Source organism: Nonomuraea sp. NPDC051191, assembly GCF_044455665.1.
Classification (GTDB): domain Bacteria; phylum Actinomycetota; class Actinomycetes; order Streptosporangiales; family Streptosporangiaceae; genus Nonomuraea.
On record NZ_JBITEZ010000015.1, the window covers coordinates 277350 to 332863 of the forward strand.

Below are 55514 nucleotides of genomic sequence, written 5' to 3' on the forward strand. Positions count from 1 at the left end.
GACCAGGGTGTCCACGCCGGAGGCGGAGACCACCCGGTCGAGGTCGTCGCCCGACAGCTCGTGGGTGTCGTGGACCGGCAGTCCCGTCCCGGGGTCCACCGCGTCCCGCTCGCTCGACCCCGCCTGGGCCGTGCCGCGCAGGCCGTGCTCGGGGCCGAACAGCGCGGTCAGCGGCACGCCCGCGGCCAGCAGGGCGTCGGTCGTGGGGGTCAGGTCGGGCAGGACGCCGGTGGGATTGGTGATCAGGCCGAGACGGGCGCCTCCGGCGAGCGCGGGGTCCGCGGCCAGCCGTTCGGCTCCGGTGCGTACGTATGACATGGATCCATTCTCTGAAAGATATTTACAACTGAGAAGTAAAGGGTGGAAATTAGCGTCATGATTGATCCGCTGCCCGAGCTGTCCACCGAGCAGAGCGATCCCCGCTACAGCCAGATCGACCGGCTGCCGACGGAGCAGATCGCCCGACTGATGAACCAGGCCGACGCCGGGGTTCCCGAGGCCGTGGCCGCGGCCGTCCCGGCCATCTCGGCGGCCATCGACGCGATCGCCGCCCGGATGGCCGAGGGAGGCAGGCTGCTGTACGTCGGCGCCGGCACCTCGGGACGGCTGGCCGTGCTCGACGCCAGCGAGTGCCCGCCCACGTTCGGCACCGATCCCTCGCTGGTGCAGGGCGTCATCGCGGGCGGGCACGAGGCGCTGACCCGGTCGGTCGAGGGCGCGGAGGACGACGCCGAGGCGGGCGCGGCGGCCATCAAGGACCTGGAGGTGGGCGCGCTCGACTCGGTGGTGGGCGTGTCGGCCAGCGGGCGGGCCCCGTTCGTGCTGGGCGCGCTGGCCGAGGCCGCCGGCCGGGGGGCGCTGACGGCCGCGCTGTCGTGCAACACGGGCGCGCCGCTGTCGGCCGCCGCCGAGCACGGGATCGAGGTCGTGGTGGGGCCCGAGGTGGTGGCGGGCTCGACCAGGCTCAAAGCGGGCACGGCGCAGAAGCTCGTGCTCAACATGATCTCGACGATCTCCATGGTCAGGCTGGGCCGGACCTACGGGAACAGGATGATCGAGATGTCGGCCATGAACAGCAAGCTCGCCTCCCGCGCGCTGCGTATGGTGAGCGAGATCACCGGGGCCGACGCCGCGACGGCGGGCGCGGCGCTGGAGGCGTCCGGCGGGCAGGCGAAGACGGCCGTGGTGATGATCCAGCACGGGCTGGACGCCGACGCCGCCCGCGCGCTGCTGGAGTCGCACGGAGAGCGGCTCAGCGACGCGCTCAGCGGCTGACGTCCGGGGCGGGACGCGCGAGGACTCACAAGGTCCTCACGAGGACTCACGCGGACTCACGAGGACTCACGCGGACTCACGAGGACTCACGCGGGACTCACGAGGGGGGAACGGGGATGTCGGACCGGCTGGAGCGGCTGCTGGCCGCCGCGGTGCCCGAGGTGTGCCCGGCGGCGGTCGCGCTGATCGCGGCCCACGGCACGGTGACCGCCGTCGCGGCGGCCGGCGAACTGGTCAGATACGCCGACGCCGAGCCGACCGGCGTCTCAGGCGGTGGGCCGGACGGCGGGCGGGACGGCGTCTCTGCAGGCGGGCAGGGCGGCGGGGGCGGTGAGCCGGGAAGGCTCGCCGCCGAGCGGCCGCCCGCGCGCCGGGACTCGGTGTTCGACCTGGCCTCGGTCAGCAAGCTGTGCACCACCGCGGTGGTGCTCTCGCTCACCGAGGAGGGCCTGCTCGACCTGGACGAGCCGGTCGCGGCGTGGATCCCCGGGGCCGACCCGCGGCTCACGTTGCGCCGCCTGCTCACGCACACGGCGGGCCTGACCCCGACCCGCCGCGTCGACCTGGAACTGCCGCACGCCGGGCCGGACGAGCGCATGGCCGCGATGCTCACCACGCCGGTCACCGGCCCGGTCGGCGGCCCCTACCTCTACAGCGACGTCGGCATGGTGATGGCCGGCCGGATCGCCGAGCTGGCCGCGTCCGCCTCCCTCGACGCCCTGGTCCGCGCCCGGATCACGGACGTGCTCGGCCTCGCGGACACCGCCTACCGCCCGCTCCCCGGCCACGGACGCACCGCACAGGCCCCAGGCCAGGGGCAGCCCGAGCGGGGAGCCGCCCCCGGGATCCCGGTCGAGCGGGTCGCGGCGACCGAGTTCAAGCCCGAACGTCCCGGCCCCGGCTGCGTGCGCGGCGAGGTGCACGACGAGACGGCCCACGCCCTGGGCGGGGTGGCCGGGCACGCGGGCCTGTTCGCCCCGGCGGACGACCTGCTGGCCTTCGGGGAGGCTTTGCGGCTGGGCGGGGGCGCGATGCTGAGCCCGTCGAGCGTGGCCGAGATGACCCGCGACCAGGGGGCCGAGGGAGCCGCGTTCCGGCACGGGCTCGGCGTGCGGATCGGCGACCCCGGCATCGTGGGCCCGCTGAGCGGCGCGTACGGCCACTCCGGGTTCACCGGGACGTCGCTGGTGGTCGATCCGGCGCGCGGGCTGACCGTGGTGCTGCTGACCAACGCCGTCCACCCCGTGCGCGGGCGGCCCGGGATGCGCGAGCTGCGGTGCGCGGTGGCCGCCGAGGCGCTGCGGCACGTAGCGTGAGTGCATGCCCGTCCAGCTGAACCACACCATCGTCGCCGCCACCGACCGGGACGCCACGGCCGCCTTCCTGGTCGACGTGCTCGGCCTGGAGCCCGCGCCGGTCTACGGCCCGTTCCGCGTCGTGACGCTGGCCAACGACGTCTCGCTCGACGTGATGCAGGCGCCGGGGAAGGTGACTCCCCAGCACTACGCCTTCCTGGTCGGCGAGGAGGAGTTCGACCAGATCTGGGGCCGGATCAGGAGCCGGGGCCTGACGTTCTGGGCCGATCCCGGACACGGCAGGCCCGGCGAGATCAACACCCACGACGGCGGTCGCGGGCTCTACTGGTCGGCCCCCGACGGGCACAACCTGGAGATCATCACCGTCCCCTACGGCGGTTAGGGCGCCAGCGCCTCCAGGGCCTCCTCGGCGCGGCGCATCGCCTCCCGCGCGTCGGCGGTGACGAACTCCTGGTCGAAGTTGAGGTCGTGGAAGACGTCCGTGACGCCTGCGGCGGCCAGGGCGTCCACGTCCCGCCGGATCTGCTCGTACGTGCCGGTCAGCGGCCGGCGTCCGTCCTCGGGGCCCTCCGGCCGCACCTGCGTGACGCCGCGGCACACGAAGCGGAACGCGGCCGCGTCCCGCCCGGCGCCGGCGATCGTCTCCTTGATCAGCCCGATCCGGCCCGCGACCGCCGACAGGTCCTCCCTGCTGGAGCTGATCCAGCCGTCGGCCAGCCGCCCGGCCCGGCGCAGCGCGACCTCGGCGGTGCCGCCGAGCAGCACCTGCGGCGGGCCGGGCGCCGGTTTGGGGTCGATGTACGAGGCCGGCACCCGGTAGAACTCGCCGTCATGCTCGACGACGTCGTCCGCCCACGCCTTGTGCAGCAGCTCGACGAACTCCTCACCCCTGCGCCCGCGCCGCTCCATGCCGATGCCGGCGGCCTCGAACTCCTCGGGCACCCAGCCGAGCCCGATCCCGGCGCTCAGCCGGCCGCCGGAGACGGTCTGCAGGGTGCCGAGCTGCTTGGCCAGCACGACCGGCTGCACGTACGCGTTGATCACGGCCACGCCGAGCCGGATCGTCCCGGTCACGCCGGACAGGTGCGCCAGGGTGATCAGCGGGTCGTGCACGCTCCGGTAGGTCGGCCCCATGGGATGCCCGACCGGGTAGAGCATGCGCTGGAACGTCCAGAGCTCGTGGTAGCCCAGCTCCTCCGCCCGCGCGGCGACGCGACGCATGTTCTCCGGCGTGGCCCACGGCCCTGACTGGGGTACGGCGAAACCGATTCTCATGCCCCCTAGTCTGACCGACGCGAATCTGCGCCCTGTGGGAGCCTTCGACGAACTTCAGTGGAAGATCGAAGCGAGCCTTCCCCCGGCGCAGCCGTTCCGCGCCATTCCGTAGCGGTGTCCGCTCCCTCAAAGTGCCTCCACCGCTTGGTGAGTGCGCCGGTCGGCTCTCTCGTGCCTTCCGTCGATGCACTTGGCGTATGTCTTGAGAAGTGTCTGCACGCTGCGCCCCAGCGCACTCGACGACCTCGGGGCATGCACCCCTGCACGCAGCCAGAGCGACGCCGCCGCGTGCCGCAAGTCGTAGGGGCAGCCCGCCGCCGGGGACTCCACCTGCTCGGGGATGAAGGCCAACTGGCGCGCCTCCCGCCACACCCGGAGATATCCATCGGCGGTAGACCGTCGTCCGTCCGAGGCAGTGCCGTAGGACTTGATGTGATCGCGCAGGATCGCGACCAGTTCGGACAGGATCCCCATCGGGCGGTCCTCGTCGTCTTCGTTTGCACCGGAGCCCGAACTGCCCGCTTCCCATCGCCTTGACATAGGCCGGGGCAGAGCATGGGTATCGTCCAGGCTGAGGTGTCGCCACCTCAGATCAGCTCGTGGGGCCCAAGCGAGGAAGTCCATCTTCTGCCAGTGCGACGGCGTGTCTGGGTTCTTGCTACCAAAAAGTTTCGCGCCCGTCACGGACAGACGGAAGCACACCTGGCTGGTGCGGACTCGCCCAATGCCCAGAGTGCTGGTGGTGATGTCGAACCGGCGCGTCTTTGACGCGGCCATCGTTTGCCCTCCATCACCACGAACCTGCTGACGGGAATCTGTCAGGCACCTCACACGCGTCAGAAAGGTCACGGGAGGCACACTGGCGCTCGCGGCGACCAGGCTGGATACTTGGTGCCATAACCATAAAGAGGTGACTCCCCACACTGGAGGGAAATGAGTCAAGGAGAGGAACTAACAACACAGAGGCTAGTCAAGCGACAATGGGTGAGCTATATGGGCCCACGAATCTTCTTGGCTTTCACGGTGTCCAGCATGGTCTGGGAGACGATAAAGAAGAACTTCGTCCCCGCGCCAATAGACTCGTTTCCCTGGAAGTTGACCGTTCTCGATCTCTCCACAAGTGCGGCACTCACGAGCGCGGCCCTGGCAGTGCTTCTAGCACGCTCTCAACTCTCCAGGACCAACACGCCAAACATCTCGTACAACTCATACGCGCAAGAGAGTTCACATATAAAGAGATCACGACGCGTCGGGCACATCTACAATTCAGGATCCGGCCAGACCGTCATCCGGCTGATAAAATACAGGTGCGCCCTCATGGGTCCCGGGAGCGAACAGGATCGATTCACCGACTGGCTGACATGGGGGCAAATGGTTGAATATCTAGGCACGCTAAACCTTCAACGCAGATATGACTATTGGCTTCTCAATCTCGGCAATGGAGCCAGCCTCCCCCACGCAGACAACGACATGGAGCTTGTCGCCTTCAACCGGAGATCATTACTGGTACTGGCCGAATTTGACGTGCTGATCAGAGTTGAAGACATCCTCGGCGACCAACATCAAAGAGTGTTACGTTTCCTTGGAAGAGAGAAGAATATCGAGGCCTCGCGGCAGCCGAAAGGAATATTTCCATGGCGATAGTCGGCCGCGGTAGAGCTCATCGAGAATTCTTCAGACCTCCGATTGCATGCACGTGAGAGCGGAACAGGCAATCAGTGGACATGTGTGGCGCTTTCGCGTGAGCGGATGGTGACGTTCCTCGGCGTGCCAGGACGTACGGACGCCGGAAACCGGGTGGTTCCAGAGACGGGCGGTATCCAGGGATGTCCGACGCAGCATGGCGATGGATGCGGCTCCAATTGGGGGACGAGCACATCGTCCACACCGTCTTCCAAGCGACCGCACAGCCAGTCGCCGCCACGCAGGCACCCCTGCCGGAGAGCCGGAAGGAACGGCAAGATCATTCCGCGCGCAATTCGCCAGTGACGGCCCTCACGGATCGTGAGCGGCACACCCTGGTACACACAAAGTTGTGCGGCTGGCCTTACCGCAGGTCTGAGTGAACATCTCGCCCGCTCCAGCGACGGCGTCTGGCGGCACGTACCGCCCATACCGCCCCCTAGTCTGTACGAGTGGGTCTAGAGGAGGAGCTTGCGGGTATCGCCGCGGCGTACGGCGGCACGGGCGAACCCGTGCGACACCAGACGCGCACCGACGTGGTCGTGTTACGGATGGGCGAGGTGGTGGTCAAGGCCCACTCGGCCCGCGACGAGGTGGAGCCGCTGCGCGCCCGCCTCAGGGCCGCCGCCGCGGCCGCGGTCAACGGCGTGCTGCTGGCCCCGCTGGAGGGCGAGGTGCTGACGGCGGCGGGCCGCGCGGTCACCGTCTGGCCGGCCGGCCGGCCGGTCCCCCACGACGATCCCGGGTCCGCCCCCTGGGAGGAGGGCGCGCGGCTGCTGGCCCGGCTGCACGCCGTCCCCCTGACGCTGGTGCCGCCGATGCCCCCCGCCGGAGGCCCGGCGCGGGCCGCCCGCGCGGTGTCCAGGATGAGCGGGGACGGCCCGGTCGAGCAGCTGGTCAGGCACGCGTTCAAGGAGCTGCCGGAGCCCGTCCCCGTGCCGGGCCTGCTCACCCACGGCGACTGGCACCTGGGCCAGCTCGTCTGCCGCGACCGGTGGCTGCTCATCGACGTCGACGACCTGGGCGTCGGCGACCCGGCCTGGGACCTGGCGCGACCGGCCGCCTGGTACGCGGCGGGCCTGCTCGAACCGGCCGTCTGGGAGCGGTTCCTCGGCGCCTACCTGGCCTCCGGCGGCCCCGCGCTCGGCCAGGGCGACGATCCCTGGCAGCGGCTCGACCTGCCGGCCAGGGCGCTGACCGTGCAGCTGGCCGCCGTGGCCGTCCTCAACGCCGAGCGCGAGAACCGGGAACTGGACGAGGTCGAGCATTCGTTAATCGAATCGTGCAGCAGAATCGTCAGAGCGTGACGGGGGCCGCACGCGGTAGGTTTCAGCCTGAGACCCCGGATCCAAGGAGAGCGACTTAGATGCAGTGCCCGAAGTGCCGCGGCAACATGCGGACCTATGAGCGCAATGGCGTCCACATCGAGCAGTGCGACAACTGCCGTGGGATCTTCCTCGACTTCGGCGAGCTGGAGACCCTGACGCGCATGGAGTCGCAGTACCACTCCGCTCCCCCGCCTCCCGCCCCCGGGCCGGCCTGGGGCGCTCCCCACCACGGCGGCGGCCACCACTACGGCCACCACCGTCAGCGCAGCTGGGTGGGCATGCTGTTCTCGACCTGATCGCCCCGACAGGCGGAAAAGGGCCGCGCTTTCGCGCGGCCCTTTCGCGTGTTCCGACCCTGTCAGCGGGTCAGCTCGGGAAGTCGTCGGGGTTGACGGTCGCGGTGCGGGCGTTGCCGCCGGTGATGGCGTGCAGGGTGACCCGCCAGTCGTGCCAGAGGATCTGGGTGGCGGTGACCGTGGTCTTGAACTTCACCGACTTCTGGAAACGCTCGAAGCTGCACTGACGGGTGAAGGACTTGCTCTTGCCGTCCCAGTCCACGCCGTGGGTGAAATAAATCTTGTACGTGCCGTCGGGCACGCCCCTGACCTTGAACTTGGCCCTCTTGCGCACGTACACGCTGAACGTCTTGCTGCCGCCCCTGACCACCGTGACGACGGCGTCGCGGCTGCCGCCGTTGTCGACCTCCAGGGAGCTGCGTCCGCCGAGGGAGGCCCTGCGGATGAACGCGCCGTTCTTCAGCCGCCTGTTCTGCTTGCCGCCGGCCTTGACGGTGACGATGTCGGCCGGGTAGTCGCCGGCGCTCTGCAGGGCCTCGCCCGCCTTGTTCAGGGCGGTGAGCTTGGTGCCGAGGTCGCTCAGCACGGCCGAGGAGGTGCACAGCTCGCGGCTGCCGACCTTGCCCGCCGTGGAGCCGAGCTCGGTGGCGAAGTCGCGCAGGCTGGTGACGTACGCGTCGTGCTGGGCCTGTACGTCCGCGGGCGGGCTGATCGCGGACAGGGCGTCGGCGGCGCCGCTCAGCGCCTGCTCGGCCTTGTCCACGCGCTGGTTGAGCGACTGGACCCCGCGCGCGCCGGCCAGTCCGTTGATCGCGCCGAGCATCGCCTTGTGCCTGTTGTCGAGCTCGCCCTTGTACGCCTCCGGCGTCAGGGCGCTGACACTGGGACCGGCCCCCGAGGTGGGGTCGCCGCCGGGGGATCCGCCCTTGCCGTCCGCCACGCCGCTGACCTTCGGCTCACCGCCGGTCAGCGGTGGGGGCGAGGAGCAGGCGGCGAGCGTCACCGTCGCCAGGGCGAGAACGCAGGAGATCAACCGGGGTGAAGCCACCCGCCACACTATTGCCCGATTGATCCCCAAACGTCAATTACGATTCGGCCAGACCCTCATCCCGATCCTGTCGCAGCCACCGGGTGATCCCCAGCGTCTCCAGGAACGGCACGTCGTGGCTGGCCACGATGAGCGCGCCCCGGTAGGCCGCCAGCGCCTGGGAGAGCTGCCGCACGCTGGACATGTCCAGGTTGTTGGTCGGCTCGTCCAGCAGGAGCAGCTGCGGCGGCGGATCGGCCGACAGCAGGGCGGCCAGGGTCGCACGGAAACGCTCGCCGCCCGAGAGCGTGCCCACCGGCTGGTCGGCCCGCCCACCGCGGAACAGGAAGCGGGCCAGCCGGGCGCGCACCTCGTTGACCGAGGCCGCCGGAGCCACGGCCCGGACGTTGTCCACCACGCTCAGGGCGTCGTCGAGCACGTCGAGCCGCTGCGGCAGGTACCGTACCGGGACGTGCGCGCTGTGCTCGACGATCCTTCCGAGCAGGGTCGTCTTGCCCGATCCGTTGGGCCCGAGCAGCGCGATGCGTTCCGGCCCCCGGATCACCAGCCGGTCGAGCGCCTTGAGCCCTTCGCCTCCGGCTGCGGTGGCCGGGGGGTCGAGGGGCAGCGTCAGGAGCGTCCGGCCGGCCGGGACGGCGGTGCCGGGCAGCTCGACGCGGATCTCGGCGTCGTCCCGCACGGCCTGCTCGGCCTCGGTGAGCCTTCCCCTGGCCTCCTCCAGCCGCTCCTGGTGCAGCGCGCGGTGCTTGCCCGCCGACACCTGGGCCTTCATCTTGAGCCCACCGGCCACGATCTTGGGCACCTTCTTGTTCTCGAACGCCTTCCTCGCGTTGCGCCTGCGCCGGTCGAGCCTGGTCCTGGCCTCGATCAGCTCGCGCTGCTGCCGCCGTACCTCGCCCTCGGCGGTCCTGACCGTGCGCTCGGCCGCCTCCTGCTCGGCGGCGACCTGCTCCTCGTAGTCGCTCAGGTTGCCGCCGTACAGGTGGACGGCGGCGTCGCGGAGCTCGGCGATCTGGTCGACGAGGCCGAGCAGCGCCCGGTCATGGCTCACCACGACCAGCACCCCCGCGTACGCCGAGACCGCGGCGTAGAGCCGCCGCCGGGCGTCCAGGTCGAGGTTGTTGGTGGGCTCGTCGAGCAGCAGCACGGCGGGGCGCTTGAGGATCTGCGCGGCCAGCGCGACCATGACGGCCTCGCCGCCCGACAGCGTCGCCACCGTGCGGTCGAGCCCGATGTGGCCGAGCCCGAGCCGGTCGAGCTCGGCGCGCGCGCGTTCCTCGACGTCCCAGTCGTCCCCGATGACGGTGAAGTGCTCCTCGGCGACGTCGCCGCTCTCGACGGCGTGCAGCGCGGCCCGCTTCCCGCTGATCTCCAGCAGGTCGGACACGGTACGGCTGCCTTCGAGCGGCACGTTCTGCGGCAGGTACCCCACCTCGCCCGTGACCGAGACGGAACCCGAGCCCGGGGTCAGCTCGCCGGAGATGACCTTGAGCAGGGTGGACTTGCCCGACCCGTTCGTCCCGATGAGCCCGGTACGTCCGGCGGGGAAGGCGGCGTCGAGACCGTCGAGCACCATCGTCCCATCGGGCCAGCCGAAGGACACGTGATCGACGACAATGGAAAAAGACATCAGGCGGCTCCCATCACAAAACCCGAAATTTCGTGACTTGGCGGGAACACCGCTGCGCGCGCGACAACCAGGCAGCCGAAGCTGGTAAGACTGGGGCGAAGAGGTCGCCGAGGTCGAGGTGTGCGCGCGACAGAGCCCGTGACCGGGCGGATAGGCGCGGTGCCCGCGGCCTCAGATCCTCACGTCAACTGCCCCCATGGGTCGGCGATACGACCCGGACATACTACCCACTTCACGCCGAACGGGCAACGCCCCGCGCCCGATGGGCCGCCACGTTGACCCGGTTCGCGCAGGTCAGCGAGCAGAACCGGCGGCGGCCGTTGCGCGAGGTGTCCACGTAGACGGTCGCACACCCCGTCCGGTCGCAGCGCCCGAGCCGCCGCCCGTCGGAGAAGCACACGGCCATGGCCAGCCCGCCCGCGGTGGTGTCCTTGGCCCTGGAGACGATGTCGGCCTCGGTGGAGAAGAAGTGCAGGTGGGGCTCCAGGCCGTCGTGGGTGCTGATGTGCGGCTTGGAGGCGGTGATCTCCAGGAGCTCGTTGATCAGCGCGACCTGGACGCCGAGGTCGGGCTCGCCGAAGACGGGGGCCAGCCGGCGCGCCCAGGCGGCCAGCTCGGCGGCCTGGGCAGGGGTGACGTCCGTGCGCCACATGGCGTTGGCGGTGAGCGTCTCCCGCACGGCGGCCGGGCTGAAGTCGTCCGCGTTGACGAGGGCCGCCGCGAGCTCGGCGCCGTTGCCGCCGTAAGTGTTGAAATGCACAAGGCCATTACATCAGGTTGGAGTCATGCATCACGGAGAGCCGCACGACCCTTTCGCCCTGACCCTCGTCTCCTCGCACCGCACCTCCGAGGGCCTGGTCTCCTACCTGCGCTGCGCCTGCGGCGCGTGGGAGGTGCGCACGTCCCGGACGGTCGCCTGCGCCGGCCCGCCCCCGGTCGGCGGCAGGTCGATCACGGGCATCGACTGACCCGGCGCACTCGTCCTAGAGTCGGCGGCACACCCCTCAGGAGGTCAGGCATGTCCAGCATTCCCTCCCTGCTGCGCGACCGGATCGCGGCCACCCCCGACGCCGAGGCCTACCGGGTGCCGTCGGGCGACGCGTGGACGTCCCTGTCGTGGCGCGAGGTCGGCGAGCGGGTCCGCGGGCTGGCACTGGGGCTGTCCGGGCTCGGCGCCGGGCCCGGCAGGCGCGTGTCGATCCTCTGCTCGACCAGGCTCGAATGGATCCTCGCCGACCTGGCCGTGCTCTCCACGGGCGCGGCCACCACCACGATCTACCCGTCCAACACGGCCGCCGAGTGCGCCTTCGTCATCACCGACTCCGGCAGCACGATCGTCATCGCCGAGAACGACGAGCAGGTGGCCAAGCTCAGGTCCGTGCGGAAGGAGCTGCCCGACGTCACCGGCGTGGTCGTCGTCGACGGCTCGGCGAGCGACGACGGCTGGGTGGTCACCCTCGACTCGGTCAGCCGCGGCGAGGGCGACTACGACGCCCTGGTGGACGCCATCGCCCAGGACGACCTGGCCACGCTCATCTACACCTCCGGCACCACCGGACGTCCCAAGGGCGTCGAGCTCACCCACGACAACTGGCTGTTCGCGGCCGGCTCGGTCCGCGAGATCGACCTCATCTCCCCCGGCGACCTGCACTTCCTGTGGCTGCCGCTGTCCCACTCGTTCGGCAAGCTGCTGGAGGTCGTGATGATCGACATCGGCGTGCCCACCGCGATCGACGGCCGTCTCGACCGCATCGCCGACAACCTCGGCGCGCTGCGGCCGACCGTGATGGCCGCGGCGCCGCGCATCTTCGAGAAGATCCACAACACGGTCGTCGCCACCGTGCGCCGCGAGGGCGGGATCAAGCTGCGGATCTTCGAGTGGGCAAGGGAGACCGGCATCAGGGTCAGCAGGGCGCGGCAGCGGGAGGCGTCCGTCCCGCTCACCACCCGGGTCGAGCACGCGCTGGCCGACCGGCTGGTCTTCGCCAAGCTGCGGACGCGCTTCGGCGGCCGGATCCGCTTCTTCATCTCCGGGGCCGCGCCCCTGTCACGGGACGTGGCCGAGTTCTTCGACGGCGCCGGCCTGACGATCCTGGAGGGGTACGGCCTGACCGAGTCGTCGGCGGGCAGCTTCCTCAACCGTCCCGAATCGGTGCGGTTCGGGACGGTCGGCCCGCCACTGCCCGGCACCGAGGTCCGCGTCGCGGACGACGGCGAGATCCTCATCGGCGGGCGCGGCGTGATGCGCGGCTACCACGGCCTGCCCCGGGAGACGTCGGAGGCGCTGGAGGACGGCTGGCTGCGCACCGGCGACATCGGCGAGCTGGACGAGGCCGGGCGGCTGCTGATCACCGACCGCAAGAAGGAGCTGATCAAGACCTCGGGCGGCAAGTACGTCGCGCCCACCTACCTGGAGGGCCGCGTCAAGGCCGCCTGCCCGTTCGCCTCGCACGTGTTCGTGCACGGCGACCGCCGCAACTACGTGACGGCGCTCGTCACCCTCGACATGGACGTCGTGCGCCCGTGGGCCGAGGCCGAGTCGCTGCCGGCCGACCCCGAGGCGCTGTGCGGGCACCCGCGCATGCGCGAGGAGGTCGGCAGGGCGATCGAACAGGTCAACGCCGACCAGGCCAGTTACTCCACGATCAAGAAGTTCGCGATCCTGGCCGACGACTTCACCGTGGAGACGGGCGAGCTGACGGCCAGCCTGAAGATCAGGCGCAAGGCCGTCGAGGAACGCCACGCCGACCTCCTCGACGGCTTCTACACCGACTGACGACGACGGGCTTCTCCATGGTTTCTACGCCGGCTGACGACGGCGAGTTCCCGGGTGGCGGCGACGGGCCCCTCGCCGCCGCCGTCCCGTCACTGGCCGGAGGGCTTGCGGAACTGCTCGATCAGGGCCGTGTAGCCCTGGTCGCCGTGGCCCGCCGCGACGGCCCGGCCGGCCAGGGCCCTGATGAAGCGCGGCAGCTCGGCGTCCACGCCGTGCGACTCGCTCTCGTGGACCAGGTGGTCCATGGCGGCCACATGGGTGTCGAGGGTCGAGTCGGTGGCCGGGTGCGCGCCCTCGTCGATCTGCCGGGCGTAGTCGGCCAGCCAGCCGGCCACGGTCTCGACGCCGTTCTTCGCCACCGGGGCGAACGCCGCCGCCTCCACCCCGGCGGCCCCGAGCAGCGCGGCGCCCTGGAGGAAGCCGTTCAGGATGTTCCACATCAGGCTCAGCACGCCGACGTCGTAGAGCGCCGACAGGCCGTGGTCCGCGCCGAGGTACGTCGTCGCGCCGCCGAGGCTGCGCAGGGCCGGTTCGTGCGGGTCGAAGGCCGAACGGGGGCCGCTGTAGAGGAGGGCGGCCTCCGGGCTCCCGACGGCGGCGGGGGTGGTCATGATCGCGCCGTCGAGGTAGGCGCCGCCGTGCCGGGCGACCCACCCGGCCGTGTCGCGGGCCTCGGCGGAGGTGCCCGAGGTGAGGTTGACCAGCACCCGGCCCTCCAGGACGTCGGCCAACGGGTCGAGGACCTCGCGCACGGCGTCGTACCCGGTCAGGCAGACGACCACGAGCGGGGCGGCGGCCACGGCCTCCCTGGCCGAACCGGCCCGGACGGCCCCGCGCTCGACGAGCCGGTCGGCCCTGGCCGCCGTACGGTTCCACACGGTCGTCGGCCGCCCGTCGCGCAGGAAGGCCCCGGCCAGCGCCTCCCCCATCAGGCCCAGGCCCACGACGGTCACGGGGGTACGGCGATCCTTCGTCATCACAGTCGCTCTCCCAAAGAGGTTGTCCAGCAGCTATGGGAGAATCGTCAACGTTCAGACCGGTATGAAGGTCAAGGGGGACGGCCATGCTGATCGGGGACCTGAGCCGGCGGACCGGGGTCCGCCCCCACCAGCTGCGCTATTACGAGGCCCAGGGCCTGCTGGAGCCCAACCGCCGCGCCAGCGGCTACCGCGAGTACGACGACGAGGCCGTGCTGACCGTCGCCCAGATCAGGAAGCTGCTCGACGCCGGGCTGTCGACCGACGAGATCGCGTACCTGCTGCCCTGCGTCACGGGCCCCGACCCCGACCTCGTGCCCTGCCCCGAGCTGCTGGACACCCTGCGTGCCCGGCTGCGCGGCCTCGACGAGCAGATCGACACGCTCGCCCGCTCCCGCCGCGCCCTGCGCGGCTACCTGGAGACCACCGAACGGCGCGCGCCTGCCGAACGGCGCGCGCCGGCCTGATCACCTGCCGGGAAGGGCGGTCAGCAGGACAGGTTGCCTCCGGGGGCGACGCCGAGGATCTGGGTGAAGCGCTGGTAGGCGTTGACCCGGCTCTGGACCTGGCCCGGGTTGCCGCCGTTGCACTCCAGGCTGCCGTTGATGCTGCGGATGGTCTCGCCGAACCCGCGGCCGTTGACCATGGCGTTGTGCGGGGTCATGGTGCCGGGGCCGTTCTGGGTCATCCAGTACCACAGCGCGGTCTTCCAGGCCACGGACGCGTTCCGTTCCACCTGCCAGGGGTCGTTCAGCAGGTTGATGCCGAGGGCGTCGCCGGCCGCCTTGTAGTTGAAGTTCCAGCTCAGCTGGATGGGCCCGCGGCCGTAGTAGGCGGCCTGCCCGGCCGGGCAGCCGTAGGGCTGGCTCGTGTCGCAGTAGTGCGGGTAGTTCGCGGTGTTCTGCTCGACGATGTAGACCAGCCCGCCGGTCTCGTGGTTGACGTTGGCGAGGAAGGCGGCGGCCTCCTGTTTCCTGACGGTGTCGGAGCCGGTCCCGGCGAAGGCGGGGAAGGCGGCGATCGCCGTGGTCAGGCCGCTGTAGCTGTAGAAGGAGTTACGGCTGGGGAACATCTGGTCGAACTGCGCCTGGCTCACCACGAAGCCTCCCGGGGTCGGCGGGTCGGTCGGCGGGTCGGTCGGGCCGCCGCCGCCGCAGGCGCCCTTGTCCGCCCAGACCTCCGCGGTGCCGGGGGTCTCGTTCAGGGTCCACCACCGGGCCGACCAGTTGTGCCCGCCGCGGGACACCAGCGCGCCGCCGTTGTAGACCGTCGCGGCGTTCCACGCCGTCGCGCAGGCCGCCGCCCCGGCCGGCGAGGCCGTCACGACGACCGAGAGGACGCCCGCCACCAGCAGCGCGGCGGCGGACAGCGTCAGGCTCCGTCGCACCCGATCACTTCCCTTCACGGAATCCCTTAGGAAAGTTTCCTAAGAGTTAGCGCGATGGTGACACGCCGCCGGTGACCCGGCAAGGCCCAAAGTCAGGCCCGGAGGGTCAGAGGATCCGCCTGGCCCCCGGCAACGACCGGACCGCGTACGCCAGCGCCCAGCACAGCGGCAGCGACACCGCCACCACCAGGCCGAACTTGACGACCGCCGCCGCGTGCAGCTCCCGCACCGCCCAGGCCACGGCCACCAGCACCAGCGGATGGATGACGTAGACCGCGTAGGCGTGCTCGGACAGGAACCTGCCGCGCGCCCCCTGCCCGGCGAACCGCTCCCGGAACAGCACCGCCAGCCCGACGATCATGCCGACCGCGACCACGGACTCCCACAGGGCCATGGCCGCCGACGCCACCAGGCCCGTGGTCAGGCTCGACACCGGGAGCAGCACCAGGCTCGCCACGCCCGTGACGGCGAACCCGGCGCGGGCGGCCCGCCTGGGCAGCGCCTCGAACCAGCCGCGCCGGAAGGCGACCACGCCGGCCGCGAACATGGCCGCGTACTGCGGCAGGAAGTAGGGCGTGGGCAGCCCCAGCACCGGCACGTACGTGCCCTGCGGCACCGGCACGCGCCACAGGACCGTGACGGCCGCCAGCCCCAGGGTGAACAGCACGACCCCCTTGAGGCTCGGCGCGCCGGCTCCCCGCCCGTCGGACCTGCCCGCACGCCGCCACCACGCGTAGAGCAGCGCGAAGACGATCAGCACCTCGACGAACCACATCGGCCCCGGGTCCCACGAGACGATGTACCACTTCCAGAACGGCATGCCGTGGTCCCCGAGCGTCAGCAGCGGCCGCAGCAGCACGACGAAGATCAGCAGCGGCACCCCGAGCCGGACCAGCCGGTCGCGGACGAACGCCCGCCCGCCCTTGCGGTCGTGGGAGCCGGGGGTGAAGAAGCCGGAGATGAGGAAGAAGAACCCCATGAAGAACGCCTGGTTGAAGACCACCAGGAGGTCGAGCGCCACCCCGGAGGGGTCGGTGGCCGGTTCGCTGTAGTACCAGATCGGGATGTTGCCGTACGTGACGGCGACGTGATGGACGACCACCAGCGCGGTCAGTAACACGCGCAGGTTGTCGATCGCGAAGAGCCTGGTGCCGGTCTCGGTCCTCATCGCCTGCATGCCCTCTCGAACAGGTCGGCCAGCTCCGCGGCGTGCGCGTCGAGGTCGTGGTCGGGGTTCGCCACCCAGTAGGCGAACATGTTGTCGATGGCGGAGGAGTGGGTGATGGCCATGACGCGCCGGTCGAAGTCGCGGAACTCGCCGGTGGTCTGGCCGTAGGCGTAGATCTGCTCCATCGCCTGGTAGAGCTCCTCGTTGGCCTTGACGCCGTAACGCGGCTCCCCGTCGGCGGTGCGCAGGTTGTAGAAGATCTCGCCCAGGGCCTTGAGCCGCGTGCGGTGGTCGCGCATGTGCTCGGCGACCGCGAGGATGTGCGTCCGCAACATCGCGGTGGGGCCTTCGACGCCCTCGATACGCGCCATGACGTGCGCGGCGATCTCGCCGTAGACGCTGTTGACCACCTCCTCCATCAGCTCTTCCTTGCCGGTGAAGTGGTAGGAGATGACGCCCTTGCTGATGCCCGCGTGCTGGGCGATGCGCGCCAGCGACGCCTGTGCGAAGCCGACGTCGGCGATCACCTCCACGGCCGAGGCGATGATCTGCGCCCGCCTGGCCTCCTCGATGAACGAGCGCGCCTTCTGGCCGCCCGGCTGATTTTCTGACCGCATGGCCAAAACCTAGCACATACGGCCAGAATCGCGATGCACACGGGCCTCAAGACGGGCCTCAAGGCGGGGCCCAAGGCGGGGCCCAAGGCAGGCGACGTCAGGGCGGACGGCGTCAGGACAGGCGGGCCCGGTAGACCTCTCTGGCCTGGTCCAGCAGGGCGACGTGGTCGGCGAGCTGGGCGGGGTCGGTCAGGCGGGCGTGGGACCTGATCAGCTCCTCCAGCAGGTCCAGCCACTCCAGGCACCAGCGCACGTCGTCCCGCCGGGCGACTCTACGGCCGGCCATGTCCACGTAGACGGGGCTGGTGAGGGCGTAGCCGGTGCCGGTCATGGTGCGCACGTGCGGGTGGCACACGACCTCGGCCACCACGTACGTCGGCTCGTCCACACGAAGGTCGGCCGTCACGGTCAGCCGCTGATCGCCGTCCGGGCGGTGTTCGCCGTCCGGGCGGTGTTCGCCGTCCGGGCGGTGTTCGCCGTCCGGGAGCCGGTCGACGTCCGGGAGGCGTTCCGCGCCCGCGCGCACGCCTTCGGCCGTACGGATGCGCACCGCGGCCACCTCCGGGCCGATCGCGGTGGCGGTGACGCGGACATGGTCACCGGGGCGGGCGTCGATGACGTGGCCGGGGCCGTGCCCGTCCACCGACAGCTCCAGCCAGGGGCCGGTGGTGGCGAACGTGCGGCCCGCCCGTACCGCGTCGGCGAACGCGCGGGCGGTCAGCTCGCCCTCCACCCGGGCGTAGACGCGGGCCCAGCCGGGCGGGTTGGACTGGTTGTCCGACCGCGTGAAGGAGATCATCGAGTCGGTCCCGGCGGTGACGGCGAGCCGGTTGCCCGCGCCGATCAGCCGCCGGTAGACGGCCGCCGTGGAGGCGATCGAGGCGTGGGTGAGCACGTCGAGACTGTCCACCAGGCCGAGCGCGGCGTCGGCGACCAGCTCGCGGGCGGCGCAGTTGCGCGGCACCGGCGAGACGACGGCCTTGGGCGGATCGCCGTCGGCGAGCGGCGTGGCGAAGGGATGGCTGTAGCCGAGGACCGCGCCGAGGCCGCGCAGCTCCCGCAGCCCCTCGGCGTTCGGCGGCCAGTCGGCGTCCCCGGCGAACCCGGTGTGGAAGCGGCCGGGCGCGCGCTCCGGGGCGAAGGCGTAGACGTGGCCGAGCAGGTCGTTGCGGTACTCGACGCCCATCCGGGCCAGGTGGGTGGCGTCTGACCACGGTAGGTCCTTCCCCGCCCAGTGGTCGAGGGCCTCCCGGTCGTAGACGCGCGGCCCGGAGACGTTCCCGGCGAGCAGGTTGAGCACGTGCAGGTCCTCGCCGTGCTGGGCGGCGGCCGCGTCGGCGGGCAGGCCCACCAGGTCGCCGGCCCAGTTGAGGTGGACGTGCAGGTCGCCGCCGTACCAGCCGCGGGCGGCGGCGTCGTAGAGCCGCTTCGGGGAGAGCCGGACCACGCGTTCCCCGCCCGGGTCCGGGGTGATCTCCAAGGCGGACTCGGCGTACTCCATGCCCCTGGTGACGGTGATCGTCAGCGGCTCGGCCGGGACGTCGAGGGTGAGGCCGTCACCGTGGAAGTACGGCCTCCCGTGGTAGTCGTGGCGGCTCGGGACGCCCGGCGGGTACCAGCCGCGGCCGTCCGCCGAGGCGACGCTCCACCGGCACGGCTCCCCCGCCACCAGGGTGAGCCGGGCGGCCGGCACTTGGCGGAGCAGGGGTTCCAGCCGGACGCGCCGCCCGTCGACCGTGATCACGCTGTCGGCGTCGACCTCGACCAGCCAGGCACCGCGGGGAGCCAGCTCGCGGTGCGCGTCGTCCACGGTGACCGGGCAGGGGGCGTCGCGGGCGGAGTCGACGAGCAGGAAGATCCCCTCCTCACCACGCCCGGCCCGACCGCCGCCGGTCACGGCGGACGCCTTCGCGGGCTGGGGGACGTCTGTCACCGCGGTCGCCTCTGCAGGGTGACCGCCGCCGGTCACGGCGGACGCCTTCGCGGGCTGGGGGACGTCTGTCACCGCGGTCGCCTCTGCAGGGTGACCGCTGCCGGTCACGGCGGACGCCTTCGCGGGCTGCGGGGCGTCGGTCACGGAGGCGACCGGTACCTGGCCCACCCAGCGCGGGCCCGTGCCGGGGGTGCCGGGGGTCAGGACCGTTCTCGGGGCACCCCGCAGCTCGATCCCGTCCGGGCCGATCCGCAGCGCGGTGAGGTGCGGTGGCAGCTCGCCGCCCAGGGTGTCGCGCAGCACCCGGTCGTAGTCGGGCTCGGCGAGGTGGGCGGCCAGCCGGTCGATCGGCTGTCCCCGGTGCAGGCGTGCGACCTCCTCGAAGGCCAGGCGCCAGAACGTACCGAACAACGAGGGCGGCAGCACCCTGCGCCTGGCGAAGAACTTCACGTAGTGGATCTCCGGCTCACCCCAGGTGATGCCGTGCTCGGCCAGCAGACGACCGTACTCCTCCAGGGCCCCCGCGACCGTTTCGGGCAGCATCGGTTCCGCACACATCTGCGCTTCTCCCCACGTCGGTTGCGCGACATCGTGGCATGTCCTGCTCAGGCCGTCGGATCGGCGATGACGCTGCGGATACTGATATTTCTCCCGCGGGCGCAAGTCTGTTCCTCCGGGGTGCAGACTCCCGGCGACCACCACAGGGGTCCGGCCGCCACCGAGGGTCGGCGCCGCCAGATGTCAGGGCCGCCAGATGTCAGGGCCGCCGCCGAGGGGCCGGCCGCCGGGGCGGGTCAGGGCCGTTTGAACACCGACAGCAGGCGGTCGGCGGCGAGCGACGGGGTCAGTTCCCCCGCCAGCACCTCCCGCTCGACCTCCGCCCTGATCGCCGCCACCTCGGGGTCGTGGCGCAGCTCGGCGAGCAGGCGGTCGCGGACCAGCGTCCAGGTCCACTGGACCTGCTGGCTGCGGCGCTTGGCGGGCAGGTCGAGCGAGTCCTGGTGGGCCAGGATCCGCCGCCACAGCTCCTCCAGACCGTCCCCGGTGAGCCCGCTGCAGGTCAGGACGGGCGGCGGCCCCGAACGCGGGTCCGAGCGCAACATGCGCAGCGCCCCGGCCAGCTCCCTGGCCGCCTTCCTGGCCGCGAGCTCGTGCTCGCCGTCGGCCTTGTTGACCGCGATCACGTCGGCCAGCTCCAGCACGCCCTTCTTGATCCCCTGGAGCTGGTCACCGGTACGCGCCAGCGTGAGCAGCAGGAACGTGTCCACCATGTCGGCCACGGCGGTCTCCGACTGCCCGACCCCGACGGTCTCGACCAGCACCACGTCGAACCCGGCCGCCTCCACCACGACCATGGCCTCCCTGGTCGCCTTCGTCACGCCGCCGAGCGTGCCGGAGGTCGGCGACGGGCGGATGAACGCGGCGGGGTCGGCCGACAGCCTGGCCATCCGGGTCTTGTCGCCGAGGATGCTGCCGCCCGTCCGGGTCGAGGACGGATCGACGGCCAGGACGGCCACCCGGTGCCCCTGGCCGGTGAGGTACGTGCCGAGCGCGTCGATGAACGTGGACTTCCCCACGCCGGGCACGCCCGAGACGCCGATCCGGCGGGCCCGGCCGGACAGCGGGGTGAGCTCGACGAGCAGCCGCTGGGCCAGCGCCATGTGGTCCGGCCTGGTCGACTCGACCAGGGTGATCGCGCGGGCGATCCACGTACGGGAGCCTGCCCGTACGCCTTCGGCGTAGTCCTCCAGCGAGCGCACCCGGTCGGCTCCTTTCTTCGCTCTGATCAGCCTAACTTCTGACAAGTCCCGACATTTGCCAGTAAGGTGCTGGAGTTCTGATCACAGCCGTCACAGGAGTCACTCCCCTCATGCCCAACGTCGAACCCCTCCGCGAGGGCGACCCGGCAGCGGTGGGACCCTACCGGCTGGCCGGGCGGCTCGGCGCGGGCGGCCATGGTGTCGTCTACCTCGCGCGCGGGCGCGACGGCGGTCCGGTGGCCGTCAAGGTGCTCGCCGAGGGCGTCACCGCGGGTGAGCCGTTCGTCAGGGAGGTCACCGCCGCGCACGCCCTAGAGCCGTCCTGCGTCGCGAGGGTGCTCGACGCCTCGGCCCGGGGGCGGCCGTACATCGTGACCGAGTACGTGGACGGGCCCTCCCTGCAGGAGACCGGCGCGGTGCGCGGCGCGGACGTGCTGCGGCGGGTGGCGGTGGCGACCGCCACGGCGCTGGCCGCCGCGCACCGGGCGGGCGTCGCGCACCGCGACTTCAAGCCGGCCAACGTGCTGCTCGGGTCGGACGGGCCGCGGGTGACCGACTTCGGCGTCTCGGCGGCGTTCGGGACGGGGGTGAGCGCGACCGGCAACATCACGGGGACGCCCGCGTACATGGCGCCCGAGCAGCTCTCCGGGCGGGAGGCGGGCGCGCCGGCGGACGTGTTCGCGTGGGCGTCGGTGATCGTGTTCGCGGCGACGGGGACGCCGCCGTTCGGCGACGACTCGCTGCCCGCCGTGATCAACCGCATCCTGCACGACGAGCCCCGCACCGGCGACCTGCCCCAGCCACTGCTCGGCGTGGTCCTCGCCTGCCTGGCCAAGGATCCGGACCGCCGTCCGGCCATGGGCGACGTCCTCCGCCACCTGCTCGGCGGCCCACAGGACACCTCCCCCTCACCGCCTCGCCCGGCCCCGTCCGGCCCACAGGACACCTCCCCCTCGCCGTCCCGCCCGGCGCGGTCCGGCCCGCAGGACGCCTTCCCCCCGCCGTCCCGCCCGGCGCCGTCCGGGACGCCGGACGCCGCGTCGGGGACCACCGGCCTGCGCCTGGTCGCGGGCACCCCGCCCCACCCCCACGGCGGAACGCCGCACCCGGAACCCCTGCCCCAGCGGGGCCCCGCCCCCGAGGCCCGGCCAACCCCCCTGGCGGCCCCCGCGCCCTACGAAGGTCCGACCCCGCAGGCGCCCGTGCCCGACGCCAGTCCGGCCCATCACGCGCCCGCGCCCGACGTCACTTCGGCCCACCACACGCCCGCGCCCGACGTCAGTTCGGCCCCCCGAACCCCCCAGCCCAAGGTCAGGGTGCGGCGGCGGGTGAAGACGGCGGTGGTGGCCGGGGTCTCCGGGGTGACCGTGCTGGTACTGGCGGGCGCGATCGTGTGGCTCACACCTTCGACGCCCACACCCAAGGCCACCCACGTGACGGACGTCACCGGCGCCCCCACGCCCGTCTCCACCCCCACCCCCAAGCGGCGTCCTCAGCACACCCGCACGCCCGGCCCCGGGCCCGGCGCGGAGAGCACGCCCAGCACGACCCCCACGACCAGCCGCCTCACCCTGGCCTCCCTGCGCCCGTCCGGCGGCACGAGGAACGGCGACTGCTGGGACGGCGCGGTACGGCTCCAGGCCGCCGTGACCAGGACCGGCGACCCCGTCACCCTCCGGTACGCCTGGATCGTCGACGGCACGGTCACCGCCCGCTCATCGGCCACGGTCGCCGAGTCCGGCCCCCGGTACCTGACCTCGCCGACCGCCGTGACGGGCTCGGGCTCCCACAGCGTCACGCTCCGGATCACCGCGCCCGTCGCCCGCCAGCGCACCGTCGCCGTCACCGTCTGCGACGACACCACCGGCTGACGCCCGCCCAGCCCTCCGACGCCCGCCAAGGCCCCCGGCCGTACGTCGCCGGAAGGCTAGTGGCGGTCGCCGAGGGTCTGGAGGAGGTCGAGGGCGGCGTCGGCGATCACCGTTCCCGGCGGGAAGATGGCGGCGGCGCCGGCGGCGCGGAGCTCGTCGTGGTCGCCCGGCGGGATGACGCCGCCGACCACGATCATGATGTCCTCGGCGTCGAGGTCGGCCAGGGCGCGCCGGAGCGCGGGCACCAGCGTCAGGTGCCCGGCCGCCAGCGACGAGACGCCCACGATGTGCACGTCGGCCTCGACCGCCTGCCTGGCCACCTCTTCCGGCGTCTGGAACAGCGGGCCGACGTCGACGTCGAAGCCGAGGTCGGCGAAGGCGGTGGCGATCACCTTCTGGCCGCGGTCGTGGCCGTCCTGGCCCATCTTGGCGACCAGGATGCGCGGGCGGCGGCCCTCGTGCCGCTCGAAGTCGGCGCAGGCCAGGCGGACGCGCTCGATGGCCTCGGCGGGGCCGGACTCGTCGCGGTACACACCGGAGATGGTACGCACCTGCTCGGCGTGCCGGCCGAACACCCGCTCCAGGGCGTCGGAGATCTCGCCGACGGTGGCCTTGGCGCGGGCGGCGTCGACGGCCAGCTTGAGCAGGTTGGCGTCGAGGCCGGGCGCGGGGTTGTCGGCGGCCTTGGTGAGCGCGTCGAGGGCGCGCTGCACGGCCTCGCCGTCGCGTTCGGCCCGCAGGCGGGCCAGCTTGTCGAGTTGCTGGGCGCGTACGGCGCTGTTGTCGACCTTGAGCACCTCGATGGGCTCGTCGTCGGCGGCGCGGTACTTGTTGACCCCGATGACCGGCTGGCGGCCGGAGTCGATGCGCGCCTGGGTACGGGCCGCGGCCTCCTCGATGCGGAGCTTGGGCAGGCCGGCCTCGATGGCCCTGGCCATGCCGCCGGCGGCCTCGACCTCCTCGATGTGGGCCCAGGCGCGCTCGGCGAGGTCGTGGGTGAGGCGCTCGACGTAGTAGGAGCCGCCCCACGGGTCGATCACCTGCGTGGTGCCCGACTCCTGCTGGAGGAGGAGCTGGGTGTTGCGGGCGATGCGGGCGGAGAAGTCGGTGGGCAGCGCGAGCGCCTCGTCGAGGGCGTTGGTGTGCAGCGACTGGGTGTGGCCCTGGGTGGCGGCCATGGCCTCGACGCAGGTGCGGGCGACGTTGTTGAAGACGTCCTGGGCGGTGAGGGACCAGCCGGAGGTCTGGCTGTGCGTACGCAGGCTCAGCGACTTGGGGTTGGCCGCCCCGAACCGCGACACCAGCCTGGCCCACAGCAGCCGGGCGGCGCGCAGCTTGGCGACCTCCATGAAGAAGTTCATGCCGATGCACCAGAAGAACGACAGCCGGGGGGCGAACCGGTCGACGTCCATCCCGGCGGCGATGCCGGCGCGCAGGTACTCGACGCCGTCGGCGAGGGTGTAGGCGAGTTCGAGGTCGCAGGTCGCCCCGGCTTCCTGGATGTGATAGCCAGAAATGCTGATCGAGTTGAATTTCGGCATCTTTTCGCTCGTATAAGCGAAAATATCCGAGATTATGCGCATCGAGGGGCCCGGCGGATAGATGTAGGTGTTGCGGACCATGAACTCCTTGAGGATGTCGTTCTGGATGGTCCCGGCCAGCTCCTCCGGCGCGACGCCCTGCTCCTCGGCCGCCACGATGTACATCGCGAGGACGGGCAGCACCGCGCCGTTCATGGTCATCGACACCGACATGCGGTCGAGCGGGATGCCGTCGAAGAGCTGCCGCATGTCGTAGATGGAGTCGATCGCCACCCCCGCCATGCCCACGTCGCCGGCCACACGCGGATGGTCGGAGTCGTAGCCCCGGTGCGTGGCCAGGTCGAAGGCGACCGACAGGCCCTTCTGCCCGGCCGCCAGGTTCCGCCGGTAGAAGGCGTTGGAGTCCTCGGCGGTGGAGAAGCCCGCGTACTGGCGGACCGTCCAGGGCTGGTTGACGTACATGGTCGGGTAGGGCCCGCGCAGGTACGGTGCCGCGCCGGGATAGGTGCGCAGGAAGTCGAGCCCGTCGAGGTCGGCGGCCGTATAGAGAGGCTTGACCGCGATGCCCTCGGGCGTCTCCCACACCTCGCCCTCAGGGGCGGCGCTCGCGCCGGGGCCAGGGCCCCCGTCGAGCGGGACGCCGGAGAAGTCGGGGATCATCGCAGCACCTCCAGGTCCTCGAACGTCTGACGGAGCACGGCGAGCGCGTCGCACCCCGCGTAGAGGCAGGCGTCCACGCCCTCGTAGTCTCCCTTCCCCGCCAGCCAGACGCGTCTCGCCCCCGCGTGCCGCAGGGCGGTGGCCACGGCGCGGGCGTGCTGGGCGTACAGCTTGTCGGTGGAGCACAGGCAGGCGACGGCGGCGCCGCTCACGGCGAAGGCGGTGGCGATCTGCTCGGGGTCGGCGCCCGGCCCGGCGGTCTCGGTGGCCAGGCCGCCGGAGTGGAAGAGGTTGGCGGCGAAGGAGGCCCGCGCGGTGTGCGCGGCGACCGGCCCGATGGTGGCCAGGAACACCTTGGGACGCTCGGGCAGTGCGTCGGCGACGTCGCGCAACGCCTCGAACTCCTGGGCGTGGCGGGCCACGGGCCGCCCGGCGGGGGCGGGCGGGCGGCGCAGCGGCTTCTCACCGGGGTCGGGGAACTCGCTGACGCCGGTGATCGGGAAGCGGCGGTGGGCGATGTCGTCGTCGCGGCGGGCGCGGGTGGCGGCGACGCGCCGCTCGATCAGCTCGCCCGCGGCCTCCACGCCTCCGGCGGCCTCGATCTCCTGGAACCAGGCCCAGGCCCGCTCGGCCAGGTCGGCGGTGCGGCGCTCGACGTACCAGGAGCCGCCGGCGGGGTCGGTCACCCGCCCGATCCCCGACTCCTCCAGCAGCAGCGACTGCGTGTTGCGGGCGATGCGCCGGGAGAAGGCGTCGGGCAGGCCGAGCGCGGCGTCGAACGGCTGCACGGTGACCGCCTCCGCCCCGCCCACGCCCGCCGCGAAGCAGGCCAGGGTGGTGCGCAGCATGTTCACCCAGGGGTCGCGGGCGGTCATCATGGCGGCGCTGGTGACGGCGTGCTGGCGCTGCCCGCCGTGCTCGGCCGCGCCGCACACCTCGGCGACCCTGGCCCACAGGCGGCGCGCCGCCCGGAGCTTGGCGATGGTGGCGAACTGGTCGGCGGTGGCGGCGTACCGGAAGTCCATCTGGCCTAGCGCTTGCTCAACGGAGAGGCCGGCGCCGGTCAGCGTCCGCAGCTCGGCCACGCCCCGCGCGATCGAGCAGCCCAGTTCCTCGGCGTCGGAGGCGCCCGCGTCGTGGTAGGGCGTGGCGTCGACCATGACCGCCCGCAACCCCGGGTACGCGGCGCAGCGCCCGGCCAGCGCGGCCGCCTCGCCGCCGCTCGCGCCCAGGTTCCCGCTGAGCGGGACGCCCCGCTCGGCGGCCAGGCCGAACAGCACCTCGGCGGCCTCCCGCGTGCGCTCCCCCGCCTCCAGGACGATCGGCGCCAGGTCGAGATAGACGTCCTTCAGCACGGCGGGCAGCGCGTCGACCGGGATCGCGTCGTCGCCGACGACCAGCCAGAGCGAGGTGACGCCGTTCTCCAGGTCGGCCAGGACCGCCTCGGGGTCGGCCACGGCGTGCCGCTGCCGGACGTCCCATCCGGGCAGCGCCCGCGCCCCCCGCGTGAAAGGCGGCGCGCCCGGCGCCCCGGGATCGCCCGGCAGGTCGCCCGCGTCGTAGAGCGGCGCGACGGTCACGCCGTCGTAGGTGGGGGTGGACAGCGCCTCCTCGGGCGAGCCCGCCTCGACCCCCGACTTGCGCAGGACCTCGACCGCCAGTCTCCGCCAGTCGTCGCGAGTGGTGGGAGGAAACCCCGCTGCCAGTTCCATGCAACGGATAGTAGGCGCTGCCGGGCCGCCGCAGTAATCCGGGGGTTACCCGTCGGCGGGCGGCGCCTCCCATGCCAGCCTCCATGTGAGCGGGCCCACGATCCCGTCGTCCTCGACGCCCTGCTCGCGCTGGAACCTGCGGCACACGTCGCGGGAGGCGGCGCCGTACGCGCCGTCGACGGTCAGGTCCCAGCCGTGCTTCTTCATCTGCCGCTGCCAGGTGCGCACGTCCTCGCCCTCCATGACCGGCGGGTACTTCAGCAGCCGGCCGGGGAAGGGCGGCGTGGCCGGGGGCGGAGTGGTGGGGCCGCCGCCCGGACGGGGGGCGCCGCGCTTGATCCAGGCGTACAGGGGGTCGCCGGGGCAGTCGGTGGAGTAGCCGTCGCGGTGGCCCTTGATCTCCTTGCCGGCGCCGCCGTGGTCGCGCACGTACTGGACGGCGTCGACGATCGCCTCCAGCATCGTGTCGGGCGGCTGCACGAGCCCGGCGTTGCCGACCAGCCCGAGCACGGCGTAGTGACCGGCGTTGAGCCCGGGACCGTTGGCGGCGGGCAGATGGTGCAGCCCCCGCCCCTCGAACACCTTCCGGTGCGGGCAGGCCACGAAGGAGTAGCCGATGTCGATCCAGCCGTTCCCGTCCATGTGGTACGCCTGGATCGATCGCACGAGGGACACGCAGGCGGCGTGGTCGGAGACGATGCCGGGCTCGACCCTGCCGCCGGTGTAGTGGACCTTGACGCCCTTGGTCGAGTCGAGCTGGGTGTAGGCGCCGCGGGGCGTGCGCGCCTGCCAATCGCGCCTTAACACCAGATCTATGTCCACGGCTGCTCTCCGAGAGTAGATATCGGGACGACCGAGCGTAACGCGAGCGAGGTGAGCGGGTCCGCGGATCGCGCTATTTCACGGCCTGATCACCCGCCGTTCGGTCACGATCGCGGTGATCAGATCGTGCGGCGTCACGTCGAACGCGGGGTTCAGCGCCTGAGTGCCCTCGGGCGCGACGCGTACACCTCGGACGGACAGGATCTCCTCGGGGTCGCGGTCCTCGATGTGGATGTGGTCGCCGGTCGGGGTGGCGGGGTCGATGGTGGACTCGGGCGCGACCACGACGAACGGCACCCCGGCCCGTTCCGCGCCGAGCGCGAGCGCGTACGAGCCGATCTTGTTGGCGGTGTCGCCGTTGGCGGCGATGCGGTCGGCGCCGATGAGCACGGCGTCCACCTCCCCCTTGGCCAGCAGGTACGGCCCCGCCGAGTCGGCCACCAGCCGGTGCGGCGCGCCCATCCTGGCCAGCTCCCAGGTGGTGAGCCGGGCGCCCTGGAGCAGCGGGCGGGTCTCCAGGGCGAGCACCTCGGCCAGGCGGCCGCGTTCGTGCAGGGTCTGGACGACACCGAGGGCGGTGCCGCGTTCGACGGCGGCCAGGCCGCCGGTGTTGCAGACGGTCATGATCCGCAGCCGGTCGCCCTCCAGCAGGCCGGCGCCGCGCTCGCCCATGGCCAGGCAGGCGGCGATGTCGTCGTCGCGGACGCGCAGCGCGGCCGCCAGCACCGCCTGGCGGCCCCTGCCCAGGTGGGCGGCGGCCTGGTCGACGCCCCAGGCGAGGTTGGCGGCGGTCGGACGGGCGGCGCGCAGCTCGGCGATCTGGCCGAGGTCGCCGTCGGCGAGCACGACGCCGAGCGCGCCGGCCACGCCGAGCGCGGGGGCGCCGCGCACGGCCAGCCGCCGGATCGCCGCGACGAGCTCGGCCACGGTCTCGACGCGCAGCCGCACGCACCGGTCGGGCAGCAGCGTCTGGTCCACGAGCTCGACGGCGTCGCCGGCCCAGTCGATGGTCCTCACGCCGCACACGCTAACCCACGGGCCCGGGGCCGGGCCCGTGCCCGGATCAGCGTTCGGCCAGGACGATCACCGAGTCCTGCCGGCCGAGGACGACGGTGTCGCTCTTGGCGGGGTTGAGCACGATGCCGTAGTGCGGCGGGACGTTCCTGGAGACGTTGTCGCGGTAGCCGATCGCGGTCTCGCCCCTGCGCCGGGCCGCCTCGACGATGGTGGCGAAGGTGACCTCGGAGCCGGTCTTCACGTACGAGGCGGCGGGCCTGGGGTAGATCTCCGAGCCGTGCGAGTCGAACAGGTAGCCGAACACGTCGGCGAGGTGGCGGTTCTCGGCGAGCTGGGCCAGCAGGAGGCCGATGACGGTGTCGCTGATGACGATGTCGTCGGCCTCGGTGACCTCGGCCAGCGCCCGGTTGCCCTCGTCGTGCATCTCGCTGACGATCGAGTAGTGCTCGCCGAGCGTGCTCTGCATGTCGCGGAGCTGGAGCAGGGTCATGAGCGTGCGGGTGTCGGCGTGGTGGGGCTTGAAGCGGTCGTCGGAGAGCACGATGACGTGCTGGTAGAGGCCGACGCCGAGGGATTCGAGCGCGTACCGGTCGGTGGTGTCGCAGTCCTTGACGTTGACGGTGAGGGTGCGCAGCCCGGTCAGGCCGGTGCCGGCGTCGGGGTGGTCGGCGGCGATGTCCAGGACCGAGCCCGGGGAGACGTAGCCGTCCAGGTAGCGCACGATCTGCTCGGCGCGGCCGTTCCAGTTGAGCAGGAGGGTGCGCTCGGGCTCCGGCGGCGCGGCGCCGGTGGCGGTGACGGCCTGCTCGTCCACCGGGGGCTCGCCGGTGGCGAGTTCGATGTGGGAGTCGTCGTGGGCGATGACGACGACCTGGTCCTTGGCGGTGATGACGGTGTCCAGGGGCGGGTTGAGCACGACTCCGGCCGGCCCGCGTAAGCCGATGACGGCGGCGGTCTCGTAGGCGTGCAGCGCCTGGCCGTAGGTGGCGCCGACCAGTTCCTCGTCGGCGCGCAGGTAGATCTCGCCGCCGTCGAAGTTGAGCAGGTCCATGCAGACGACGGACATGCCGGACTGGCGGGAGGACTGCACGATCAGCCGGGCGGCGGTGTCGTCGGAGTCGACCAGGTGCACGTCCTCGCCGCCGGCCAGCCGGGCGGCGGCGAGGTTGCGGGCGGAGGCCAGGGCGGCGACCACGGGCGGGTGGGAGCCGTCGCGCTTGGCCAGGGCCAGCAGGATCTTGATGACGTGCGCGTCGGGGTCCTCGCCCTCGGGCGAGAGCACGACGACGGACCTGGCGGCGGTGAGGTTCATCAGGCCGAGGTCGCGCGGCTCGGTGGGACGGCCGGTGCGGCAGACCAGGCGGGTCCTGCCGAGGTCGCCGACGTGCTCGCGGATGTCCTCCTCCATGGCCAGCTTGTCGCGGTCGGCCAGGATGGCGATGACCGAGTTCTTCTGGCTGGCGTGCGCCTTGACCAGCTCGGTGACGATCGTGAACACCTGGTCCGACCAGCCGAGCACCACCGTGTGGCCGGACTCGACGATGCGCGAACGGCCTCTGCGCAGGCGGTCCACCTTCTGCTTGAGGCCGTTGGACAGCAGGCCGACGAGCATGCTGACGATGAAGATGCCGCCGAGCGACCCGGCGAACATCACGGTCATGTAGCCGAGCGAGCCCTTGTCGCTGGCGACCTTGCTGGGGGTGAGGGCGTGCATGAGGGCGATCCACAGCACCTGCCCCGCGCCGCCGACGCCGTCGGGCTCGTCCGGCGCGAGCCAGAGCGTGAACGCGGCCACCACGAGGATGAGCGCGACCGACACCACCGCGAGCCAGCCGATGAGCGACGCCGTCCCCCTGGACATGGTGTTGTCGAACCAGTACCGCGCCCGTTCGCGGACCGTGACCCTCGACACTTCCCCGATACCTCCGTGTAAGGAGTGATTTAGACCGACGACACAAGGTACCGGGCGATCTTGGCTTCCGCATGGCGAGCGGTAACGTAGCCGCCATGGTGACCCCCCTCACACCGGACGATCCGGCGTCCCTGGGCGATTTCCGCCTGGCCGGGCGGCTCGGCGAGGGTGGGCAGGGCGTGGTCTACCTGGCCCACTCCCCCGCCGGGGAGCAGGTCGCGGTCAAGCTGCTCAACGCGGGCGACCAGGAGACGCGGGCCAGGCTGGCGCGCGAGCTCGACGCGCTGGAGTCGATCGCCTCCTTCTGCACGGCCCGCGTGCTCGACGTCTCGACCCGGGGCTCGCGGCCGTACGTGGTGAGCGAGTTCGTCGACGGGCCCTCGCTGGCCGAGCGGGTGGCCGGGCGCGGGCCGCTGCGCGGCGGCGAGCTGGAACGCCTGGCGGTCGGCACGGCCACCGCGCTGGCGGCCATCCACGCGGCCGGGGTCGTCCACCGCGACTTCAAGCCGTCCAACGTGCTGCTCGGGCCGGACGGGCCGCGCGTGGTGGACTTCGGCATCGCCAGGGCCGAGGGCGCGGCGACGCACACCTCGGGGCTGATCGGCACGCCCGCCTACCTGTCGCCGGAGCAGATCGCGGGCTCGCCCGCCTCGGCGGCCTCCGACGTGTTCGCGTGGGCGGCGACGATCGTCCACGCGGCCACGGGGGTCAGCCCGTTCGGGGCGGACACCGTGCCGGCGGTCCTGCACCGGGTGCTGCACGCCGAGCCGGACCTGTCGCCGCTGCCGTCCCGGCTGCGCGGGCTGATCGCCGCCGCCCTGGCCAAGGACCCCGCCCGCCGCCCGACGGCCGGCGCCCTCATGCTGGCCCTGGTCGCCCCGGGCACCCCGCCGCTCCCTGCCTCCGGCCCCGCGTCCGGCGCGCCTACCGGCCCCGCATCCGGCCCCGCCCCCGGCTCGCCTGCCGGCACCGCCTCGGGCGGGCCTCCGGGAGGCCCGCACGGCCTCGGTCCGGGGGTGGCCGACACGCGCGAGAGTCGGGAGGGCCGGAACAGGGGGCGCGGCGCCCTCGCCGGGGCCGTGGCGATCGTGGTGGCCCTGGCCGTGGTCGGCGGCGTGGTCCTGCTGACCGCCCGTGCGCCCGGCTCGACCGCCACCCGGTCCACCTCGCCGCCGTCCGCGACCGCCGCCCCGTCCGACCCGCCGTCCGACCCGCCGTCCACGACCGCCACTCCCGAAACGCCCGTCGCCGCCCGTACGGCCACGGCGCGGACCACCGGCGGGACCGGGGCTCTGAAGATCCCCGCGGCCTTCGCCGGCACCTGGACGGGCCACACCGACACCACCAACCCGCTCGACCCCGACGGCGCCGACAACACGGTCGAACTGAAGGCCGGCCGGCCGGAGGCGGCCTGGCAGGAGAAGGACTCCCAGGTCGACTGCACCGCCACCATCACCCTGACCGAGGTGCGCCCCGACCGGCTGACTTTCTCCCTCGGTGCGACCACGGGCGGCTGCATCCCGGGTACTGTCTGGCTGGAGCTTAAAGGCGACACTCTCACCTACACCTGGCGAGACGTGCCCGGCCTGGGAATGGTCACCCAGACCGGCGATCTCGGCAAGAAGTGAACGATCCGCTCGCATAACCCTTCGACATCCGAGCCCACGAAGGAGATCCTTTACCTATGTCTGTGATCAGGGAGGTGCCGTTCCCCAGCCCGGACTCCTCGTCCGAACTGCCGATGAACATCTGGATCGACGACGCCGACTCGGCGATCGACGTCATCGACGCCCTGGCGTTGTCGCCGTTCGCGACCGGCGTTCAGCCCTGGTCAAGGCTGGCCAACCTGGAGCGGGTGCGCCCGGACGCCCGGCTGCAGCCGGCCGAGGGGCGGGTGCTGCGCACCGCGCAGGTGGAGGACGGTTCGGAGTCGCGGCTCATCTGCGGCGAGGGGTGGACGCTGCGGGTCATCCGGCACCGCAACCGCACCGCCACGGTGAGCGTGACGGCGGTGAGCGAAGAGCTGGCCACCTCGGTGATGAAGGAGAGCATCGACGGCGCCGAGGAGCCGATGCCCGACGCCGACCACGTCGAGATGGGCTTCTGGTGGCGCGGCTCCCACGGCGGCAACCGGTCGGAGAAGCCGATCACCGCCCAGCCGTGGGACGAGATCGGAACGAACTACTCGGCGCAGGTGCGCCCGGCGCTCGGCCGCCTGATGGCGACCACGCCCGCCGACGTCAACGGCCGGCTGATCCTGCTGCACGGCCAGCCCGGCACCGGCAAGACCACGCTGCTGCGCACGCTGGCCAAGCAGTGGCACGACTGGTGCCAGGTCGACTGCGTGCTCGACCCCGAACGGCTGTTCAACGACCCGGGCTACCTGATGGAGGTGGCGGTCGGCTACGACACCGACGACGACACGCAGCGGTGGCGGCTGCTGGTGCTGGAGGACTGCGACGAGCTGATCAGCTCGGGCGCCAAGGCCCAGGCGGGCCAGGGGCTGTCGCGGCTGCTCAACCTCACCGACGGCCTGCTCGGCCAGGGCCGCGACGTGCTGGTGGCCATCACCACGAACGAGGACCTGACCCGGCTGCACCCGGCGGTGATCCGTCCGGGCCGCTGCCTGGCCCAGATCGAGGTCGGCCCGCTGACCCGGGACGAGGCCGTCGCCTGGCTCGGCTCGCCGCAGGGGGTCGGCGCCTCGGGGGCGACCCTCGCGGAGCTGTACGCCCTGCGCGCGGGCCGCGCGATCAGCCCGGCGGGCCCCGACGAGTCCACCGGCCTCTACCTCTGACCGAGCCCACCGGCCCCTCCTGGTGAGCGAACCCGCCAGGAGCGGGGCCGGGCCGGTACGTAAACCAACCGATGTGCGACACCCGGTGTGAAACCACAATATGGCTGGTGCTCACCGTCGATCTGGCGCGCGTCGCCTTCACCCGTCTCACCGTGCCCGGAGGCACGTGGACCAGCGAGGAACACCGGGTCGGCTTCGCGGCCACCCAGCTCGTCCCCTCGTGGACCGCGCGTACCCCGCCGGGCGCCTGGGTCGAGGTGGAGCTGCGGGCCAGGACCGAAGCCGGCACGCTGACCAAGTGGTACGTCATGGGCCGCTGGTCCGAGCACGGGCCGCGTACCTCGGTGCCCGGCCAGGGTGACGAGGACGGCGACGTGGCCGTGGACACGTTCGTGGCCAGGCGGCCGGTCGTGGCGTTCCAGACGAGGGTCACCGCGCGTGGCGAGGGCGCGCGGATGACCTCTCTCGGCGTGCTGGCCTCGTCCCTGCCGCAGCGTCCGGTCGCGGTGAGCGCGTCCGGGGTGGCCGGGCGGGTCGAGCTCGACGTGCCCGGCCACTCCCAGTACGCGCACGCCGGGCACCACCCGCGCTGGGACGGCGGCGGCGCGAACTGGTGCAGCCCCGCCTCGGTGGCGATGGTGCTGGCCTTCTGGGGCCGCGGCCCCGAGCCCGGCGAGCTGGCCTGGGTGGGCGCGGACGACCCCGCCCCGGCGGTGGACCACGCCGCCATGGGCACCTACGACGACGGCTACCAGGGCACCGGGAACTGGCCGTTCAACGTGGCCTACGCGGGGCGTTACGGGCTGACCGGCTTCGTGACCAGGCTGCTGTCTGCGGCCGAGCTGGAGGCGTTCGTCCTGGCGGGCATCCCGGTGATCGCCTCGCTGTCGTTCAAGGCCCACGAGCTGCCCGGCTCCGGCTACTCCACGAACGGCCACATCCTCGTCGTCACCGGCTTCACCGCCGGGGGCGACGTCGTCGTGAACGACCCCGCCGCGCCTGCGGACGGCGAGGTTCGCCGGGTGTACCCGCGGGCAGCGTTCGAGAACGTGTGGCTGAGGAGCTCGGGCAGCGGCGGCATCGTGTACGTCCTCCACCCGCCCGGGCATCCCCTGCCTCCCTGTACCAACGGCAATTGGTGATTTTTCATGAGCATTCGACCGATCGATGTGGCGCGTACCGACGGCGGCCCCCAGTGGGTGGAGGCCGTCGCCACGCCCGAGGGCGTGGAGGTGTGGTGGGACGAGCCACGCCCGCACGAGGGCGGCCGGCGCTGCGTGGTGCGCCGCCTGCCCGACGGCTCCCGCGCCGACGCGCTGCCTCCCGGCTGGAACGCCCGCAACCGCCTGATCGAGTACGGCGGCCGCTCCTGGCGTCCGCTGCCGGGCGGCGGCCTGGTCTTCACCAATTGGTCCGACCAGCGGCTCTACCGCCTGGACGCCTCCCCGGGGAAGGCCGCCGACCCGGTCGCCCTCACGCCCGAGGGCCCGGCGCGCTACGGCGACCTCTACCTGCCGCCCGGCCGTGACGAGGTGTGGGCGGTGCGGGAGATCGACGACGTGCGGGACCTGGTGGCGGTCCCCCTGGACGGCGGCCCGGTCAGGGTCGTGGCCCGGACGCACCACTTCCTCATGAACCCCCGCCTCTCCCCCGACGGCGCCCGGATCGCCTGGATCGGCTGGAACCACCCCGACATGCCCTGGGACGGCACCGAGCTGTGCGTGGCCCCCCTGTCGCCGGACGGCGTCGCGGGCCCCCACCAGGTCGTGGCCGGCGGCCCCGAGGAGTCGGTGGCCCAGGCCGAGTGGCGCGACGCGGAGTCCCTGTACGCCGTCACCGACCCGACCGGCTGGTGGAACGTGCATGTCGTGCACCTCGACGGTTCCCCCTCGCGCAACCTCACCCCCGTGGAGCTGGAGTTCGGCGCGGCGGCCTGGAAGCCGGGCCTGGCCTGCCTGGCCCCGGCGGGCGAGCACCTGGTCGTCGTGTACGGCACCGCCGACCAGCGCCGCCTGGGCGTGCTCGACCCGGCGACGGGCGGCCTGCGGGAGATCGGCGGGGCGGAGCACACGTACTGGGCCTCGACGGTGTCGGCGGCCGGGGGCAAGGCGGCGGCGGTGGGGGCGACGCCGTACACGCCGCTGGAGGTCACGCTGGTCGATCTGGCCACCGGCGGGCACGAGGTCGTCTCGGCCCCCAAGCCCCTGCCCGACCGGGCGCTGCTGCCCACGCCGGACGCGGTGACGGTCGAGGGCGTGCACGCCCACCTCTACCCGCCGGCCGGGGTCGCGGGCCCGGCGCCGTACGTGATCTTCGTGCACGGCGGGCCGACCGGGAACTCACCGGTCGTGCTCGACCTGGAGATCGCCTACTTCACCAGCAGAGGGATCGGCGTGGCCGTGGTGAACTACGGCGGCTCGACCGGCTACGGCAGAGCCTACCGCGAGCGGCTGCGGCACCAGTGGGGCGTGGTGGACGTCCAGGACTGCGCCAAGGTGGCGCGCGGGCTGGTGCAGCTCGGCCGGGCGGACGCGGCCAGGATCGCGATCCGGGGCGGCAGCGCCGGCGGCTGGACGACGGTGGCCGCGCTGGTGCACAGCGACGTGTTCGCGGGCGGCGTCGCGCACTACGCGATCACCGACCCGGAGAGCTGGGCGGCCGAGACGCACGACTTCGAGTCGCGCTACCTCGACGGCCTGGTGGGCCCGCTGCCCGAGACGCGGCAGCGGTACACCGACCGCTCGCCGCTCCTGAACGCGGCCCGGGCATCGGGCCCGTGCCTCATGTTGCACGGTCTGGAGGACGCGATCGTGGACGTCAGCCAGGCTGAGCGATTCACCGCCGAACTGGACAAGCACGGCAAACAGTGGGCTCTGCTCACCTTCGCCGGTGAGCAGCACGGCTGGCGCAGGGAAGAGACCATCGTGGCGGCGCTGGAGGCCGAGCTGGCCTTCTACGGGCTGATCTTCGACCTGGAGACGCCCGGCGTGCCGCCGCTGACGCTGAAGGGGAGAGCGTGAAGAGCGTCGCCGAGATCTGCTCGGACCTGATCAGGTTCGACACCACCAATCCGGGCTCGGGCGAGCGCCCGGCGGCCGAGTACGTGGCCACGCTGCTGGCCGACGCGGGGCTGGAGCCGGTGGTGTTCGAGTCGGCGCCCCGGCGCACCACCGTCGTGGCCAGGATCGACGGCGACTCCCCCGACGCGTTGCTCGTCCACGGCCACCTGGACGTCGTGCCCGCCGACCCCGCCGAGTGGCGGATGCACCCGTTCTCCGGCGAGATCACCGACGGCTGCGTGTACGGCCGGGGCGCGGTGGACATGAAGGGCTCGTGCGCGATGACCCTCGCGGCCGTGCTCGGCATGGCGGCGGACGGCGTGCGGCCGAAGCGGGACCTGGTGCTGGCCTTCCTGGCCGACGAGGAGGCGACCGGCGACTACGGCTCCCGGCACGCGGTGACCGAGCACCGGCACCTGTTCGACGGCGTCACCGAGGCCATCAGCGAGTCGGGCGGCTTCAGCGTCGACTCCGGCGGGCGGCGCGTCTACCCGATCGCCGTCGGCGAGCGCGGCACCGCGTGGATGAAGGTGACCGCCCACGGCGTGGCGGGCCACGGCTCGCGGCCCGCCGTGGACAACCCGGTCGCCACGCTGGCCCACGCGCTGTCGCGGGTGGCCGCCCACCAGTGGCCGGTACGCCTGACGCCGTCGGTCGCCGCGCTCCTGGAGAGCCTGTCGGAGATCACCGGGCAGCCGATCGACCTGGACCGGCTGGACGCCGAGGCCGACCGGCTGGGCGCGCTCGGCGAGCTGTTCCACGGCCAGATCCGCAACTCGGCGAACCCGACGATGCTGGAGGCCGGCTACAAGGTCAACGTGGTGCCCTCGACCGCCTCGGCGCACGTGGACGGCCGGTACCTGCCGGACCTTCAGGAGGAGTTCCTCGCGACGATCGACGAGCTGCTGGGCCCGAAGATCACCCGCGAGTTCGTGAACCTGGAGGAGGCGCCCGCCGCGCCGTACCCGTCGGCGTTCTTCGACGAGCTGGCGGGGGCGCTGGTGGCCGAGGACCCGCTGGCGCGGCCGGTGCCGTACGTGATGAGCGGGGGCACCGACGCCAAGTCCTTCGCCACCATCGGCATCCAGGGGTACGGCTTCGCCCCGCTCATGCTCCGGCCCGACCTGGACTACTTCGGCATGTTCCACGGCAAGGACGAGCGGGTGCCGGTGGAGGGGCTGGAGTTCGGCACCCGCGTCCTGACCCGCCTGCTCACCTGACCGTCCCGGCCGTCCCCCGGGCCCGTGTCCGGGGGACGCTCATGACGCCGGGCCGAACCAGGTGGTGAGCGCGTCCATGAGCGCCCCTCCTGGCGCGCCCGCCCAGGCCACGTACCCGTCGGGCCGGACGAGCAGCGCACCACCGCCTGCCTGGGGCGGGGCGGCCACGGCCAGGCTCACGCGGTCGTGGTGGCCCGCCAGGGCGGCCGTCAGTTCGGCCGCGTCCGCGCCGCCGGACAGGTCGAGCAGCAACCCCCGCCCGTCCCGCAGCAACTCCGCGACCGGCCGCCCGGTCCCGGCCGCCGCCGGGCTCTCGCTCCCCCGCCGACCGCCGCCGGGAACACCGGAACCCGCCGCGCCCGGAACCTGAGGGCCGCGATCGTGCGGGCCCTCGGGTGGGGTGGCGGTCAGGGGCGGGGTGGCGGTCAGGGGCGGGGTGGCGGTCAGGGGCGGGGTGGCGGTCAGGGGCGGGGTGAAGCGGCCGGTGCGGGGGTCGGGGGCGGTGGGCGCGTAGTCGACGTCGGTGCCCTCGACCATGCCGGTGAAGTGCCGCTCGGCGTCCGGCAGCGCCATCACCTCCGACAGCACCTCCCGCAGCGCGTCCACCTGCGCCCCCGGACGCATCGCCGCCACCTGGGCCCGGGTGTTGCGCAGCACGCGGGCCGCCACCGGGTGACGCTCGGCGGTGTAGGTGTCGAGCAGGCTCTCCGGAGCCGCGCCCCGGGCCACCAGCGCCAGCTTCCACCCCAGGTTGACGGCGTCCTGGAGGCCCAGGTTGAGCCCCTGGCCGCCGATGGGCGAGTGCACGTGGGCGGCGTCCCCGGCCAGCAGGACGCGTCCCTTGCGGTAGGAGTCGGCGTGCCGGGTGTTGTCGCTGTAGCGGATGCCCGCCTCCAGCCGCGCGACCCCGACGTCCTCCCCCGTCACCCGGCGCAGGCTGCCGGCCAGTTCCTCGGCCGTGACCGGCGCGTCCCTGTCGGGGGAACCGTCGCCGGGGCCGCCGTCGAACTCGATGGTCGCGATCTCCCCGGGCACCAGCGACAGGTTGACGAGCCCGCCGGGCGAGCGCAGGGACGAGGTGACCGACCCCGGCCCGGTCAGCGTGGCCACGGCCGTCCTGCCGGTCATGGTCGCCGGCGTGCCGGAGAAGGCGAACCCGGACCGCTTGCGCACCACGCTCCGGCCGCCGTCGCAGCCCACCAGGTAGGGGGCCTCGACGCGCTCGCCGTCCGCCAGTGTGGCCACCGCGTGGCCGGCGTCCTGGGCGACGTCCACGACGGCGCGGCCCTGCCGGACCGGTACGCCGAGCGCGGCGGCCCGCGCGGCGAGCACGGCCTCGATCTGGTGCTGCTTGAGCATGGCGTACTCGGCGCCGCCGTGCTCCTCCAGCAGCGGCAGCCCGGCGAAGTGACCGCGCATCATGCCCTTCTTGAGCAGCTCGGTCATCATGCCGACCATGTCCGAACGGTCGGGCGCCGAGCCGGTGGCCAGCTCGTCGAACAGCCTCCACTGGGCCCCGATCAGCGGTTCCACCAGCCCGCGCAGCTCCAGCGAGTGCAGGGTGCGCGCGTTGAGCGAGCGCAGGCCGAGGCTGCGGGTCACGCGTTCCTCGCCGGTGGCCGCCTCCAGGACCAGCGGCTCGGCGCCGCCCAGTTTGAGCTCGCAGGCCAGCAGCAGCCCGACCGGCCCGCCACCCACGATGATCACGTCGGTCATCCCGACTCCTTACTTACGGCGTATGCTTACGTCGTAAGTAGAGCACGTACACCGTAAGCTCCGTCAAGCACGAAGGGAGAGCCGATGGCACGGCGCGAGCCGCTGAACCGGGAGAAAGTCCTCGACGCGGCCCTGGAGCTGGCGGACAGAGAGGGCCTGGAGGGGCTGTCCATGCGGCGGCTGGCCAAGGCGCTCGGCGTGGAGGCGATGTCGCTCTACAACCACGTCTCCAACAAGGCCGACCTGGTCGACGGCATCGTGGAGCGGGTGTTCGGCCAGGTGGAGCCGGCCGACCCGGGGCTGCCGTGGCAGGAGCGGCTGCGCGTCATGGCGCGCAACATGCACCGGGCGTTCAGCCGCCATCCCGTGGTCCCGCTGGCGCTGGCGACCGACCGGTCCAACCCGACCTCGCCGCACGCCCTGAGGACCCTCGACGACCTGGTCGGCACGCTGTACGCGGCGGGCTTCGACGACCTCGGCGTCTGGCGGGCGCTGACCGCCGTGAACGCCCTGGTGTTCGGCACCCTGCTGCTGTCCACCGGCGGCTTCGACGGCGCCCCCGGCCGGCACGCCGGCGAGGAGCAGGTGGGCGTCTACATCCGCGCCCTCGACCCCGAACGCCTGCCGCACTTCGCCAGGCTGCTGCGCTGGACGCGCGGCGGCGTCGACCCGGCCGCCGACTTCGAGCAGGCCCTGGACCTGCTGATCGACGGGCTTGAGATGGCCGTCGCCAACTAGTGGAACAAACTATTCCGTTCTGCTATAGTGGAGACATACCGAAGGGAGCTCCATATGGGCGACGACATCAGCGGCTGGGACGTTCTGGACGCCGCGCACGAGGCGCTGCGCAAGGCCGTCAGCGGCATCCCGGCCGGCGGCTGGGACCTGCCCACCCCCTGCTCGGAGTGGAGCGTCACCAAGGTCTTCAAGCACGCGGTCGGCGACCAGCTCGGCTTCGCCGCCACGCTCACGGGCGAGGGCGGGCCGGCGTTCAACCCGTTCGACCCGCCCGCCGAACCGGGCGCGGACCCGTCGGCCGAGCTTGAGGACGCGCTGACGCGCGCGGCCAGGGCGTGGGCCGCGGTCGACCGCGACGCCGCCGAGGTGCCGACGCCGGTGCCGCCGAACAGGATGTCGCCGTGGATGGGCTCGACGGCCTGCGCGCTCGACGCGGCCGTGCACGCCTGGGACCTCGCCGTGGCCACCGGGCAGCCCTCGCCGCTGACGCCCGAGCTGGCCGGGCCGCTGCTGGAGGTCGCCCGGCAGATCGTCGACCCGCTGCGCCCGTGGGGCGCCTACGCCGAGGCCCTGCCGGACGCCCCCTCCGGCGACCCCACCGGCGACCCCACCGGCGACACGGCTGCCGCCCTGCTGCGCTACCTCGGCCGCGACCCGCACTGGACCCCGGCCGCCTGATCCTCGGCCGCCTGATCCCCGGGCGCCCCGCCACCCGGCGGGGCGCCCGACGGGCTCAGGAGAACTTGGTCGCCGGACGCTCCTCGCGCTCGCCGTCGACGAAGATGTCCAGCTTCTCGTTGTAGAAGGCGATCAGCCCCGCCACGCGCTCGCTCTCGGGCAGCGGCGTGCGGTAGGACCAGGCCAGGTCCTTCTTCCCGTTGACCGTCCAGTACTCCGCCGTCCCCTTGTACGGGCAGTGCGTCGCGGTGTCGGTGTGCTCCAGCAGGTCGAGCCGTACGTCCGTCTTCGGCAGGTAGTAGCGGGCGGGCAGGCCCGTCTCGAACAGGATGCGGGCGTTGCGCGAGTCGGCCACGGTGACCCCGTCGACCTCGACCCGGATGTGCCGCGAGCTCGGCAGGATGTCCACCCGCGTGTACGGGTCGCGCGCGTGCACGTAGACCTCCTCGTCCTCCTCGAACCAGGCGTCCATCGCGTCCCAGTCGAAGCGGACGTGCCCGCGGATCTCCTCCAGCGGCGAGTCGTCGTAGACCAGCGCCGCCTCCGGAGCCTCGCCGGTGCCCGAGGTGACCGTGTGGACGGCGGCGTCCCCCCTGCTCGGGGAGTGCCTGGACGTGCCGGTCGGCTTGAGCGCCGCCTCCTCGACGTCCTGGAGGGGGAAGTAGTAGGTGGGGTAGAAGGGGCCTTCCCACACCAGCAGGGCCCGGGTCGTGTCGGCGACCAGCCGGCCGCCCAGGTAGGTCCGCACGCGCTTGGCCGACCGCTCGACGCGGACCCGGCCCCGGTTCGTGGCATCCATGTTCGCGCCAACCCGCGCGGCGGCGGGGCTATTCCGGGCCATTCCGGGCTGTTCCGGCCCCTCAGACCCCGAACAGCGCCAGCGTCGCCCACGTGGTGAGCGTGCCGGTGAACGCCCCCGCCGCGACCTGCGCCGACGTGTGATGGGCGAGGCGGACCCTGGCCCAGCACACCAGCGCCACCACGGCCGCGCCGGCGAGCGCGACGGGCAGGGCGGGCAGCACGTGCGCCAGTACCACCACCGTGCCCGCCGAGACGGCGGCGTGGAAGGAGATCTTCCAGCGGGTGGTGATCGGCACGGTCACCGCCAGGGCGACCAGCATCGCGGTCACGGTGGCCACCAGCAGCCGCGGCGCGCCGAGCACGACGAGCAGCGCGAGCGCGACCAGCACGGCGGCCACGGCGGCCAGCAGCGGGCCGGTGCGCCGGGCGCGGTCGACGATGTGGTGGGAGTCGAGCCGCCCCGAACGCACGCCGATCGCGATCACCGCCGCCGGCACGCCGCCGCAGAACGCCGAGGCCATCAGCCCCCAGGCGGCCCCGGCCCATCCCTGGGCGAGCAGGCCCACGGCGGGCGGCATGACGATCACCAGCACTTGCGGTGCCAGCAGGTTCGTCACCCGCTTCGCCACCAGGTCGGCCATCATGAGAGGAAAGATTACGCGATCATGGCGCCTGCCCGTTTCAGCGACGCCCGCGGCCGTTCCCGGAGAGCCGGGGTGTCTCAGCCCTTGCCCGCCGCGTTCACGATGCGGGTCGTGGACCGGTCGGGGATGGCCGCCATCTCCCAGCACTCCGCGCCCAGGATGGCCGCCGCTGTGGCCCGCGCGCCCGCGTGCGGGTCGCCCGCCGTGTGGGCCAGCGCCCCGGGCCGCATCGGCGCGAGCAGGTCGATGTAGTCCTCGGGGCCATGGGCGTCGGGCGGCCCGGTCACCACGAAGACGCCGGACACGCAGCGCAGCGCGGCCAGCACCTCGGCCCGCTCCGCCGCCGGGTTGAACGGCCGGCTGGGCCCCTTCCACGCCCGCACGCGCGGGTCGTCCTCCACGCCGACCACCAGAGGCAGCCCGCGGGCGGCCACGGCGCCCAGGTAGCGCACGTGGCCCACGTGCAGGATGTCGAAGACGCCGGTCACGACCGCCGCCCCGGGCCCGTCGTACGGCTCCACCCAGACGGCCTCCAGGCTGCTCACGCGACCTCCTCCGACGGCCGGGCGAGTAGGCTGCTGTGCACGCTTTGCTCCCCCACGGGCCTAGACGACTCGTCGATCGCAGCGTACTCGGTCGCCGCGCCCGGTCGTGCAGGCGACCTTGGGAAAGAGCATTCCTACCTTTTCGCGATAATCTCCGGGCCCCCTCTCGGGCGTCTCATGACGTCACCTGATTCGGGGGAGGTCGCCGTGGCGTCACCGGACTCGCACCATGCCGACGGGGGTGAACCGCCCGGGGCCCGCGACCTCGCGGTGCGGCTCCCGGGGGTTCCGTCGCAGGTCTCGCGGGCCAGGGGGCTCGTGACGGCGGCGCTCGGCCGCGATCATCCCTTCCATGACGACGTGGTGCTGCTCACCAGCGAGCTGGCCACGAACGCGATCCTGCACACCAGGTCCGGGGACGGCGGCTCGTTCACGGTGTCGGTGTCCAGCTCGGACACGACCGTCCGGGTGTGCGTCGCCGACGGCGGCACGGACGGCCCTCCGTGCGTGTGCCGGACGGCTCCCCAGGCGACCAGCGGCCGGGGGCTGCCGCTGATCGAGGCGCTCAGCCACCGCTGGGGGTTCGTCCGCGAGGGGGGCTCGACGACCGTCTGGTTCGAGCTGACGCGGGAACGGGTGCCCGCCGGGATGGCCCGCTGAGGGGGCCGGGGCGGGCGGCGTCAGAGGTCGAGCCGGCACAACCCTTCGGCCAGCGCCTTGGTCGTGAGCCGGGTACGGCTGTCGCAGCCCAGCTTGGCGAAGATGTGCTCCAGATGGGTGGTCACCGTCCGCACGCTCAGCACCAGGCAGGCCGCGATCTGCGGGTTGGAGTCGCCGGCCGCGACGCGGGTGAGCACGTCGACCTCGCGGCCGGTCAGGTCGTAGGGCAGCGGGCAGGGCCGTTCGGCGGCGACCGCGCCCTGCAACGACCCCTGGTAGCCGACGCCTGCCCGCAGCAGCCGCACCTCGTGCCAGCGTCCGCCGCCGTCGAGCCACAGGCCGCGCCGGCTCAGCTCGCGCGAGTCGATGAACGCCCGTGCGAAGGCCGCCATGGCGGGGTCGTCCCACAGCTCGCGCGAGACCTCGTGGCCGGGCACCGCGCGGCGCTCGCCGAGCCGGTCGAAGGCGACCGCGCGGAAGTCGGGCGGCAGCCCGGCGGGGTCGATCACGCACCTGGTGAGGTCGGTGACGTGCGCGAGCATCGGGCTCACGGCGGCGACCAGGGCGCTGGTGAGCAGCGGGAAGGCGTCCTTGGCGGCCAGGTGCAGCAGGCCGGTGTAGCGGCCGTCGTCGGCGAGGAACAGCGGCGCGGTGAGCCCGGCCCGCCAGCCGTAGGGGGCCAGGTGGCGGCGGAAGTACCGTTCGGTGCCCGGCTGCGGCATGGGCACCGGCCGCCGTCCGGCGATGGCCGCGCGGCAGGCGTCGAGGGCGGCGTACTCCTCGGCGGCGTCGCGGTCGATGCGCCGGTGGCCGTCGGAGACGACGCTGTGGTGACGCCCGGTGGCGGGGTCGAAGGCGACGAACTCGTAAGCGTCGAGCGGGACCACCCGGCGCAGCGCCGCCATCGCCGCGTGCGCGCCGCCACCGCCCGCGACCTGGTAGCCGACCTCGGCGAACGCCTGCAACTGGCGCACGCTCAAGGTGATCTCAGCCACGGCTCTTTTATATCATTTGCCATTCCTTGACCGGCTGTTGAAGATTTTCTTCACGCCGCCCGCGGTGTTAGAGTCTCCGGCATGCAGCGCGCTCTCGTCACGACGACGCCGGACACGGTCCCGGCGCGCTGATTCCATGCATCCCGGGCGGACGCCCGGGAGCTGGTCGTTCGCCCTTTTCGCGAAAAGGACGATCATGAACGACCACCGCAGACTCGGCCGCGAGCTGGAGATCTTCGGCACCGACCCGCTGATCGGCTCCGGCCTCCCCTACTGGCTGCCCGCCGGGGCCGCCGTGCGCAAGGCAGTGGAGGACTACGTCCACGAGCTCGAACGCCGTCACGGCTACCTGCACGTCAACTCCCCCGTGCTCGGCAAACGCGAGCTGTACGAACGTTCGGGCCACTGGGCGCACTACGCCGAGGACATGTTCCCGCCCATGAACGTGGGCGGCGAGGAGTTCGTGCTGCGTCCCAGCCTGTGCCCGCACCACGCGCTGATCTACCGCTCACGCGGGCGCAGCCACCGCGACCTGCCGCTGCGCGTGGCCGAGCTCGGCGGCATGTACCGCTCGGAGCTGTCGGGCGTGCTCGGCGGCCTGACCCGGGTGCGCGCCATCCAGCTCAACGACGGTCACGTGTTCTGCGCGCCGGAGCAGGCGGCGGCCGAGGTGTCGGCCGCGCTCGACCTGATCGAGGCCGCGCACGCCCAGCTCGGCATCGAGGCCGCCCGCTACCGGCTCTCGCTGCGCGGCGACGGCGACAAGTTCGTGGACGACCCCGAGATGTGGGCCCGCTCGGAGGCGATCCTGCGTGACGTGCTCGGGGAGCGCGGCCGCGCCTTTGACGAGGAACGCGGCGAGGGCGCCTTCTACGGCCCGAAGATCGACATCCAGATCGCCGACCCGGCGGGCCGCGAGAGCACCCTGTCGACCGTCCAGGTGGACCTGTACCAGCCCGAGCGCTTCGACCTGGCGTACGCGGGCGGGCGGCGTCCCGTCATGGTGCACCGCAGCGTGGTCGGCGGGCTCGAACGGCTGGTCGCGCACCTGATCGAGGTGCACGGCGGCGCGTTCCCCGCGTGGCTGGCGCCCGTTCAGGCGGTCGTGCTGCCGCTGTCGGACGCCGAACTGCCGGCGGCCGCGGACGTGCTGCGGCGGGCCGTGGCCGCCGGGCTGCGGGCCGAGCTGGCGCCGGCGGACCGGGGCAGCCTGGGGGCCAGGATCAGGGCGCACCGGCTGGTGCCGTACCAGCTCGTGGTTGGGCCGCGCGAGGTGGCCGACGGCGTGCCGGCCGTCCGTTCGCGGGACGGCCGCCAGCTGGGCCCGGTGCCGGTCGAGAGACTGGCCGAGGACTGCCGGCCCCGCTTCTGAGCCCTGCCGCTCAGAGCCAGTCCTTCTTCTTGAAGATCACGTACAGCGCCACGGACGCCACCGCCACCAGCACCGACGACACCCAGAACCCCGAGATGTCCCCGGCCCCGGGGTAGGGCACGTTCTGGCCGTAGAAGCCGGTGATGGCGGTGGGCACCGCGATGATGGCGGCCCAGCTCGTCACCCGCTTCATGATCTCGTTGAGGCGGAAGCCCTGCTGGGCCAGCCGGGTCTCCCGGACGTTGGCGAGCATGTCGCGGATCGCCTCCACCCACTCGGCGACGCGCTGGACGTGGTCGTAGACGTCCTCGTAGTAGGGGGCCATCACCGGGTCGGCGACGAGCTCCTGGTCGCGGCGGAGCAGGGTGCCGAGCACCTCCCGCATCGGCATCGAGATCTTGCGGAGCCTGGCGGTGTTCTTGCGCAGGACGTACATGGCGCGCTGGAGCTTCCTGCCGTCGCGCGGCGCGTCGTCGAACAGCGACTCCTCCATGGCCTCGGCCTGCGCGTCGAGGTCCTGGACCAGGTCGAACTGGCTGTCCACGACGTAGTCGAGCAGGCCGTGCAGCAGGAAGGAGACGCCGTGCGAGGCCAGGCGGGAGGACGCGTCCCAGCGCCTGAGCACCTCGTCGATGTCGAAGCGGTCGTTCTCGCGAACGGTCACCAGGGCGTTGCGGGTGACGAAGACGTTCACCTCGACGGGTACGAGACGGTCCTCGTCGAGGTGGATGCCGTACACGGTGATGAACAGGTGGTTGTCGTAGACGTCCACCTTGGGGCGCTGGTGGTCGCTGAGCACGTCCTCGACGGCCAGCTCGTGCAGGCCGAGCTCCTCGCCGACCAGGTTGAGCTGTTCGGGGGTGGGCGAGCACAGATCGAGCCAGACGGTGGCCTCGGGGTCGCCGACGTGGTCGGAGACCTCCTCGACGGGGAAGCCCTCCTTTTCGAGGACGCCGTTCCTGTACAGACGCGTGCGCATCAGGCGAGTGTGGCAAATCGCCGGGCATCACGCACGGCCGCTCCCCCCGGATCGTTGTTGAAGTAGACGTGGACGTCCCGCCATCCGGCCTCCGCCACCCTTCTCACCCAGCTCCGCAGCGCCGCGTCGCCGTAGGAGGGGCGGGGCGCGGCCAGGCCCTCGTGCAGGCGCACGTACCCCCAGTCGGCGGTGCGCCACAGCGGCGTCAGCGGCCGGCCGAGCCGGTCGGCCCAGCACAGCGCGGCGCCCCGGGCGAGCAGCACCTCGCGCACCTCGCCGGTCCACCAGGAGTCGTGCCGCGGCTCCACCGCCACCCGCACGCCGCCGGGGAAGCAGCCCAGGCACCGGTCGAGCAGGGCGGCGTCGGCCCGCAGCGTGGGCGGCAGTTGCAGCAGCACCGGGCCCAGCTTCTCCTTGAGCTCCCCGGCGGCCCTCATCAGGCGGGCGACCGGCTCCTCGGGCTCGGACAGCCGCTTGATGTGGGTGAGGAAGCGGCTGGCCTTGACGGCCATCACGAACCCGGCGGGCGTGCGCTCCCGCCAGGCGGCGAACGTCTCCGGCGCGGGCAGGCGGTAGAAGGCGTTGTTGCTCTCGACGGTGGGGAACTCGGCCGCGTACGTCTCCAGCCACAACCGCTGCGGCACCCCCTCCGGGTACAGCACGCCGCGCCAGTCCTTGTACTGCCATCCGGAGGTGCCCACCAGCGTCGCCACACCCGGCTCCTACCCCGGGCCGGGTGCGTTACTGTCGCAGTCCCGGAAGCCGAGGAGGATCTTTCACGCGATGGGCGCCGATCATTTCCACGCCCACGGCCACGGCCACGGCCACTCCCACGGCCCGCCCGCCGCGCCGCCGTCGCGCCGGGCGGTCGTGGCGAGCCTGGCCGTGCTGGTGCCGCTGGCCCTGGCGACGCTGGCCTGCCTGGTGTGGCTCTGGCCCGCCGCGCAGGCCGCGCCGGACGGCCGGGACGGCCAGGAGGGGCGGGCGGTCGAGCGGGTCGAGGGCACGGTCACGTCGGTCACGCTCAGGCGCTGCCCGGCCGTCCAGGAAGGGATGCCCGTGCCCGACCCGGCCACCTGCGGCAACGCCATCGTGCGGGTCGGCTCGGGGCCCGACGTCGGCCGCGACGTCACCCTGCGGCTGCCGGGCGGGCCGGGGGCGCAGCGGTTCACCGCGGGTGACGACGTGCTGCTGCTGCGGGCCGGCGACGGGGCCTACCAGCTCTCCGACCACGACAGGTCCACGACGTTGTGGCTGCTGGGGGGCGCGTTCGCGCTGGCGGTGATCGCGTTCGGGCGGTGGCGCGGGGTGACGGCGCTGGTGGGGCTGGCGGTGACGTTCGGGCTGCTGCTGACGTTCGTCATCCCGGCCGTCCTGGCGGGCGAGCCGCCGATGCTGGTCGCCGTCGTGGGCTCGGCCGCGATCATGCTGACCGTGCTCTACCTCACCCACGGCTTCTCCCTGACCACGTCGATGGCCGTGCTCGGCACGCTGGCCAGCCTCCTGCTGACCGGGCTGCTGTCGTACGGGGCGCTCGGCCTGGCCCGGCTCAACGGCGTCACCGACGACAGCGCGCTGACCCTGGGCATGAGCCTGTCGATCGACACCGAGGGGCTGCTGCTGGCCAGCATCATCATCGGGGCGCTGGGCGTGCTCGACGACGTCACCGTCACGCAGGCGGTGACGGTGGGCGAGCTGGCCGCGGCCAACCCCTCCTACGGCTTCGCCCGCCTGTACCGGGCCGCGGGGCGCGTCGGCCGGGCCCACATCGCCTCGGTGATCAACACGATCATCCTGGCGTACGCGGGGGCGTCGCTGCCGCTGCTGCTGTTGTTCAGCATCGGCGCGCAGCCGCTCGGCGACGTGCTGACCACGCCGGTCGTGGCCCAGGAGATCGTCCGCAGCGTCGTGGGCACGCTCGGGCTGATCGCCGCCGTGCCCATCACGACCGCGCTGTCGGCCCTGGTGGCCGCCCGCGGGGCGCGGCGGGAGGGGGAGCCGCCGGCCGACCAGTTCACCAGGCCCGTACGCACCGGGGGCCCGCTCACCCGGCCCGCCCGGCACCGCCGCTGAACGGGCCGCGTGGCCTCCTCCGAGCTGGAGCCGGAATCGAGGCTCAGCCGACCTCGGCGCTGCCGTCCACGCGCAGCTTGCGGCGGGCGCGTTCGTAGAAGGTCGTGCCGACGCGGACCACCTTGGCCGCCCCGGGCCAGGCCGTGACCGTCACGGTGTCGCCGGGGCACAGGTGGCCGACGACCCGGCCGTCCACCTCGACGGCGAGCCTGCCGCTGGTGGGCAGCACCTCCAGCGTCACCTCCTCGTCGGCGGGCAGCACCAGGGCCCGGTTGAAGGAGGAGTGGGCGGCGGCGGGCACCACGAGGATCGCCTCCACCCGGGGCGAGACGATCGGGCCGCCGGCCGAGAAGCTGTAGGCGGTGGAGCCGGTGGAGGTGGCCACGATCACGGCGTCGGCGGACAGGCTCACGAACGGGCTGCCCGACGGGGTCACCGACACGCCGGCCAGCCCCTCGCCGGGGATGCGCACCAGCGCGATGTCGTTGAACGCCGTCACCCCGACCCCGGCGACCTCGCTCCTGATGGCCATCCGGGGCTCGATCGTGTACTCGTGGCGGTCGATGGCCGACAGCGTGCCGGCCAGCTCGTCGACGTCGATCTCGGCCAGGAACCCGAGCTTGCCCAGGTTCACCCCCAGGATGGGCGTGGGCCGGCCGGCCAGCAGCCGCATGGTGCGCAGCATCGTGCCGTCGCCACCGAGCCCCACCAGCAGGTCGGCCCGCTCGACGAGGGCGACCGCGTCGACCGGGACGGCGCTGCAGTCGATGCGTCCGACCTCCTCGGGCAGCCCGAGCACGGTGGCCCCCTTGTCCGCGGCCCAGCGCAGGATGGTGTCGATCGCCTTCTTGGAGTCGCGCTGGGGATGCAGCACCAGCCCGACCGTCCCGACCATGCCCATGCGACCAGCCTAAACGGTGACGTTCCAGTACATCGGAGGCGGGCCCTGAGCACCCGGCGGCTCCGCTAACGTCGAAGGCATGCGGCTTCATGTGGGATGCGCGATGTGGACGCACACACCGTGGAACGGACGTTTCCTGCCCCATCCGCTCCCGCCGGGAGAGCGCCTGCGCGCCTACGCCACCTGGTGCGACGCGGTCGAGGGCAACACCACGTTCTACGCCACCCCCGCCCGCGCCACGGTTGAGTCGTGGGCCCGCCAGATCGACCCCGACTTCCGCTTCGTGGTCAAGCTGCCCAAGTCCATCACCCACCACCACCGGCTGACCGGCGCCGAGCAGGACCTCCACGCCTTCCTCGACGCCATCGAGCCGCTCGGCCCGCGCGCGCACGCCCTGTGGGCGCAGTTACCGCCCGCCTTCGGACCGGCCGACCTCGGCACGCTGGCGGCCTTCCTGCGGCGGCTCCCCCGCTCCCACCGCTACGCCGTGGAGGTGCGCCACCGCGCCTTCTTCGAGGACGCCCGCCAGGCCGGGCTGCTGGAGCGGGTCCTGGCCGCGGCCGGCGCCGAGTGGGTGCCGTTCGACACCGTGACGCTGTTCCGCAGCCCGCCGACCAGCGACGCCGAGCGTGACGCGTGGACGAAGAAGCCGCGCGTGCCGCGCCGCACCCGCGCGCTCACCGGCCACCCGATCGTCCGCTACCTGGGCCGCGACTCCGTCGAGGCCACGGTGGAGGGCTGGCGGGGATGGGTGGCGACGGTCGCCGGGTGGCTGCGCGAGGGCCGTTCCCCCACCGTGTTCGTCCACACGCCCGACAACGCCGACGCGCCGATGCTCGCCCGCCGCTTCCACGACGAGGTGCGCGCCCTGGTGCCCGAGCTCCGGCCGCTGCCCGAGCCGATGCCCGCCGAGCCGCCCACGCTGTTCTGACCGGCCGCCGGAATCGTGGGCGCGCTCACCGGCCGCCCGGCCGTTCGCGCAGCGTGTAGCGGATCGGCAGGTGCTTGAGCCCGCCCACGAACGTGGTGGCCACCCAGGCGGGCTCGCCGTCGAACTCGACGCTCTCCAGCCGCGGCAGCAGCTCGGCGAACAGGGCCCGGATCTCCATGCGGGCGAGCGCGGCCCCGAGGCAGAAGTGCACGCCGGAGCCGAAGGCCAGGTGCCGGTTGGGGTCGCGGCCGGCGTCGAACCGGAACGGCTCGGCGAACACGTCCTCGTCCCGGTTGGCCGACGGGTACGACAGCAGCACCGACTCGCCCCGCCTGACCGGCGTGCCGCGCACGTCCGTGTCGGCGGCGGCGGTGCGCATGAACTCCTTCACCGGGCTCACCCACCGGATCATCTCCTCGGCCGCCAGCGGCAGCAGCCCGGGGTCGCGGCGCAGCCGCCGCAGCTCGCCGGGGTGCCGGATGAGCGCCTCCAGGCCGCCGGCGATGGTGGAGCTGGTGGTGTCGTGCCCGGCGGTGGCGATGATCACGTAGTAGGAGGCGGCGTCGAGGTCGCTCAGCGGGCGGCCGTCCACGCGGGCGTTGGCGATCTCCGAGGCGAGGTCGCCGGTGGGCCTGGCCCGGCGGGCGGCGGTCAGTTCGCGGAAGTAGGCCAGCAGGTCGGCCAGCACGGCGGTGTGGTCCTGGGCGGTGCCGCCGCGCCGGTTGTCGCTGTCGTCCTGGCCGAACAGCTCCTGGGTGAGCCGCAGCATGCGCGGGAAGTCGGACTCGGGCAGGCCCAGCAGCGACAGGATGACGTAGAGCGGGTAGTGCACGGCGACCTGCCGGGCGAAGTCGCAGGAGCCGCCGTGGGCGGTCATGCGGTCGACGTAGCGGCGGGCCAGGTCGCGTACGCGCACCTCCAGGGAGCGCATGGCCCTGGGCCTGAACCAGTCGGCGGCGACGGCCCGCACGACGCGGTGCTCGGGCTCGTCCATGTGGACGAGCGTCTTGAGGCCGGTGCCGCGCGCCCGCTGCTCGGCCAGGCGCGCGTCGATCTCCGCGCTTCTCAGCACGGGACGCGGGGCGCTCAGCCACAGGGCCTGGTTCCGCTCGATCTCCAGCAGGTCCGCGTGCCGGGTGACGGCCCAGAAGGGGTTGTAGCCGGGCACCTCCACGCGGTGCACGGGCGACTCGCGGCGCAGCAGCGCCAGGGCCTCGTGCAGCCGGGTCTCGTCGGCGTACGCGGCGGGCGTGGCGAACACGTGCCCGGCCTCCTCCACGGACATGGTCGCGGTCACGGGCGGGCCCTCCTCTCGATGCGGGGGTAGTGCGGCCAGGAGAGCCATTCCCCCGGAGCGAGTGCGCCATTCGGCCCTCCTGCCGGGCCCGGCAGGGCAAGATCGGACGCAGCGTCCCCGCAGTCGAGTGCAGCAGTGGAGTGGAGTGGACATGACGGCTACCGCCGAGTCGTTACGGCAGGCCTCCGGCGGCGCGACCGCCCGGCTGATGGGCGTCGAGGAGGAGTACCTGGTCGTCGATCCGGCCACCCGAGCGGTGGCGCCGGGGGCGGCGGCCGTCGTCGAGCGCGCCGCGGCCGGTCTGGGCGACCGGGTCTGCACGGAGATCACGCAGTTCCAGGTGGAGGCCAAGACGGCGCCCTGCGCGAGCCGGACCGAGCTGGACGGCGAGCTGCGGCGGATGCGCGAGGTCGTGGCCGCCGCCGCGCGCGCCGAGGGCCTGGCCGTGGTCGCCTCCGGCACACCGGTGATCGGCGACGTCGTCCCGCCGCCGATCACCGAGCACCCCCGGTACGGCGTCGGCATCGACAACTACCGCGCCCTGCACGACGAGCAGGCCATCTGCGCCGGTCACGTGCACATCCACGTGCCGGACCGGGAGCAGGCCGTGCTGGTCTGCAACCACGTGCGGCCGTGGCTGCCGGTGCTGCTCGCGCTCATGGCCAACTCGCCCTTCTGGGCCGGTCGCGACACCGGTTACGCGGGCTGGCGGGTGCTGGCCTGGGGCAAGTGGCCGGTGGCCGGGCCGCCGCCGTACTTCGGGTCGCTGGAGCACTTCGAGCGCACGGTCGCGGCACTGACCGACAGCGGCGCCCTGGTCGACCCCGGGACGCTCTTCTGGGACGTGCGCCCGTCGGCCCGGCTGCCCACGGTGGAGGTGCGGGTGGCCGACGTGCCCGCCTCCACGGCGGAGTCGGTGTTCCTCGCGCTGGTGGTGCGGGCGCTGGTCACGGTGTCGCTGATCAAGGTGGAGGCCGGCGACCCGGGCCCCGAGGTGCCCGGCGAGCTGCTGCGCGTGGCCTACTGGCGGGCAGCCAGGGACGGGCTCGGCGGGGCCGGCGTCGATCCGTTCACGGGGGCGGCGCGGCCGGTCGCCGAGCTGGTGGAGGGGCTGCTGGAGCACGTCGGGCCCGCGCTGGCGGCCGCCGGCGACCTGGAGGCGGCCGCGCGGGGATGGCGGTCGCTGCGCGAGGACGGGGGCGGCGCCGACCGCCAGCGGGCCGCGCACGCCCGGCGCGGGGCGCTCGCCGACGTGGTCGACGATCTCGTGACCCGCTTCTCCCCCGACGTCTGAGGCCGGGCGGCCTACGGCTGGAGCCGGGCGGCCAGGAACGCGCGCAGGGGCTCGGCGTGGCGGGCCGGGTCGCGCCAGCGGGCCTGGAGGTCCTCCAGGAGGTGCTGCTCGGCGACCGGCTCGCCCTGCCGCCAGGCCCGGACGACGGGATGCAGGAAGGCGCACTCGTCGGCCCGCTCGGGGGTGGGGTGGCGCTGGATGGCGAACACGTCGGCGCGGTCGCGCGGCCCCCAGCGCAGGGTCAGCGTGAGGCACAGCTCGTCGGCGGCGAAGCGTTCGCGGGCGTAGTCCTCCGGCAGGTCCTCGTAGTGGCGCACGACGCCGCCGGGGCCCAGCACGTACGCGTCGGACAGGTACTCGAACTGGGTCCACAGCGCCGAGCTGTGGTTGACCCGGTCGAGCATCGACGCGGTCAGCGCGCCGGCGTCGGCGGGCAGCTCGCGGACCGGCAGCGGCCTGCCCTCGTAGCGTTCGAGGAGCAGGGCGGTCAGGGAGCGCAGGTTGTAGCGGAAGCCGTCGATGAACGCCGAGGAGGCCCGTTTGAAGTCGCGGGCCTGCATGAGGGTGCCGGCGAAGTACAGGCCCTCGACGTCGGCCGACTGGAAATCGGGACGGATCGCCGGCATCCGGCCGTTGGGCGTCAGCGCGGGACGGCAGGAGTCGCCGAACAGGCCGGTGTCCATGGTGAAGCCGGTGCAGCGCAGGACGGCGTCGTAGTCGAGCAGCGCCTGCTCGCCGTCGGCCAGCGTGTACGTGATCGCGGCCCTGATCGCGCCGCCCTCGCGCCAGAGGCGGTCCACGGTGCACTCCAGCACGCCGTGCAGGGTCTTGAACCAGTAGCTGTCCAGGAAGGCGCCGTACTGGCCGCGGACGTGGCCGGGGTGCTTGCTCGTCCAGGCCAGCCGTACGGGGCTCGGGCTGGCCAGGTGGATGACCGCGGCGTGCGGGAGCAGCGCCTGGGCGGTCTCGAAGGCCGAGTTGCCCTTGCCGATGACCAGGACGCGCCGGTCGGCGAACTCCTCGCCGTTGACGGGGACGTCCTCGTAACCGGTGGCCAGCTCGATGCCCGGGATGTCGGGGATGTGAGGGCCACCCCAGCCGGTCGCGACGATCAGGCAGTCGGCGCGGACGACCTGCCCGCCTGCGTGGACGACGAAGCCCTCGCCGTCCTTCTCCACGCGCTCGACGGCCGTCGAGTACCGCACCCGCAGCCCGTGGACGCGCTGGAAGTCGGCCAGGTAGCGGACCAGGTCGTCGGCGTGCGGGAAGTACTCCTGGGAGTACTGCGGGAACATCAGGTCGGGCTCGTCGTTGAGCAGGGAGTTCCAGTCCCAGCGGAGCTGGATCTCCCTCTCCTTCTCGCCGGTGTGCACCTTGTTCAGCGAGATGAGCCGCCGGTGGCGCGGGTAGCGGCGGAAGAAGCCGCCGGGCGCGTCCTCGCGTTCCAGGGTGAGGTAGTCGGCCCCGGCGCGCTGCAGGAAGTAGCTGAGCTGCAGCCCGCCGGGTCCCGCGCCGATGATCACGAACCGGTGGCGTTCCTCGGTCATCAGCCCTGCTGTCCCGCCACCGGTGGGACGGTCGTGTAGCCGTGTTCGAGGATGCGCTGCGCGGCCAGGTCGTAGCCGGCGGGGTCGTCGGGGGCGTGCGTGCCCAGGCCGTCGACGTACCGGTTGAACATGCAGAACGCGGCCGCGATCAGCACGGTGTGGTGCAGTTCCTTGTCGGTGGCCCCTTCGGCCCTGGCCGCGGCCACCAGCTTGTCGGTGACGTCCCTGCCGCTCTGCTGCACGGCGGCGGCGATGGCGAGCAGGGCGCGGAGCTTGGGCGGGACGGGGGCCGTGCCGGGGTCGGCGCGGACCTGGTCGACCAGTGTCATCCCTTCGGGGAGCTGGGCGGCGGCGAACGCGGCGTGCGAGGCCGTGCAGAACCGGCACTCGTTGAGCCCCGACACGTAGGCCGCGATCAGTTCCCGTTCGCCGCGACTCAGCGTGCTGTCGCCTCGCAGGAGGACCTCGGCCAGCGCGTTCATCGGTGCGGCCGTCTCCGGGCTGAACTGGAAAAGTCCGCGGATCCCTGGCTCGTCGGAATCGAGGGCGATATGGGGCATGCAAGCTCCCAGCGATGCGGTTTTCTCCTAGTCTGCACACTCCTGCAAATTGCGCAAGATCTCCTTTGATCCGCCTCCTCCTTGTCTCCTGCAACTGACGCGCGTAATGTCACGGACGCCACCTAAACCCCGTTTGTGACTGGGCGGTCGTCATGGATGAGCATCCCCACATCACCGTTGCCAGCAATACCTACGACGCCATTGCCAAGGGCGACCTGGAGGACCTTCGCCGGCTGCTCGCCGACGACGTGATCTTCCATGTCCCCGGTCGCGGCCCGATGGCCCGCGACTACTCCGGCAAGGAAGCCGTGCTCGGCTACCTGGCCGAGCTGCTGCAGTCCACCACCGGCACGTTGCGCCTGGAGCCGGAGTCCTATCTCGTCGGCGGCGACCAGGTCGCCGCGGTCCTGCGCATCCGCGGCGAGCGCGAAGGCCGTTCGCTGAACGACCGCGGCATGCAGTTGTTCAGGATCACCGACGGGAAGATCAGCGAGCGCTGGAGCTTCCCGCTCGACCCCTATTCAGTGGACGAGTTCTTCGGCTGACCGCACGACGCTCGACGGCGCCGGACGGGGCCGCTCAGCCGGCCTCGTCCAGTGCCTCCGCCAACGACTCGTCGTTCCACACCTTCACGTATCCGCTGGTCAGGCGGGCCCTGTCGGCATAGTGGCCGGGGTCGTCGGTGGCCAGCGTGGCCAGGCCG

General features: G+C 72.7%; 52 protein-coding genes (2 of these 52 cut by a window edge). 23 read left to right on the forward strand and 29 right to left on the reverse strand.

The genetic code is table 11. The annotated features are described in order from the left end of the window. On the reverse strand, positions 1 to 318 hold the beginning of the coding sequence (locus tag ACIA8R_RS38950; protein WP_357695695.1) for a DUF1343 domain-containing protein. Its footprint begins 795 nt before the window's first position; the window shows 318 of its 1113 coding nt (coding positions 1-318); its start codon is at positions 316 to 318; its stop codon lies off the left edge, out of view. A 57-nt stretch (positions 319 to 375) separates the two neighbouring features. Between ACIA8R_RS38950 and murQ the strand changes: the two genes are divergently transcribed. The 3 genes from murQ to ACIA8R_RS38965 all read left to right on the forward strand — a co-directional run bounded on the left by murQ (position 376) and on the right by ACIA8R_RS38965 (position 2973). Further along, positions 376 to 1275: an N-acetylmuramic acid 6-phosphate etherase gene (gene murQ, locus ACIA8R_RS38955; protein ID WP_357695693.1), complete on the forward strand. Its 900-nt coding sequence runs from the start codon at positions 376 to 378 to the stop codon at positions 1273 to 1275. A gap of 116 nt (positions 1276 to 1391) precedes the next feature. Next, on the forward strand, positions 1392 to 2591 hold the full coding sequence (locus tag ACIA8R_RS38960) for a serine hydrolase domain-containing protein (RefSeq protein ID WP_397042522.1): 1200 nt from the start codon (positions 1392 to 1394) through the stop codon (positions 2589 to 2591). A 4-nt stretch (positions 2592 to 2595) separates the two neighbouring features. After that, entirely contained in the window at positions 2596 to 2973 is a 378-nt protein-coding gene (locus tag ACIA8R_RS38965) for a VOC family protein (protein ID WP_364094694.1), read from the forward strand. On the opposite strand, the gene ACIA8R_RS38970 is transcribed toward ACIA8R_RS38965, so the two are convergent. Both ACIA8R_RS38970 and ACIA8R_RS38975 read right to left on the reverse strand, forming a co-directional pair. Continuing rightward, the gene (locus ACIA8R_RS38970; protein WP_397042523.1) at positions 2970 to 3866 is read right to left on the reverse strand and encodes a TIGR03619 family F420-dependent LLM class oxidoreductase; all 897 of its coding nucleotides are present in this window, start codon (positions 3864 to 3866) and stop codon (positions 2970 to 2972) included. The two genes, ACIA8R_RS38965 and ACIA8R_RS38970, sit on opposite strands and share 4 nt — an antisense overlap. 126 nt (positions 3867 to 3992) lie before the next feature. Then, positions 3993 to 4643, reverse strand: coding sequence for a hypothetical protein (locus ACIA8R_RS38975; RefSeq protein WP_364094700.1), 651 nt, complete (start codon positions 4641 to 4643; stop codon positions 3993 to 3995). Between the two features lie 255 nt (positions 4644 to 4898). On the opposite strand from ACIA8R_RS38975, the gene ACIA8R_RS38980 reads away from it, so the two are divergent. From ACIA8R_RS38980 to ACIA8R_RS38990, 3 genes are all read left to right on the forward strand, one after another. Then, the gene (locus ACIA8R_RS38980; RefSeq protein WP_397042524.1) at positions 4899 to 5510 is read left to right on the forward strand and encodes a hypothetical protein; all 612 of its coding nucleotides are present in this window, start codon (positions 4899 to 4901) and stop codon (positions 5508 to 5510) included. A gap of 491 nt (positions 5511 to 6001) precedes the next feature. Further along, complete coding sequence (locus tag ACIA8R_RS38985) at positions 6002 to 6856, forward strand: phosphotransferase (RefSeq protein WP_364094706.1); 855 nt, start codon at positions 6002 to 6004, stop codon at positions 6854 to 6856. A gap of 59 nt (positions 6857 to 6915) precedes the next feature. Continuing rightward, the gene (locus ACIA8R_RS38990; RefSeq protein WP_357695683.1) at positions 6916 to 7173 is read left to right on the forward strand and encodes a zf-TFIIB domain-containing protein; all 258 of its coding nucleotides are present in this window, start codon (positions 6916 to 6918) and stop codon (positions 7171 to 7173) included. 70 nt (positions 7174 to 7243) lie between these two features. On the opposite strand, the gene ACIA8R_RS38995 is transcribed toward ACIA8R_RS38990, so the two are convergent. The 3 genes from ACIA8R_RS38995 to ACIA8R_RS39005 all read right to left on the reverse strand — a co-directional run bounded on the left by ACIA8R_RS38995 (position 7244) and on the right by ACIA8R_RS39005 (position 10611). Next, complete coding sequence (locus ACIA8R_RS38995) at positions 7244 to 8221, reverse strand: hypothetical protein (RefSeq protein ID WP_357695681.1); 978 nt, start codon at positions 8219 to 8221, stop codon at positions 7244 to 7246. 37 nt (positions 8222 to 8258) lie between these two features. After that, positions 8259 to 9851, reverse strand: coding sequence for an ABC-F family ATP-binding cassette domain-containing protein (locus tag ACIA8R_RS39000; protein WP_397042525.1), 1593 nt, complete (start codon positions 9849 to 9851; stop codon positions 8259 to 8261). A 232-nt stretch (positions 9852 to 10083) separates the two neighbouring features. Next, on the reverse strand, positions 10084 to 10611 hold the full coding sequence (locus ACIA8R_RS39005) for a CGNR zinc finger domain-containing protein (RefSeq protein ID WP_357695677.1): 528 nt from the start codon (positions 10609 to 10611) through the stop codon (positions 10084 to 10086). 25 nt (positions 10612 to 10636) lie between these two features. Between ACIA8R_RS39005 and ACIA8R_RS39010 the strand changes: the two genes are divergently transcribed. Both ACIA8R_RS39010 and ACIA8R_RS39015 read left to right on the forward strand, forming a co-directional pair. Continuing rightward, complete coding sequence (locus tag ACIA8R_RS39010) at positions 10637 to 10819, forward strand: hypothetical protein (RefSeq protein ID WP_357695674.1); 183 nt, start codon at positions 10637 to 10639, stop codon at positions 10817 to 10819. Positions 10820 to 10869: 50 nt separating this feature from the next. Beyond that, a complete protein-coding gene (locus ACIA8R_RS39015) occupies positions 10870 to 12627 on the forward strand; it encodes an AMP-dependent synthetase/ligase (protein ID WP_397042526.1) in 1758 nt (585 codons plus the stop codon). 89 nt (positions 12628 to 12716) lie between these two features. Here the strand turns inward: ACIA8R_RS39015 and ACIA8R_RS39020 are convergent, their stop codons facing one another. Then, positions 12717 to 13604 (reverse strand): NAD(P)-dependent oxidoreductase, encoded by an 888-nt coding sequence (locus ACIA8R_RS39020; RefSeq protein ID WP_397042527.1) that lies wholly within the window; start codon positions 13602 to 13604, stop codon positions 12717 to 12719. An 86-nt stretch (positions 13605 to 13690) separates the two neighbouring features. On the opposite strand from ACIA8R_RS39020, the gene ACIA8R_RS39025 reads away from it, so the two are divergent. Next, entirely contained in the window at positions 13691 to 14071 is a 381-nt protein-coding gene (locus ACIA8R_RS39025) for a MerR family transcriptional regulator (protein ID WP_357695666.1), read from the forward strand. 20 nt (positions 14072 to 14091) lie between these two features. On the opposite strand, the gene ACIA8R_RS39030 is transcribed toward ACIA8R_RS39025, so the two are convergent. The 5 genes from ACIA8R_RS39030 to meaB form a co-directional block, all read right to left on the reverse strand. Next, on the reverse strand, positions 14092 to 14991 hold the full coding sequence (locus tag ACIA8R_RS39030; protein WP_364094723.1) for a glycoside hydrolase family 19 protein: 900 nt from the start codon (positions 14989 to 14991) through the stop codon (positions 14092 to 14094). Between the two features lie 106 nt (positions 14992 to 15097). Continuing rightward, positions 15098 to 16159, reverse strand: a complete 1062-nt coding sequence (locus ACIA8R_RS39035; RefSeq protein ID WP_397042528.1) for an acyltransferase family protein — start codon at positions 16157 to 16159, stop codon at positions 15098 to 15100. Beyond that, on the reverse strand, positions 16156 to 16776 hold the full coding sequence (locus ACIA8R_RS39040; protein ID WP_397042529.1) for a TetR/AcrR family transcriptional regulator: 621 nt from the start codon (positions 16774 to 16776) through the stop codon (positions 16156 to 16158). Before ACIA8R_RS39040 ends, ACIA8R_RS39035 begins: the two co-directional genes overlap by 4 nt. Before the next feature lie 112 nt (positions 16777 to 16888). Next, positions 16889 to 19267, reverse strand: coding sequence for a CehA/McbA family metallohydrolase (locus ACIA8R_RS39045; RefSeq protein WP_397042530.1), 2379 nt, complete (start codon positions 19265 to 19267; stop codon positions 16889 to 16891). Between the two features lie 236 nt (positions 19268 to 19503). Beyond that, positions 19504 to 20469: a methylmalonyl Co-A mutase-associated GTPase MeaB gene (gene meaB, locus ACIA8R_RS39050; protein ID WP_364094735.1), complete on the reverse strand. Its 966-nt coding sequence runs from the start codon at positions 20467 to 20469 to the stop codon at positions 19504 to 19506. A gap of 110 nt (positions 20470 to 20579) precedes the next feature. On the opposite strand from meaB, the gene ACIA8R_RS39055 reads away from it, so the two are divergent. Beyond that, positions 20580 to 22340: a protein kinase gene (locus tag ACIA8R_RS39055; RefSeq protein ID WP_397042531.1), complete on the forward strand. Its 1761-nt coding sequence runs from the start codon at positions 20580 to 20582 to the stop codon at positions 22338 to 22340. 56 nt (positions 22341 to 22396) lie between these two features. Here ACIA8R_RS39055 and scpA read toward each other — a convergent pair whose 3' ends face one another. From scpA to ACIA8R_RS39080, 5 genes are all read right to left on the reverse strand, one after another. Continuing rightward, positions 22397 to 24541 (reverse strand): methylmalonyl-CoA mutase, encoded by a 2145-nt coding sequence (gene scpA, locus ACIA8R_RS39060; protein ID WP_364094741.1) that lies wholly within the window; start codon positions 24539 to 24541, stop codon positions 22397 to 22399. Next, complete coding sequence (locus ACIA8R_RS39065) at positions 24538 to 26253, reverse strand: methylmalonyl-CoA mutase family protein (RefSeq protein ID WP_397042532.1); 1716 nt, start codon at positions 26251 to 26253, stop codon at positions 24538 to 24540. Before ACIA8R_RS39065 ends, scpA begins: the two co-directional genes overlap by 4 nt. A 45-nt stretch (positions 26254 to 26298) precedes the next feature. After that, positions 26299 to 27060, reverse strand: coding sequence for an N-acetylmuramoyl-L-alanine amidase (locus ACIA8R_RS39070; RefSeq protein WP_397042533.1), 762 nt, complete (start codon positions 27058 to 27060; stop codon positions 26299 to 26301). Between the two features lie 93 nt (positions 27061 to 27153). Continuing rightward, positions 27154 to 28092: an S-methyl-5-thioribose-1-phosphate isomerase gene (mtnA, locus tag ACIA8R_RS39075; protein ID WP_357695640.1), complete on the reverse strand. Its 939-nt coding sequence runs from the start codon at positions 28090 to 28092 to the stop codon at positions 27154 to 27156. Positions 28093 to 28138: 46 nt separating this feature from the next. Further along, a complete protein-coding gene (locus tag ACIA8R_RS39080; protein ID WP_364094750.1) occupies positions 28139 to 30004 on the reverse strand; it encodes a potassium transporter TrkA in 1866 nt (621 codons plus the stop codon). Between the two features lie 95 nt (positions 30005 to 30099). Here ACIA8R_RS39080 and ACIA8R_RS39085 point away from each other — a divergent pair, with 95 nt between their 5' ends. The 5 genes from ACIA8R_RS39085 to ACIA8R_RS39105 all read left to right on the forward strand — a co-directional run bounded on the left by ACIA8R_RS39085 (position 30100) and on the right by ACIA8R_RS39105 (position 37080). Further along, positions 30100 to 31632 (forward strand): protein kinase, encoded by a 1533-nt coding sequence (locus ACIA8R_RS39085; RefSeq protein WP_397042534.1) that lies wholly within the window; start codon positions 30100 to 30102, stop codon positions 31630 to 31632. Between the two features lie 56 nt (positions 31633 to 31688). Beyond that, positions 31689 to 32801, forward strand: coding sequence for a DUF5925 domain-containing protein (locus tag ACIA8R_RS39090; RefSeq protein ID WP_364094756.1), 1113 nt, complete (start codon positions 31689 to 31691; stop codon positions 32799 to 32801). A 107-nt stretch (positions 32802 to 32908) separates the two neighbouring features. Beyond that, on the forward strand, positions 32909 to 33943 hold the full coding sequence (locus ACIA8R_RS39095; RefSeq protein WP_364094759.1) for a C39 family peptidase: 1035 nt from the start codon (positions 32909 to 32911) through the stop codon (positions 33941 to 33943). Positions 33944 to 33949: 6 nt separating this feature from the next. Further along, positions 33950 to 35821, forward strand: a complete 1872-nt coding sequence (locus tag ACIA8R_RS39100) for a prolyl oligopeptidase family serine peptidase (protein WP_397042535.1) — start codon at positions 33950 to 33952, stop codon at positions 35819 to 35821. Continuing rightward, a complete protein-coding gene (locus ACIA8R_RS39105; RefSeq protein ID WP_397042536.1) occupies positions 35818 to 37080 on the forward strand; it encodes a M20/M25/M40 family metallo-hydrolase in 1263 nt (420 codons plus the stop codon). Before ACIA8R_RS39100 ends, ACIA8R_RS39105 begins: the two co-directional genes overlap by 4 nt. A gap of 39 nt (positions 37081 to 37119) precedes the next feature. Here the strand turns inward: ACIA8R_RS39105 and ACIA8R_RS39110 are convergent, their stop codons facing one another. Further along, on the reverse strand, positions 37120 to 38796 hold the full coding sequence (locus tag ACIA8R_RS39110) for an FAD-dependent monooxygenase (RefSeq protein WP_397042537.1): 1677 nt from the start codon (positions 38794 to 38796) through the stop codon (positions 37120 to 37122). Positions 38797 to 38880: 84 nt separating this feature from the next. Here ACIA8R_RS39110 and ACIA8R_RS39115 point away from each other — a divergent pair, with 84 nt between their 5' ends. Both ACIA8R_RS39115 and ACIA8R_RS39120 read left to right on the forward strand, forming a co-directional pair. Then, a complete protein-coding gene (locus ACIA8R_RS39115) occupies positions 38881 to 39534 on the forward strand; it encodes a TetR/AcrR family transcriptional regulator C-terminal domain-containing protein (protein WP_397042538.1) in 654 nt (217 codons plus the stop codon). 54 nt (positions 39535 to 39588) lie between these two features. Next, entirely contained in the window at positions 39589 to 40212 is a 624-nt protein-coding gene (locus ACIA8R_RS39120) for a TIGR03086 family metal-binding protein (protein WP_397042539.1), read from the forward strand. A gap of 55 nt (positions 40213 to 40267) precedes the next feature. On the opposite strand, the gene ACIA8R_RS39125 is transcribed toward ACIA8R_RS39120, so the two are convergent. The 3 genes from ACIA8R_RS39125 to ACIA8R_RS39135 form a co-directional block, all read right to left on the reverse strand. Next, positions 40268 to 41011: a DUF427 domain-containing protein gene (locus ACIA8R_RS39125; RefSeq protein WP_397042540.1), complete on the reverse strand. Its 744-nt coding sequence runs from the start codon at positions 41009 to 41011 to the stop codon at positions 40268 to 40270. Between the two features lie 61 nt (positions 41012 to 41072). After that, the gene (locus ACIA8R_RS39130; protein ID WP_397042541.1) at positions 41073 to 41657 is read right to left on the reverse strand and encodes a hypothetical protein; all 585 of its coding nucleotides are present in this window, start codon (positions 41655 to 41657) and stop codon (positions 41073 to 41075) included. A gap of 77 nt (positions 41658 to 41734) precedes the next feature. Continuing rightward, positions 41735 to 42202: an adenylyltransferase/cytidyltransferase family protein gene (locus tag ACIA8R_RS39135; RefSeq protein ID WP_357695615.1), complete on the reverse strand. Its 468-nt coding sequence runs from the start codon at positions 42200 to 42202 to the stop codon at positions 41735 to 41737. A 207-nt stretch (positions 42203 to 42409) separates the two neighbouring features. Between ACIA8R_RS39135 and ACIA8R_RS39140 the strand changes: the two genes are divergently transcribed. Further along, positions 42410 to 42862 (forward strand): ATP-binding protein, encoded by a 453-nt coding sequence (locus ACIA8R_RS39140; RefSeq protein ID WP_357695613.1) that lies wholly within the window; start codon positions 42410 to 42412, stop codon positions 42860 to 42862. 20 nt (positions 42863 to 42882) lie between these two features. Here ACIA8R_RS39140 and ACIA8R_RS39145 read toward each other — a convergent pair whose 3' ends face one another. Further along, a complete protein-coding gene (locus ACIA8R_RS39145; RefSeq protein ID WP_357695611.1) occupies positions 42883 to 43857 on the reverse strand; it encodes a LuxR C-terminal-related transcriptional regulator in 975 nt (324 codons plus the stop codon). 136 nt (positions 43858 to 43993) lie between these two features. Between ACIA8R_RS39145 and thrS the strand changes: the two genes are divergently transcribed. Beyond that, positions 43994 to 45229, forward strand: coding sequence for a threonine--tRNA ligase (gene thrS, locus ACIA8R_RS39150; RefSeq protein WP_397042542.1), 1236 nt, complete (start codon positions 43994 to 43996; stop codon positions 45227 to 45229). A gap of 10 nt (positions 45230 to 45239) precedes the next feature. Here the strand turns inward: thrS and ACIA8R_RS39155 are convergent, their stop codons facing one another. Both ACIA8R_RS39155 and ACIA8R_RS39160 read right to left on the reverse strand, forming a co-directional pair. Then, positions 45240 to 46208, reverse strand: a complete 969-nt coding sequence (locus ACIA8R_RS39155; RefSeq protein WP_397042543.1) for a magnesium transporter CorA family protein — start codon at positions 46206 to 46208, stop codon at positions 45240 to 45242. After that, complete coding sequence (locus ACIA8R_RS39160) at positions 46208 to 46921, reverse strand: DUF72 domain-containing protein (RefSeq protein WP_364096615.1); 714 nt, start codon at positions 46919 to 46921, stop codon at positions 46208 to 46210. Before ACIA8R_RS39160 ends, ACIA8R_RS39155 begins: the two co-directional genes overlap by 1 nt. 70 nt (positions 46922 to 46991) lie before the next feature. Here ACIA8R_RS39160 and ACIA8R_RS39165 point away from each other — a divergent pair, with 70 nt between their 5' ends. Further along, positions 46992 to 48281, forward strand: coding sequence for a YibE/F family protein (locus tag ACIA8R_RS39165; protein WP_397042544.1), 1290 nt, complete (start codon positions 46992 to 46994; stop codon positions 48279 to 48281). 43 nt (positions 48282 to 48324) lie between these two features. Here ACIA8R_RS39165 and ACIA8R_RS39170 read toward each other — a convergent pair whose 3' ends face one another. After that, complete coding sequence (locus ACIA8R_RS39170) at positions 48325 to 49182, reverse strand: NAD(+)/NADH kinase (RefSeq protein WP_357695602.1); 858 nt, start codon at positions 49180 to 49182, stop codon at positions 48325 to 48327. Between the two features lie 79 nt (positions 49183 to 49261). On the opposite strand from ACIA8R_RS39170, the gene ACIA8R_RS39175 reads away from it, so the two are divergent. Continuing rightward, on the forward strand, positions 49262 to 50113 hold the full coding sequence (locus ACIA8R_RS39175; protein ID WP_397042545.1) for a DUF72 domain-containing protein: 852 nt from the start codon (positions 49262 to 49264) through the stop codon (positions 50111 to 50113). Positions 50114 to 50138: 25 nt separating this feature from the next. On the opposite strand, the gene ACIA8R_RS39180 is transcribed toward ACIA8R_RS39175, so the two are convergent. Then, complete coding sequence (locus ACIA8R_RS39180) at positions 50139 to 51410, reverse strand: cytochrome P450 (RefSeq protein ID WP_357695599.1); 1272 nt, start codon at positions 51408 to 51410, stop codon at positions 50139 to 50141. A 151-nt stretch (positions 51411 to 51561) separates the two neighbouring features. On the opposite strand from ACIA8R_RS39180, the gene ACIA8R_RS39185 reads away from it, so the two are divergent. After that, positions 51562 to 52704, forward strand: a complete 1143-nt coding sequence (locus ACIA8R_RS39185) for a glutamate--cysteine ligase (protein ID WP_397042546.1) — start codon at positions 51562 to 51564, stop codon at positions 52702 to 52704. A gap of 11 nt (positions 52705 to 52715) precedes the next feature. On the opposite strand, the gene ACIA8R_RS39190 is transcribed toward ACIA8R_RS39185, so the two are convergent. Next, the gene (locus tag ACIA8R_RS39190; protein ID WP_397042547.1) at positions 52716 to 54251 is read right to left on the reverse strand and encodes an NAD(P)-binding domain-containing protein; all 1536 of its coding nucleotides are present in this window, start codon (positions 54249 to 54251) and stop codon (positions 52716 to 52718) included. Continuing rightward, positions 54251 to 54811: a carboxymuconolactone decarboxylase family protein gene (locus ACIA8R_RS39195; RefSeq protein WP_397042548.1), complete on the reverse strand. Its 561-nt coding sequence runs from the start codon at positions 54809 to 54811 to the stop codon at positions 54251 to 54253. Before ACIA8R_RS39195 ends, ACIA8R_RS39190 begins: the two co-directional genes overlap by 1 nt. A gap of 152 nt (positions 54812 to 54963) precedes the next feature. On the opposite strand from ACIA8R_RS39195, the gene ACIA8R_RS39200 reads away from it, so the two are divergent. After that, on the forward strand, positions 54964 to 55356 hold the full coding sequence (locus ACIA8R_RS39200) for a nuclear transport factor 2 family protein (RefSeq protein WP_357695590.1): 393 nt from the start codon (positions 54964 to 54966) through the stop codon (positions 55354 to 55356). 34 nt (positions 55357 to 55390) lie between these two features. On the opposite strand, the gene ACIA8R_RS39205 is transcribed toward ACIA8R_RS39200, so the two are convergent. Then, positions 55391 to 55514: the 3' portion of a carboxymuconolactone decarboxylase family protein gene (locus ACIA8R_RS39205; RefSeq protein WP_364096637.1), read on the reverse strand. The gene runs 404 nt beyond the window's last position; 124 of the gene's 528 nt are visible here — the last part of the coding sequence; its start codon lies off the right edge, out of view; its stop codon occupies positions 55391 to 55393.

Excerpts from the sequence above, each read along its gene's own strand:
- ACIA8R_RS39020 (WP_397042527.1), bottom strand. The coding sequence starts at position 13,604 with ATGACGAAGGATCGCCGTACCCCCGTGACCGTCGTGGGCCTGGGCCTG.
- thrS (WP_397042542.1), top strand. The coding sequence starts at position 43,994 with ATGCATCCCGGGCGGACGCCCGGGAGCTGGTCGTTCGCCCTTTTCGCG.
- ACIA8R_RS39055 (WP_397042531.1), top strand. The coding sequence starts at position 20,580 with ATGCCCAACGTCGAACCCCTCCGCGAGGGCGACCCGGCAGCGGTGGGA.
- ACIA8R_RS39125 (WP_397042540.1), bottom strand. The coding sequence starts at position 41,011 with ATGGATGCCACGAACCGGGGCCGGGTCCGCGTCGAGCGGTCGGCCAAG.
- ACIA8R_RS39110 (WP_397042537.1), bottom strand. The coding sequence starts at position 38,796 with ATGACCGACGTGATCATCGTGGGTGGCGGGCCGGTCGGGCTGCTGCTG.
- ACIA8R_RS39195 (WP_397042548.1), bottom strand. The coding sequence starts at position 54,811 with ATGCCCCATATCGCCCTCGATTCCGACGAGCCAGGGATCCGCGGACTT.
- ACIA8R_RS39065 (WP_397042532.1), bottom strand. The coding sequence starts at position 26,253 with ATGGAACTGGCAGCGGGGTTTCCTCCCACCACTCGCGACGACTGGCGG.
- ACIA8R_RS38960 (WP_397042522.1), top strand. The coding sequence starts at position 1,392 with ATGTCGGACCGGCTGGAGCGGCTGCTGGCCGCCGCGGTGCCCGAGGTG.
- ACIA8R_RS39000 (WP_397042525.1), bottom strand. The coding sequence starts at position 9,851 with ATGTCTTTTTCCATTGTCGTCGATCACGTGTCCTTCGGCTGGCCCGAT.
- ACIA8R_RS38970 (WP_397042523.1), bottom strand. The coding sequence starts at position 3,866 with ATGAGAATCGGTTTCGCCGTACCCCAGTCAGGGCCGTGGGCCACGCCG.
- murQ (WP_357695693.1), top strand. The coding sequence starts at position 376 with ATGATTGATCCGCTGCCCGAGCTGTCCACCGAGCAGAGCGATCCCCGC.
- ACIA8R_RS39175 (WP_397042545.1), top strand. The coding sequence starts at position 49,262 with ATGCGGCTTCATGTGGGATGCGCGATGTGGACGCACACACCGTGGAAC.
- ACIA8R_RS39015 (WP_397042526.1), top strand. The coding sequence starts at position 10,870 with ATGTCCAGCATTCCCTCCCTGCTGCGCGACCGGATCGCGGCCACCCCC.
- ACIA8R_RS39090 (WP_364094756.1), top strand. The coding sequence starts at position 31,689 with ATGTCTGTGATCAGGGAGGTGCCGTTCCCCAGCCCGGACTCCTCGTCC.
- ACIA8R_RS39040 (WP_397042529.1), bottom strand. The coding sequence starts at position 16,776 with ATGCGGTCAGAAAATCAGCCGGGCGGCCAGAAGGCGCGCTCGTTCATC.
- ACIA8R_RS39200 (WP_357695590.1), top strand. The coding sequence starts at position 54,964 with ATGGATGAGCATCCCCACATCACCGTTGCCAGCAATACCTACGACGCC.
- ACIA8R_RS39100 (WP_397042535.1), top strand. The coding sequence starts at position 33,950 with ATGAGCATTCGACCGATCGATGTGGCGCGTACCGACGGCGGCCCCCAG.
- ACIA8R_RS38990 (WP_357695683.1), top strand. The coding sequence starts at position 6,916 with ATGCAGTGCCCGAAGTGCCGCGGCAACATGCGGACCTATGAGCGCAAT.
- scpA (WP_364094741.1), bottom strand. The coding sequence starts at position 24,541 with ATGATCCCCGACTTCTCCGGCGTCCCGCTCGACGGGGGCCCTGGCCCC.
- ACIA8R_RS39035 (WP_397042528.1), bottom strand. The coding sequence starts at position 16,159 with ATGAGGACCGAGACCGGCACCAGGCTCTTCGCGATCGACAACCTGCGC.
- ACIA8R_RS38975 (WP_364094700.1), bottom strand. The coding sequence starts at position 4,643 with ATGGCCGCGTCAAAGACGCGCCGGTTCGACATCACCACCAGCACTCTG.
- ACIA8R_RS39185 (WP_397042546.1), top strand. The coding sequence starts at position 51,562 with ATGACGGCTACCGCCGAGTCGTTACGGCAGGCCTCCGGCGGCGCGACC.
- ACIA8R_RS38965 (WP_364094694.1), top strand. The coding sequence starts at position 2,596 with ATGCCCGTCCAGCTGAACCACACCATCGTCGCCGCCACCGACCGGGAC.
- ACIA8R_RS39085 (WP_397042534.1), top strand. The coding sequence starts at position 30,100 with ATGGTGACCCCCCTCACACCGGACGATCCGGCGTCCCTGGGCGATTTC.
- ACIA8R_RS39130 (WP_397042541.1), bottom strand. The coding sequence starts at position 41,657 with ATGATGGCCGACCTGGTGGCGAAGCGGGTGACGAACCTGCTGGCACCG.
- ACIA8R_RS39165 (WP_397042544.1), top strand. The coding sequence starts at position 46,992 with ATGGGCGCCGATCATTTCCACGCCCACGGCCACGGCCACGGCCACTCC.
- ACIA8R_RS39115 (WP_397042538.1), top strand. The coding sequence starts at position 38,881 with ATGGCACGGCGCGAGCCGCTGAACCGGGAGAAAGTCCTCGACGCGGCC.
- ACIA8R_RS39120 (WP_397042539.1), top strand. The coding sequence starts at position 39,589 with ATGGGCGACGACATCAGCGGCTGGGACGTTCTGGACGCCGCGCACGAG.
- ACIA8R_RS39155 (WP_397042543.1), bottom strand. The coding sequence starts at position 46,208 with ATGCGCACGCGTCTGTACAGGAACGGCGTCCTCGAAAAGGAGGGCTTC.
- ACIA8R_RS39010 (WP_357695674.1), top strand. The coding sequence starts at position 10,637 with ATGCATCACGGAGAGCCGCACGACCCTTTCGCCCTGACCCTCGTCTCC.
- ACIA8R_RS39170 (WP_357695602.1), bottom strand. The coding sequence starts at position 49,182 with ATGGGCATGGTCGGGACGGTCGGGCTGGTGCTGCATCCCCAGCGCGAC.
- ACIA8R_RS39045 (WP_397042530.1), bottom strand. The coding sequence starts at position 19,267 with ATGTGTGCGGAACCGATGCTGCCCGAAACGGTCGCGGGGGCCCTGGAG.
- ACIA8R_RS39190 (WP_397042547.1), bottom strand. The coding sequence starts at position 54,251 with ATGACCGAGGAACGCCACCGGTTCGTGATCATCGGCGCGGGACCCGGC.
- ACIA8R_RS39025 (WP_357695666.1), top strand. The coding sequence starts at position 13,691 with ATGCTGATCGGGGACCTGAGCCGGCGGACCGGGGTCCGCCCCCACCAG.
- ACIA8R_RS38980 (WP_397042524.1), top strand. The coding sequence starts at position 4,899 with ATGGTCTGGGAGACGATAAAGAAGAACTTCGTCCCCGCGCCAATAGAC.